At 45.3% G+C, this 57,671-nt stretch carries 37 protein-coding genes (2 of these 37 running past the window's edge); 15 read left to right on the forward strand and 22 right to left on the reverse strand.

Going from position 1 to position 57,671, the window contains the following annotated elements; genetic code table 11:
- Positions 1–839: the final stretch of an alpha-glucuronidase gene (locus ACK8HY_RS22035; RefSeq protein WP_343560795.1), read on the forward strand. It extends 1,201 nt beyond the left edge of the window; the window shows 839 of its 2,040 coding nt (coding positions 1,202–2,040); its start codon lies beyond the left edge, outside the window; it ends in the stop codon at positions 837–839.
- A 96-nt stretch (positions 840–935) separates the two neighbouring features.
- Here ACK8HY_RS22035 and ACK8HY_RS22040 read toward each other — a convergent pair whose 3' ends face one another.
- The 9 genes from ACK8HY_RS22040 to ACK8HY_RS22080 all read right to left on the reverse strand — a co-directional run bounded on the left by ACK8HY_RS22040 (position 936) and on the right by ACK8HY_RS22080 (position 18,306).
- Complete coding sequence (locus ACK8HY_RS22040; RefSeq protein ID WP_343560797.1) at positions 936–2,720, reverse strand: glycoside hydrolase family 2 protein; 1,785 nt, start codon at positions 2,718–2,720, stop codon at positions 936–938.
- A 62-nt stretch (positions 2,721–2,782) separates the two neighbouring features.
- Complete coding sequence (locus ACK8HY_RS22045) at positions 2,783–4,417, reverse strand: alpha-L-fucosidase (RefSeq protein ID WP_343560799.1); 1,635 nt, start codon at positions 4,415–4,417, stop codon at positions 2,783–2,785.
- A 78-nt stretch (positions 4,418–4,495) separates the two neighbouring features.
- Positions 4,496–6,445 carry a glycoside hydrolase family 97 protein gene (locus ACK8HY_RS22050; protein WP_416134845.1) on the reverse strand — a complete coding sequence of 650 codons (1,950 nt, stop codon included), beginning with the start codon at positions 6,443–6,445 and terminating at the stop codon, positions 4,496–4,498.
- Between the two features lie 34 nt (positions 6,446–6,479).
- Positions 6,480–8,540, reverse strand: a complete 2,061-nt coding sequence (locus ACK8HY_RS22055; RefSeq protein ID WP_416134846.1) for a beta-galactosidase — start codon at positions 8,538–8,540, stop codon at positions 6,480–6,482.
- Between the two features lie 119 nt (positions 8,541–8,659).
- A complete protein-coding gene (locus tag ACK8HY_RS22060) occupies positions 8,660–9,865 on the reverse strand; it encodes a glycoside hydrolase family 5 protein (protein WP_343560805.1) in 1,206 nt (401 codons plus the stop codon).
- A 54-nt stretch (positions 9,866–9,919) separates the two neighbouring features.
- Positions 9,920–11,836, reverse strand: coding sequence for a sialate O-acetylesterase (locus ACK8HY_RS22065; RefSeq protein WP_416134847.1), 1,917 nt, complete (start codon positions 11,834–11,836; stop codon positions 9,920–9,922).
- Between the two features lie 214 nt (positions 11,837–12,050).
- Positions 12,051–13,505 carry a glycan-binding surface protein gene (locus tag ACK8HY_RS22070; protein ID WP_343560809.1) on the reverse strand — a complete coding sequence of 485 codons (1,455 nt, stop codon included), beginning with the start codon at positions 13,503–13,505 and terminating at the stop codon, positions 12,051–12,053.
- Between the two features lie 6 nt (positions 13,506–13,511).
- A complete protein-coding gene (locus ACK8HY_RS22075) occupies positions 13,512–15,104 on the reverse strand; it encodes a RagB/SusD family nutrient uptake outer membrane protein (RefSeq protein WP_343560811.1) in 1,593 nt (530 codons plus the stop codon).
- A gap of 16 nt (positions 15,105–15,120) precedes the next feature.
- Positions 15,121–18,306, reverse strand: a complete 3,186-nt coding sequence (locus ACK8HY_RS22080) for a SusC/RagA family TonB-linked outer membrane protein (protein WP_416134848.1) — start codon at positions 18,304–18,306, stop codon at positions 15,121–15,123.
- A 299-nt stretch (positions 18,307–18,605) separates the two neighbouring features.
- On the opposite strand from ACK8HY_RS22080, the gene ACK8HY_RS22085 reads away from it, so the two are divergent.
- The 8 genes from ACK8HY_RS22085 (at position 18,606) to ACK8HY_RS22120 (ending at position 36,897) form a co-directional block, all read left to right on the forward strand.
- Entirely contained in the window at positions 18,606–22,715 is a 4,110-nt protein-coding gene (locus ACK8HY_RS22085; protein WP_416134849.1) for a two-component regulator propeller domain-containing protein, read from the forward strand.
- 485 nt (positions 22,716–23,200) lie between these two features.
- Positions 23,201–26,062, forward strand: coding sequence for a TIM-barrel domain-containing protein (locus ACK8HY_RS22090; protein ID WP_416134850.1), 2,862 nt, complete (start codon positions 23,201–23,203; stop codon positions 26,060–26,062).
- 27 nt (positions 26,063–26,089) lie between these two features.
- Positions 26,090–29,227 carry a SusC/RagA family TonB-linked outer membrane protein gene (locus ACK8HY_RS22095; protein WP_416134851.1) on the forward strand — a complete coding sequence of 1,046 codons (3,138 nt, stop codon included), beginning with the start codon at positions 26,090–26,092 and terminating at the stop codon, positions 29,225–29,227.
- Positions 29,228–29,239: 12 nt separating this feature from the next.
- Complete coding sequence (locus tag ACK8HY_RS22100; RefSeq protein WP_343560821.1) at positions 29,240–30,868, forward strand: RagB/SusD family nutrient uptake outer membrane protein; 1,629 nt, start codon at positions 29,240–29,242, stop codon at positions 30,866–30,868.
- A gap of 51 nt (positions 30,869–30,919) precedes the next feature.
- Complete coding sequence (locus tag ACK8HY_RS22105; protein ID WP_416134852.1) at positions 30,920–31,855, forward strand: hypothetical protein; 936 nt, start codon at positions 30,920–30,922, stop codon at positions 31,853–31,855.
- A 10-nt stretch (positions 31,856–31,865) separates the two neighbouring features.
- Positions 31,866–33,485, forward strand: a complete 1,620-nt coding sequence (locus tag ACK8HY_RS22110) for a glycoside hydrolase family 43 protein (protein WP_416134853.1) — start codon at positions 31,866–31,868, stop codon at positions 33,483–33,485.
- A 30-nt stretch (positions 33,486–33,515) separates the two neighbouring features.
- The gene (locus tag ACK8HY_RS22115) at positions 33,516–35,960 is read left to right on the forward strand and encodes a sugar-binding domain-containing protein (RefSeq protein ID WP_416134854.1); all 2,445 of its coding nucleotides are present in this window, start codon (positions 33,516–33,518) and stop codon (positions 35,958–35,960) included.
- A gap of 196 nt (positions 35,961–36,156) precedes the next feature.
- Positions 36,157–36,897: an FISUMP domain-containing protein gene (locus tag ACK8HY_RS22120; protein ID WP_416134855.1), complete on the forward strand. Its 741-nt coding sequence runs from the start codon at positions 36,157–36,159 to the stop codon at positions 36,895–36,897.
- Between the two features lie 89 nt (positions 36,898–36,986).
- Here the strand turns inward: ACK8HY_RS22120 and ACK8HY_RS22125 are convergent, their stop codons facing one another.
- Positions 36,987–37,589: a DUF4142 domain-containing protein gene (locus ACK8HY_RS22125; RefSeq protein ID WP_416134856.1), complete on the reverse strand. Its 603-nt coding sequence runs from the start codon at positions 37,587–37,589 to the stop codon at positions 36,987–36,989.
- Between the two features lie 88 nt (positions 37,590–37,677).
- Positions 37,678–40,014 (reverse strand): GAF domain-containing protein, encoded by a 2,337-nt coding sequence (locus tag ACK8HY_RS22130; RefSeq protein ID WP_343560833.1) that lies wholly within the window; start codon positions 40,012–40,014, stop codon positions 37,678–37,680.
- A gap of 213 nt (positions 40,015–40,227) precedes the next feature.
- Here ACK8HY_RS22130 and ACK8HY_RS22135 point away from each other — a divergent pair, with 213 nt between their 5' ends.
- Both ACK8HY_RS22135 and ACK8HY_RS22140 read left to right on the forward strand, forming a co-directional pair.
- Positions 40,228–40,941 carry a YoaK family protein gene (locus ACK8HY_RS22135; protein WP_343560835.1) on the forward strand — a complete coding sequence of 238 codons (714 nt, stop codon included), beginning with the start codon at positions 40,228–40,230 and terminating at the stop codon, positions 40,939–40,941.
- Between the two features lie 135 nt (positions 40,942–41,076).
- Positions 41,077–41,529: a hypothetical protein gene (locus ACK8HY_RS22140; RefSeq protein WP_175991951.1), complete on the forward strand. Its 453-nt coding sequence runs from the start codon at positions 41,077–41,079 to the stop codon at positions 41,527–41,529.
- Between the two features lie 63 nt (positions 41,530–41,592).
- Here ACK8HY_RS22140 and ACK8HY_RS22145 read toward each other — a convergent pair whose 3' ends face one another.
- Positions 41,593–42,483, reverse strand: a complete 891-nt coding sequence (locus tag ACK8HY_RS22145) for a cyclase family protein (protein ID WP_416134857.1) — start codon at positions 42,481–42,483, stop codon at positions 41,593–41,595.
- Between the two features lie 333 nt (positions 42,484–42,816).
- On the opposite strand from ACK8HY_RS22145, the gene ACK8HY_RS22150 reads away from it, so the two are divergent.
- The gene (locus ACK8HY_RS22150) at positions 42,817–43,554 is read left to right on the forward strand and encodes a hypothetical protein (RefSeq protein ID WP_416134858.1); all 738 of its coding nucleotides are present in this window, start codon (positions 42,817–42,819) and stop codon (positions 43,552–43,554) included.
- Between the two features lie 137 nt (positions 43,555–43,691).
- Here the strand turns inward: ACK8HY_RS22150 and ACK8HY_RS22155 are convergent, their stop codons facing one another.
- Positions 43,692–45,044 carry a DUF3472 domain-containing protein gene (locus ACK8HY_RS22155; protein WP_416134859.1) on the reverse strand — a complete coding sequence of 451 codons (1,353 nt, stop codon included), beginning with the start codon at positions 45,042–45,044 and terminating at the stop codon, positions 43,692–43,694.
- 241 nt (positions 45,045–45,285) lie between these two features.
- Between ACK8HY_RS22155 and ACK8HY_RS22160 the strand changes: the two genes are divergently transcribed.
- Positions 45,286–45,744, forward strand: a complete 459-nt coding sequence (locus tag ACK8HY_RS22160; protein WP_343560843.1) for a GNAT family N-acetyltransferase — start codon at positions 45,286–45,288, stop codon at positions 45,742–45,744.
- 116 nt (positions 45,745–45,860) lie between these two features.
- On the forward strand, positions 45,861–48,203 hold the full coding sequence (locus tag ACK8HY_RS22165) for a TonB-dependent receptor (protein ID WP_416134860.1): 2,343 nt from the start codon (positions 45,861–45,863) through the stop codon (positions 48,201–48,203).
- Here ACK8HY_RS22165 and ACK8HY_RS22170 read toward each other — a convergent pair.
- Complete coding sequence (locus tag ACK8HY_RS22170) at positions 48,169–49,341, reverse strand: PepSY-associated TM helix domain-containing protein (protein ID WP_416134861.1); 1,173 nt, start codon at positions 49,339–49,341, stop codon at positions 48,169–48,171. The two genes, ACK8HY_RS22165 and ACK8HY_RS22170, sit on opposite strands and share 35 nt — an antisense overlap.
- A 133-nt stretch (positions 49,342–49,474) precedes the next feature.
- On the opposite strand from ACK8HY_RS22170, the gene ACK8HY_RS22175 reads away from it, so the two are divergent.
- Positions 49,475–50,719 carry a cysteine desulfurase family protein gene (locus ACK8HY_RS22175; protein ID WP_416134862.1) on the forward strand — a complete coding sequence of 415 codons (1,245 nt, stop codon included), beginning with the start codon at positions 49,475–49,477 and terminating at the stop codon, positions 50,717–50,719.
- Here the strand turns inward: ACK8HY_RS22175 and moaCB are convergent.
- The 8 genes in view from moaCB to ACK8HY_RS22215 are tightly spaced (at most 53 nt apart) and all read right to left on the reverse strand, a layout consistent with a single transcriptional unit that may run on beyond the window.
- Positions 50,716–51,624 carry a bifunctional molybdenum cofactor biosynthesis protein MoaC/MoaB gene (gene moaCB / locus ACK8HY_RS22180; protein ID WP_343560850.1) on the reverse strand — a complete coding sequence of 303 codons (909 nt, stop codon included), beginning with the start codon at positions 51,622–51,624 and terminating at the stop codon, positions 50,716–50,718. The two genes, ACK8HY_RS22175 and moaCB, sit on opposite strands and share 4 nt — an antisense overlap.
- Before the next feature lies 1 nt (position 51,625).
- The gene (locus ACK8HY_RS22185) at positions 51,626–52,066 is read right to left on the reverse strand and encodes a molybdenum cofactor biosynthesis protein MoaE (protein WP_416134863.1); all 441 of its coding nucleotides are present in this window, start codon (positions 52,064–52,066) and stop codon (positions 51,626–51,628) included.
- On the reverse strand, positions 52,059–53,165 hold the full coding sequence (locus ACK8HY_RS22190) for a HesA/MoeB/ThiF family protein (RefSeq protein ID WP_343560854.1): 1,107 nt from the start codon (positions 53,163–53,165) through the stop codon (positions 52,059–52,061). The genes ACK8HY_RS22185 and ACK8HY_RS22190 overlap by 8 nt, the downstream gene beginning before the upstream one ends.
- 2 nt (positions 53,166–53,167) lie before the next feature.
- On the reverse strand, positions 53,168–53,395 hold the full coding sequence (locus ACK8HY_RS22195) for a MoaD/ThiS family protein (protein ID WP_343560856.1): 228 nt from the start codon (positions 53,393–53,395) through the stop codon (positions 53,168–53,170).
- A gap of 53 nt (positions 53,396–53,448) precedes the next feature.
- Positions 53,449–54,183 (reverse strand): sulfite exporter TauE/SafE family protein, encoded by a 735-nt coding sequence (locus ACK8HY_RS22200; protein ID WP_416134864.1) that lies wholly within the window; start codon positions 54,181–54,183, stop codon positions 53,449–53,451.
- 6 nt (positions 54,184–54,189) lie between these two features.
- Entirely contained in the window at positions 54,190–55,959 is a 1,770-nt protein-coding gene (glp, locus tag ACK8HY_RS22205) for a gephyrin-like molybdotransferase Glp (RefSeq protein ID WP_416134865.1), read from the reverse strand.
- Complete coding sequence (gene moaA, locus ACK8HY_RS22210) at positions 55,956–56,939, reverse strand: GTP 3',8-cyclase MoaA (RefSeq protein ID WP_416134866.1); 984 nt, start codon at positions 56,937–56,939, stop codon at positions 55,956–55,958. Before moaA ends, glp begins: the two co-directional genes overlap by 4 nt.
- 2 nt (positions 56,940–56,941) lie before the next feature.
- Positions 56,942–57,671 carry the 3' portion of an XdhC family protein gene (locus tag ACK8HY_RS22215; protein WP_416134867.1) on the reverse strand. Its footprint extends 401 nt past the window's final position, so only the last 730 of its 1,131 coding nucleotides appear in the window; its start codon lies beyond the right edge, outside the window; the stop codon is at positions 56,942–56,944.

Consider the following 57,671-nt stretch of genomic DNA (forward strand, 5'->3'; position numbering starts at 1 on the left):
CTACCATAGCCAAGATGACAGATAGCAGTGGAAATCTACATCGGAAAACTGCAATCGCGGCTGTTGCCAATATAGGCCAAGATAGCAATTGGACAGGTCATCATTTTGCGCAAGCCAATTGGTATGCTTTCGGGCGGCTGGCCTGGAATAATACACTTTCTTCAGCGCAAATCGCAGCGGAGTGGATAGGCCTCACTTTTAGCCGAGAGGAGGCTTTTGTCAATCCCGTTAAGCAAATCATGCTGGACTCACGTGAAGCTGCCGTTGACTATATGATGCCACTAGGCTTGCATCATTTGTTTGCCTTTGACCATCATTACGGACCCGAACCCTGGGGCAACATACCCGGTGGTCGTCCGGATTGGATGCCTTGGTATTATCATAACGCAGATAGCCTGGGAATAGGTTTTGAGCGTAGCATATATGGGAGCAATGCTGTTGCGCAATATAATCCACCCTTGGATAAGCGATATGGCGTTCGCGCAAACTGTCCGGAAAATCTGTTGTTATGGTTTCATCATGTGCCCTGGGACTATCGGATGAAAAGTGGTAAAACACTTTGGACAGCGTTATGCTACCATTATGATCAAGGGGTTCAGAAAGTTCGTGAATTTCAAAAAGTCTGGGATCGAATGGAGCAGCATATAGATCCTTTCCGTTTTAGATCGGTACAATCCAAGCTTAGAATACAGGCACGCGATGCGGTGTGGTGGAAAGACGCCTGCCTGCAATATTTTCAACTGTTTTCGGGGCAGCCTATTCCTTACGAATTAGAGCGACCTATTCATGATTTAGAAGAATTAAAAAAGATCAAATTACCCTTACGCCATCATAATTAAGGCGATCTCACCCTCGATCATGGATTTTAACATCAGCAGATCTTCCCGATGAATAAAAATCGGGAAGATCTTAGCAACAGCCAATGTACTATACCATTAATCGTATTTAAAGTTGTCAGCGACAATATACCAGGCTTTCTTTTTTTGGCCTCTTTCAGATAATAATCCTTTTCTGTTCCAACCCTTTTGATAGACAGGATGGGCCCTTCCAGGCGAACGAAAGTCGACCAGGAGCCATGGTGTCAATCCACGTAAGAAGGAAATGTTTTTAAACATGCTAAATTGACGTTTATAAATATCCACAAGATAATCTTCACTCCAACTGCTCGCCCTTTTTGGGTCTATATTGTTTCCAAAAACCGCCTCGCCACCAAATTCCGAAAAAATAAGCGGTTTATTGAAGTGGGATATCCACTCGACTTCGCTATCATTCTCGGGCCATGCTTTGTACCATCCAATGTATTGGTTGATTGCCATAACATCCATCAAACGATTCATTTTATCTTCGATATAGGCCTTGTTGCCTTCAAAACGCATGTTATTAAACGCTGATGTTACAAGACGGGTATTATCCAAGGCCTTTGTGAGGTGATAAAGTGCCGTGAGCGAACTGTCTCTGGCCGGGGAGGAGTAAGTTTCGTTCGAAAGGCTCCAGATAATGGTTGCCGCCCGATTTTTATCACGAGCAATCATCTCCCGAAGCATTAAATTCATTTTTTTCATCATTCCGGGATCTGCAAAATCAATACCCTGATATATAGGCAATTCTTCCCAGACCATCAATCCCATTTGCTCAGCCATTTTTATCATTTTTTCATGATGTGGGTAATGTACTAGACGCACATAATTACACCCCAGCTCTTTCGCCCAATCCAAGAGCATTTTATAATCACTTTCGCTATAGGCCCGTGATCTACGTTGTGGGACTTCTTCATGAATATTAACCCCTTTAAGAAAGATGGATTTGCCATTCAATAAAATATTTGTCCCATCAACTTTGATTGTTCGAAAACCAATTTCTTCCTCGATACGATCGGTTTCGGAATCGACCTGAACGGCATATAATTTCGGAACTGCAGGTGTCCACAAGGTCTTCTTACGAAACGGAATTTTAAGCCTGGCTTTTCCGGTGCTATCTGTTCTTGTTTTATAAATAAAGTTCAATTCGGGAATGCGTATTGCAATCGCTTGTTCTTTTTTAGGGCCATCTAGGGATACATAGCCATTGATGATATTTTCATCCTGCTGCGATAGCTGAATAAAATAATCCCTGATATAGGTCTTTGGCGTCTGTACGAGATCGACATCCCGTGTGATTCCACCATAATTGAACCAGTCGAAACCGAGACCAGGTATGCCATCTTTCATCCGTTGATTATTTGCTTTCACGATAAGGCTATTTTCGCCAATTTTGACATGATCGGTTACTTCAAACTGGAAAGGTGTGAAGCCACCTTCATGTTCACCAATCTTTACCCCGTTCAGATAAACTTCGGCCTTATAGTTTACGGCTGCAAAGTGGATAAAAAACCGGTTATCCTGTTTTGTTTGGATCTTAAAGGGACGTTTGTACCAGATGCTGCTTTCATAATAGTTGAGCTCAGGAAGTTGAGAATTGAAATCTCCTGGTACATATAGTTGATGACCACCTTCAAATGCGGATTCCACAAAATCCGTGTTGCCCAACGGTTTTCGATCTTTATAATATGCAGCCCAATCACCAGACCCCGCATCAAAAGGATCGATAATGGCCTCCCATAAGCCATTTAGACTGGTTCTATGCCGTCCCTCGATATGAATCATTGCTGATTGTCCGAATAACAGGGATGGAAATAAGGAGCATAGCGCTAAAATGATTTTTATGTTACAAGGTGTTTTCATGTTCTAATTGTATCAGCGATATCTTGGAAATAAGTTGGATATCTTGATGAAGAAAAAATGGTTTAATTAATTTTCAGTACCAATGAAATTTGATTGGGCTTATCCGAAGGCAAGGCAACGTGGAGTGCGTCGTCATCTTGTTTAAATGCCAGTTTTTTCTGATGCCCCAATAGTGATACTGTTTTAACCGTTATTGGATCAACGGTGTTATTCTTCTTTCCGAAAGATTTGATCATGATTTTTCCATCCGTTGGCCATGCCAGGACGTGGGCGTAGATCGCATCGCCTTTTTTCACAAACCGGATATCCCTAGCGGTATAGTTATTTTCTTTGTCCTCATTGAATCCAGCGGCATTCAATGGTTTCTTCTCTTCTGTACTTGGACCCTCGCCATATGTTTTCCAGGGACGGGTATCAAAAATTCCCTCCTTATTAACCTGAATCCAATCGCCTATTTCATGCAGAATTTTCTCTTCTTTCTCGTCAATGCTACCATCGCCCTTGATAGGAACATTAAGCAGGAGGTTCCCATTTTTACTGACGATATCAATAAGCATATGGACAACTTTTTTTGCCGACTTGTAATTGTTGTTTTCATAATCAGCTTTGCTATAATGCCAGCTTCCCAGGCAAGTGCAGGTCTGCCAGGCTTTTTCTTGCACCTGGTCCGGAACACCGCGCTCGACATCCCATACCAAACACTCTTTTTGTTGTTCGGATAAGATTTTTCCAAACAAAACGGCATCGACTTTTCCCTTATTTTTCTTCGCGTTACTGTTATAAAAATGGGCCGCGATATCGAGCCCGACTGTGCTGATAGGCCATAGAGGGAGTGTAGTATCATCAAAATAGAGCAGGTCCGGCTGATAGCTGTCGACCATGTCTATTGTTCGTTGATAGAAATTATCAATATACTCCGGTGTCGGTTTGGATGCACCGTTATGCCAGTCCCACTGTGCCCACAATGATTTTACGTCTTCACTTCCCTTGCTAAGGGGATGGTTTTGCCGATACAGCTCCTGGGGATCGTAGCCTTCCCACCATTTTCCTTTTCCCTGTTCTTTGCTGAGCTTTCCATCATAAGGTACTCCCTTTAGTGGTCCCGACCGATCTGCCCTTTGGGCTGTTTCATACCATGTCCATGCATGGGAGGCATGGATGCTCACACCGAAGGGAAGTTTATTTTTTTTCGCCGCCTTTGACCATTCGGCGAGAATATCACGTTTAGGCCCCATATTGACCGAATTCCATTTTTGATACTTGCTATCCCACAGATCGAAGTTGTCATGATGGTTTCCCATTGCAAAAAAGTACTGTGCACCTACCTTTTTGTAGAGTGCCACAAGCCGTTCGGGATCCCATTTTTCAGCCTTCCAGGTAGGGATGATATCCTTAAATCCGGCTACTGAAGGATGTCCATAAGTTTTTACATGTGCATTGTATTGCCCGCTGCCTTCATCATACATACCACGTGCATACCAGTCGCCCTGCTCAGGTTGGCATTGTGGACCCCAGTGTGCCCAAATACCGAATTTGGCATTACGAAACCATTCAGGCGCTTCGTATTGCGCCAAAGATTCCCAGTTGGGCTGAAATTTACCAGGCAAGTCTACCGGACTTTTTTGTTGGGCTGGAGCATTTAATGTAGCTCCAAGGATTGTAAAGAGTACTAATGTCTTAAAAATGTTCTTGTTCATAACAGGATTTATCGTTTCTTTAGTTAAATAGTGTGCTACTTTAAATAATATTTTTTTACATCAATTCGGATCTAAACTTTACAGTGGCCTAATGATTGCAACATAGCCGCCACCGCTGACCATTGGTATTTTTATCGTTTTCCCAGCTTCGATTATCCTACTTTTTTTCTCGAGTTTTGCAGGGACTCTTTCCGCGTCTTTTGCATCCTGCCAGTAGTCCAGCACATATTTTCCAGCGGCTAGAAAGCTTGTAGGTATTGTAATCGTGCGGGACATGCTATTGGTCATGGCACCGATAAACCAGTTTTTTTCAGAACGTTTGGCCAGTACAATATATTCCCCGGGATAACCATCAATGAAGCGCGTATCATCCCACACCGTCGGAACGATTTTTAGAAAGTCACTCCCGGGTTGGCCCAACACATGCTTCGGGTGGTCGCAGAATACCGTAAGGGGGCTTTCATAAATGACAAATTTGGCGAGCTCGGCACAGCGGGTATTCATCATCAGGGTTGGAGATTGTTTCTTAAACTGCGCTGGAGTTACATTGAGAAAACCGCCCGGGGTATAGTCCATTGGCCCTGCCAGCATACGCGTAAACGGCAAAGTGACATTGTGAGCAGGTTTGATACGGTCGGAAAATTTCGCATACTCTTCGCCCAGGACGCCCTCACGGGTTATCATATTCGGGTAGGTCCGTTCTATTCCATCAGGTTTATACGCTCCGTGGAAGTTAACCATCAACCTGTGCTCGGCGGCCTTCTTAATTACTTTATGGTACCAGTTTACCATCTCCTGATCGTCGCGGTCCATAAAATCTATTTTTACGCCGGCGATGCCCCAGCGCTCATACAGTGCGAAAGCTTCCTCATAGGCGTTGTTGCGATTGGCGTCGGTACTATATAGCCAAAGCCAAAGACGCACATTTTTTTTGCGGGCATAGTCAAGTATTTCTGGCATGTTGATTTGCGGTGCCGGTTTGGTAATATCCGCTTGAGCTTGGTTGAAGGGGCCGTACCATTGCCAGTCGATCAACATATAAGGCCATCCCTGCGTAGAAGCAAAGTTGATATACTCTTTTATAACAGCAGTTTCCATTTTCACTTCTCCGCTCCACCAGTGATCCCATGCGCAAAGTCCCGGTTTTATCCATGCGGGGTCTTCGATCGCACATGCAGGATTAAGCGACTGAACAATTTCGGATTCGATAAATCGTCCCGGATTATCGCCAATCATGACCACGCGCCAAGGGGTTTGGATTTTGTCCGAGAAACGAGCTTTGGCCCCATCTTCTTTTTCGCCAGGTAAGGGGGAGAGTTTCGTCGTGAGCAATACCTGTTCCGTCGTATGATCTGCAGCCCGACTAATATAAAAACCGGGATAGTTATAAATGTTCGCTTCGGTAATAGCCAGATAGTTATCTTTATCAACTTCGATCAGTAGTGGAAGTCCGGTTAGGGTCTGATCGCTGATTCCCGCTAAAGGGAGTTTATCGAATTCGCTTTCCTGACTGGACGTAAAACGTGGTTTGTATTGTGCTGCCCAAGCGTGAGCCTGACTGGATACAGAAAATCCGGTCATCTCCCGGATTATCACCCGATTTCCAATTCTAGCACTGCTGAATAGTTGATAGCGAAAGGCGATTCCGTTATTATAAGCTCTAAAGAAGAGGTCCAAGCGGCGTTTCTCACCTTCTTTTTCGATCAGGCTCAGCTGTGTTTCATTCCACTGCAAATCGATATGGGCATGTTTGTTCTTCACTACTGGAGCCCAGGAATCACGCTTCGATGTGGTCTGAGGAGTGTTTAGCAGCATAAAACCTTGATGCATCGGGGGCTCGTCTTGCAGTTCAAAGCCTAAGGGTGAAGGATCTATTACCTGTTTGCCTTTGTAGGAAACAGCGTAGGAAAGTCCGTGAGATAGGTCTATGTCCAAACAAATTTTTCCATCCGGCGATAGTAACGTATAAGTCTGGGCCGAAAGGCCGGATGTTATCGCGATAAATAGGATAATTATAAGTGCTCTCATAGTAAAGTCAATGTTTTGGTAATTAGCGTGTCGTTTAGTTTTGTTCCATAATGAGTACTTCCCAGGGATCCAATACAATCTGTTGCCCCGTCTGCGTGAGCTTGTCTGAAATAAGTTCTTTCGCTGGGTCACCTGTATAAGTAATCCGTTTTGTTTCTGTACTGTAATTAAAAATGTAATGAATTGTCTTACCCCATTTATTCTTTCCTGAACGCTGAATAATTGGGAAAGTGTAATTGTCGGCAGTAATGACTTTCGCTGCGATAGCCATTTTTTTGATGATCGTATGGAGTAGTTCTTGTGATGGATAGCTGCCGATATAAGTCAGTTTTCCTTTACCATAGCTGTTTTCTGTGATCACTGGCCACTTGCCAAAGAAGGGATGTTCAGCATAGGCCAGCGGTTTGGCTGTCTCAGGGATCAAAAATTCATACCAGTCACCAATTTGGTTTTTATCCGTCAATTGAAAAGGATTATCTTTGAGCCGCATGTCTCCGATGGTGGAGAACTCTTGATAATGGAATCCGCAGGCCTTTCTTAACGGCCCGGGAGCAGCTGTGGCCCGGACGGCCGAATGTTCGTTACAATAGCCACTTTTGTACATCATCACGACATGGCCGCCCGCTTTTACAAACTTGTCAATGGCCAGCAGCAGCTCATCCGTAGCGACATAGAGGGGCGGAATAACCAGCATATCGTAGCCTTTAAAATCGGTGATTTTATCACAGGGGATAATATCAGCTTCAATGTTCTGAAAGTAGAGTGCCTTATGAACCATATCGATGGGATAATTGTTTTTATAGGTATAAGGCATAAAATTCAGTGCGTGGTAGGAATCGTGGCTATATAAGATTGCTGTTTTATTTTTCTTCTTCAAGTCCATAAGACGATCCCCTATCCTTGCCAGTTCCTGTGCGGTGGTTTTAAATTCATCGTATATTCTATTCGGTTGGAGATCGTGCCCCAATACACCGCGCCAATACGTTTCCTGCCCATAATGCAGCGTAGACCAATGCCAGTATTCCACCATATTGGCACCGGAAGCATAATGGGCATATACATTTTGCCGGAGCTGTCTGTCGTATGGCGGGTATTGCGTACGTGCATCCCAGCCTATACCTTGTGCGTTGGTTTCCATGACAATATAATTGTTCTTGGCAACCGTCCGGACAAAATCGCCTGAATAAGCAATGCGCTGTCCGTCTTGTTTATCCTGTACGTCGTGATAAATATTGATAGCGGGGTATTGCATCTGGCGAAAGCTTTCTACCTGATCTACGTTGTGAAAATCAGGCATGAAGCAATGAGTTATAAATTGGTCCTGACGTTTATATGCATTGACTATATTACATTGCCAATTCAGGAAGTCCGCTACCTGCTTGCGGTTGTAGCGTTCCCATTCGTTTTTATAGGAAGGATTGGTGACACCATCGCGGGTATAGAATTCCTCCCAGGTACGAATATTCATGCCCCAATAGTTCATTCCCCAGGCTTTGTTGAGTAAGTCGAGGTTGTTGTTAAAACGGCCTTTGATGTAGTTACGAAAGCCGATAAAATAATCCCTGTTGTTTATCCCGCGTGCTTCTGTTTCGTTGTCTACCTGATAGCCAATGACTCCAGGATGCTTTGCATACCGTTCCATTAGCTTGCGGATGATACGTTCACTATAGTATTTAAAAGTGGGGTTGCTCAAGTCAATATTTTGCCTGATGCCATAATAAGCTTTGGTACCCCGCTGATATTCGGCCAAAACCTCGGGGTGCATATGCGCAAGCCAGGCCGGAATGGAATAGGTCGGTGTACCCAGAATGATGCGAATACCAGCCTGATGCATTTTGTCGATAACGCGGTCCATCCATTCGAATTCAAAGACACCTTCCTCCGGTTCAAATAATCCCCAGGTAGATTCGCCCAGCCGCACGACATTGAGCCCGGCATTTTTCATCAATCGGATATCTTCATCCAGACGCTCACTGGGCATATATTCGTGGTAATAGGCTGCTCCGTAGAGCGGTTTATCGAACTTGTATTGTGCTTCAAGCGAAAATACTGCAAGAAATAGGAGGCAAAGCAGAATATAGTTTTTTTGTTTCATGGTTTTTGGTACCGGGTTGTGTTAAGGGCTAGAGACGTACATGGTACGTCTCTATGTGGCATTTATTCAAAAGTTGCTTTCACATGGCTTCCATCGGAGGCTTAGGGAAGACCTTGATTTTAATTGCGTGGATATTTAGCAGGTATTGCCATCATTTGTTCTAAAAAGACTGGATCCTTGAATTTACTGGTTGTTCGCTCATATTGCCCAGCACCCTGAACATCCCAAAGCATGGGACACATACCACGTGAATAAATCGCTTCGGTGACCGAGACATTAAATAACCTGACCACCTCCTGTGTTCTGTTCTTTGAGGAACATGCATATTCGCCAATAACGACGGGAATTCCTTTATCGACACAATTCTTCTTTAACAGCTCCATATTGTCATTGAGCTCTTTAACTTCCTGTGCCGTGCCCCAAGACGGCACACCGACACCCCATCCGGCGTCTTCACCGTTACCCAATATGGCAAACAAAGGTGGCGTATAATAGTGTACGGTCAATGCAAGATGTTTAGCCGGATCGGCCGGAATTTTGGTTAGCGGGTCAAAGGCATACTCGAGACCAGTGTTATAAATTTCCACTAAAAGATGGCGCTTGGCATTGTTGCCGCCCGATTTCCTGACGATGTCGACAAAAAGCTGGTTCAGCTCGTTTACGTATCCGAATGCTTTTGCTTTTTCGGTTTGCCCGCCCTTCCAGGGAGTCCATATTTCATCGTAACCAATTTCATTCATGGGTTCGAATAGCAAATGATCTCCATATTTTTCAAAACGGTTACAGAGCTGCTCCCAGATAGAAGTGAACTTTTTCTTAGCTTCGCTGTCTGTCGGGACTTTTTTGACCCATTCATTTTCATGGTGAACGTTTATAATGGCGACCATGCCGCAATCGAGTGTCCAGTTTAAGATCTCTTCGACTCTATTGAGGAGATCTGGATGGATCCTGTAATTTTCCGCGTTGTTCATCATATTACTCCAGGTGACCGGAATTCGTAAGGAAGAATAACCGGCTTTTGCATAACCTTCGATCATTTCTTTCGTAATGAGGGGACTTCCCCACGCCGTCTCGTAATTAGAAATACTACTTGGGTTGATCCAGTCGCCCGTTGCGTCCAGGGCATTACCGAGGTTAATCCCCAAACCCATTTCATTAACTAACTGGCTGGTACTAAAATTTTCCCTAATGGAGAATTTACTATAAGCAGGTTTAGGTTCTTCTTTTGTTTCAGGTTTGCTGAGCTCCGTATTTGCCTTTATTTCCTTGTTGGAGCATGCCGGAAGAACCAGCAGCATAAAAATGTAACTTAATAGTGTTTTCATTTGAATAATTTTTAGGTGTGTTTTTAAAATCATGTTATGTAGATTAATGGATATTTATTCCTCATTGCTGAAAGGTAGAGCAGGCAAGCCTTCTTTATTGAATAAATTGACATCGGGATTATTGCTCCAGGCATAACGGACAAATACAGGGCTGCTGAGCTGATCTGCCTGAACGACAATTCGGTTACCATCAATATGAGCTTGGGCCCATACAAATTTTTTATCTGCTCCAGCAAGGGCAAAACCTTCCACGTAACCGTATTTGTTGTTAACAACGAGTCCGCCTCCAATAGCATCAAAAGAAATAATCAGTTTATTGCCCTCCTTGACCATCGATTTGAATGTAGGTCCAGAATACACAAGATTTTTTCGGCCATAATTTTTAGCCAGTGCTATTAAAGCGAGTCGTCGGCCCACTTCCTGTTTATTACGTGGATGAATATCGTCCGCTTCACCAATATCCGTGATTACCGCCTGACCCGTATGAGCAAGACGGAGTGTCCGGGTCTGTGCATCTCTCAGTTTTGCCCAGTCGCTGTCTTCGGGTGATTTTTCTTTAGCCATATAATTGGCCAATTGCACCCAGTAGAAAGGCAAATCAGTTTTCCATTGTGACCGCCAATCCGCGATGAGGTTAGGGAAGAGCGTGCGATAATCATAGGCTCGACCGGCATTATTTTCACCTTGGTACCAGATCACGCCCCGAATGGTATAAGGAACAAGAGGATTGATCATGGCATTGAAGAGGAGGGATGGAAGCATATTCGGCGAAACTTCTTTGTAACCATGCTGCCGGGTGGTGACAGCCTCTTTATAATTCCAATCACCATCAAGCGGGAATTTCTCGCCCTCTACGTCGAGGTACAGCTGGGTCGGATTTCCGTAAAAGCCACCGCCGCCGCCCGTATCCATAATTTTTAGCGTAATTATATTTTCACCGTCTTTTAGTACAGCCTTCGGGATCGTGTAGTTTCGTACGCTTGTGTATCCTGTTGTTTCACCAATTTTGACGCCGTTAATCCAGCAGACATCATCATCATCGATGGTACCAAGCAGGACGGATCCCGTCTTTTGCGCGCTGCCCTTAGGCAAATAAATACGGCGTTTGAACCATACAATACCATCCATATCGCCCAATTTGGATTCCCACAACTGTGGAATATTCATCTTTCCCCAAGCGGATATATCCGTATCATTTTCGTACCATTTTGCAGCTATTCCCGGATCGTTTGTTAAGGCTTGCAGATAGTTCTGTTTTTTCAATTCGTTTTCTTTTAAAAAGCGCTGCAGACTGCCGTCGAAATGCTGTTGGTAAGGAGCTTTGAAATGCGCGGGCAATTTATTGAAGCCGCTTTCGCTAGTCCAGGTTTCGGCGCCCGTACCACCCCAGGAAGCATTGATGATGCCTACAGGTATGCCGAGTTCCTGATACAGTTTGAGCGAAAAGAAGTATCCTACAGCTGAAAAGTCACCAACAGTGGCGGGGGAGCATACAGCCCATTTTCCCTTTAGCTCTCGTTTAGGGACATCACTGATGCTCTTCTCCACATTGAAGGCCCGAATGTTCGGATAATCGGCAATGCTGATTTCATTCGCAGCATTATTGGAATTCTTTACCGTCCATTCCATATTGGATTGTCCGGATGCAAGCCAAACTTCACCGACCAGGATGTTTTTTAGGGATACCTGTTCGCTATGGCCTTTTATTTCCATGTTATACGGTCCTCCATAGGGAGTTGGGGCTAAAGTAACGCTCCATTGACCATTTTTATCTGCTTGTGCCTTTAGTTTCTGCTGCATAAACCGGACATGGATCGTTTCATTTTTTTCGGCCCAGCCCCACAATTTTATGGGACTGTCCCTTTGTAGAATCATGTTGTCACCAAATATTGCAGGAAGCCTGAGTTCGGCTTTCAATAGGAACGCCTGCAAAAAAAAGACGAAGAAAATTGGAATCTGTTTTAAAGTCATCGTTTATTTTGTGTTATAGTCAAATCAGTCGAAAAATGCTTTGAGCACTGCTCGGTATGCCATTTGATGTTGCATATCTTCCATGTAATCATGAAGGGAATGCGCTTTTTAAATTTCATGTCTGTTTATATTTACTTTTATAAATGGCCGGCATGGAATGGCTATTCCATTATCCGGCCTTATTGTATCGAAATTCGCTATCCTCCAAATAGACCTAATTTTTGCTGTTATCAATGATTCTAAAATTGTCGAAGTAGATATCCACCTTGACATTGGCATTGTCTGCTTTATTTTTCGTAAAAATGCCCAGTTCGGAACTAGCGATGGCAGCAAAGCTTCCATAGTCCGCAACAGACGTAAACCTATTAAGAGCTATGTCGCATGTCATCCATTTGCCAAGGCTTGTTTTGTTGGTGTTTCTATCACGGGGCACATAATCTGACAGCATTTTATCCCAATTTCCTTTCAACTGCATATCAAATGTTGCTGTCGCAAGAGGTTCATTTACGAAGCATTCAAAGCGCAGTACAAGGTTGCTTATAGGTGTATTCGCGGGTATTGCATTTACCGAAGGATAGACAGCTTTATTGGCTAAGTTTCCCCACCAATATTGCCATGCCCCTGGTGATCCAAAAATGCGGTAAGCTATTCCTGTGCTGAAGAAAGGTGGCTTGGTCCCGTCTGCCGTTACAGCCATATTGTTGTCCCCCCAATCATAACTACCTACTTTATCCCAATCCAGGACGAGGTTTTGGACGGGATAAAATAGGAGGGTCGAATTGGATTGTCCCCCTGCCGCATGGACTGTAACCGTACCAGCTTTTGTTGGGGCCTTTGGTAGTCGATAATAAATTGTATCCTGGCTTTTGGCTACAATTAAATCTTCGCCTGCAATATCAAATTCGCCATTGATCGTTAGTTTACTGACATCAATAAAGTTGTTGCCGGTAATAAATGCCTGATCCCCAATGATAGGCATATCACTGCTCCATGATTTAATTATTGGCGGCGAAACATTCGTTGTGAAAGCGATGCTAACTGAATCCGTCATGCAGTAGACCGCGAGCCGGCCATCTTGGATACCGGCGGGAATCTTTAATTCGATTTTATCATAGTCCTTACCGATTTCATATTCCGTAGCTAATACATTGCCGCCGGCCTTGCCTTCGAATACAACTTTTTTTACTTCGTAAAAATTTGAACCGTAGATGCGGAGTTTTTCACCTGCCTTGGCCGGGTATTTTAATTCAATACGGGCGATTTGCGGAGCGGGAGAGTAGATATGAAAACTGAACCTTGCTTCGCCATGGTTTGTTTCGATCCGGATTTCGTTTGGAAGTTCCGGATGGGTGCCAGTCAATAGAAGATCTGCAGGAATAGAAATAATAGCACTTGTCGAGGTACAGTAGTTTGCATTAAATGCGATCTGTTGGTCATTGATGTAAATTTTTTGGATGCCGTCAAGATTTTTTCCGATAACGGCAACCATTGTACCCGGAAATGCACCTGTGAAAGTGCTATCTGCTTTTGCTGGATCTGTCAACCGTACATGGCTTATCTCCGGAACTACGGTCATATCATTGTTGCGACTACAGGATATTGCTGGTAAGAGAAGGACAACAATAAGTAAATGATAGATACAGCGTATGGTTTTATTTAAAGCTTTCATAATTCTTTACTGATTATTAAATGGATAAGCCTGGGGCTCTTCTTTTAATCTCGGATTTTGGATGAGATCATTCTCAGGATAGGGGAAGAAGATATTGTTTGCGGTCACGACGACAGGTACTGCCGGTGCCGTAGGATCTTCAAAAATAAGATTACCATCTTCATCCTTCGTGATGGATGCCGTGGACCAGCCACGTTGTTGATCATTAAAGTATTTAAGCATTTTCTCAGGCTTGAAGCAATACCAGCTAACCATATCGTACCAGTTGCTATACTCCATGGCAAACTCCACGCGCCGTTCTTTGATGATATCGTCAAGCGTAATTGAGGTCTTTCGTCCGATCTTGGCCCGATCCCTTACTTTATTAAAGTAAATTAGTGCTTCGCCACCATTGAGTGTGCTGTTATTACCCAGACTCGCCTCAGCATAGGTCAGGTATACATCGGCCAAGCGTAGAATATAGGTGTTTAGCGGTGAACTCATCGACTGCACATAGCCGTCATTATCATCGTTCGGACCGCCGATTACCCCTTTTTTGATCGATGCACCTGCATTGCTATACGAATATCCACCTTTGTCAATGGCAATATAGGGATAGAAGGAGTGCTGGGTAAAGTAGGTGGCATTTCTCCGGAGTGTATCGGCTCGTTCGTATTGTTTGAGCATGTCGATTGTTCCGTTCAGTCCGCCACCCCATACGTTGACACCACCGGTCACGTCGGATGAAAATGCCAGGTCAGCTAAAAGTGTATTGCAGACGCCCCAGTCGCCAAGTGGTACCCATTGCATGGCAATAAGTGATTCGGGATTGTTGTTATGTTTGTATTTGAACAGATCTTCATATCTGGCATAGAGTTCCAGACCACTATTTACACAGACATCCTGTGCGTACTCCTTTGCTTTAGCCAGATCAGCTTCGTTTCGAATTCCGCCGGTTTTCCAGCCAGCACGGGAGAGATATACCTTGGCGAGCATACCTTTGGCGCCCCAGCTCGTTGCACGGCCTTTATCGGCCTGAACAGGAAGGTGCTGCGCTGCAAAGCTGAGATCGTCTATAATAAATCGAAAAATATCTTCCTCCCGATGCCTGGGTTGCATAGGCTCTTTGATCACAGCATCGTTATTCTCGATCAATATGACGGGGCCCCAGGTCCGGAGAAGATAAAAGTAAGCAATACCACGCATTAGGCGTGCTTCCCCAATAGCCACGTTTTTTTGCGCTTCAGTTACATTAACGGCTTTATGCTTCACGGCATCGATGATCGCGTTTGACATTGTTATTACGCCATAGAATGATTTCCATGAGTCTGAAAGCCCATCATCCAGCGATGTTACGGTGAATAAGGTATAGGAAGGGTTCATATAGGGATTATAGCCATCATTGGCTCTCAAACTGCCAATAGCGACGGCCGGTCGTTTATTATAGTCAAACCATGCTCGGTTGTACAGTGGTGCTGTGGCTGCTTTCAATGCTTCAGGAGAAGTATAAAAGGTTGCATCCACATAGGCTCCTTCCGGTTCTCTGTCAAGAAAACTTTTTTTACAGGAATGTAGCGCAACAATAGCCATCAATGCAGTGATTAAGAATAGCTTTTTCATAATTCAGTCGTTAATATTAAAACATGAAGTTTAAACCCAGCGTATAAATACGCTGTGAGGGATACCGGGCATAATCTATTCCCCTTAGTAAGACATTTTGGTTGTAGGAACCTATTTCCGGATCATAGCCCGTATACTTGGTCCATGTAAAAAGATTCTGAATATTGACATATAACCTGAGGTTTTCAATTTGATATTTCTTCAGCAGGTTTTGGGAGAAAGTATAGCCAAGAGAAACATTTTTCAAGCGCAAATAAGAGCCATCTTCAATAAACCGATTGCTCATACGGCTATTGTCATTTGCATCACTTACGGTAATACGTTGAATGCTCGCATTGGGATTGGACACCCTTACATTGGAGATATCCTGGTAGGAACCGCTCGGATCAATTGTTTCAATGAGGGCAATCTCTGTCGTTTTTTTGAGCATACCCGAATTATTCATCGGGTTTGTAAAATCTTTACGCAGTTGATTATAGATCTTGTTGCCATATACGGCGTTCAGAAAGATATTTAGGTCAAATCCTTTGTAAGAAAAATAATTGTTTAGCCCAAGGATGAACTTCGGATCCGGATTGCCGATAAAATCACGGTCTTGCTCATCTATTTTTCCGTCTTTATTTTTGTCCTCGAAAATAAAATCTCCCACCCAAATCCCGTTGACTCCTATGCTTTTATCTTTGGGTAGAGCAATAGGAACTTTATTGCCATCCTGATCCAGCACGGCATGATGTTGACTGTCCTTCAGATAAAAGTCGCTTTCATCCTGAAACATGCCGATCACATTGTATCCATAAAATTGGCCGACAGGATTACCCACTTTAGTCAGCGTGAATGTTTCTGCACCTATTTTTCCCTGAATGGCGGTTGCGTCCGTATACAGGTGCGTGACACGGTTTCTATTCATTGAGAAGGTCAGACCGGATTTCCAGAAAAGACCATTCTTATTGATATTTATGGTATTTAATGTTAATTCAACACCTTTATTCGTCATCGAACCCGCATTTACCCAGGGTGCAGCAATTAGCCCACTGATATAGTCAGGCAATACGGCCTGCATCAAAAGGTTATCTATTTTCTTTAAATAGACTTCCGTTGTAAGTTCGATTCTATTCTTAAATAAGATCAGATCCAAGCCGATATTGTAGGCATTGGTTTTTTCCCACTTTAGATCTGGGTTGGCAAAATTGGCAGGATAGAAGCCTGTACCCCATATGGATGCGGCCGAAGCCATGGTCACGCCATAGGCATAGGAGCTTGCAGCTTGGTTTCCAACAAGTCCCCAGCCCAAACGTAGCTTAAGGTTGTCTATCGCCGGATTATTTTTTAAGAAAGGCTCATTTTTAATCTTCCACGCAGCGGCAAGAGAAGGGAAGGTGCCCCAGCGATTGTTGGTACCGAATTTGTCCGATCCGTCCCTACGGAATGTAGCAGTCAATAAATACTTATCATCAAATCCATAATTTAAGCGGCCGAAATAAGATTCAATGCCACCTGAACTCCTTGAACTTCCATTTTTGGCAGTTTTAGAATCGCCAGCATCCAGCTCGTGCACCGTATTTAAAAAATAATTGCTGCGGCTACCAGAGAGGGACTCCCATTTGTTTTCCTGAGCCTCATGCCCAGCCATGATCGAGAGGTTATGCTTTTCGGCGAAAGATTTAGTGTAGGTCAGATAAGTTTTCAGGTTGGTAAACGAACCATTACTGGCAAACCTTGCTCCGGCAGATTGCTGTTTGAAATTCCCGTAATCATATGCGGGCGTGAATTGATAAGCGTTGGAATAATTATAGTTCCCATTACCTTCGACCCGTAGTACAAGATCTTTGATTGGCGAAATATCCGCATAAGCATTGACACTAATTTGTGCTCCTTTCGCATAGTTTTCACGGGTAAGCGCTTCCTCCAATGGATTGGCGAAATAGGTACCATACATATTTTCCTGTTGTGTTCCCCAGGAACCGTCTGGATTTTTGGCAGGCACCTCTGGCAGCTGCCTAATAGCGAGTGAAATGATACCCCCATTATCTATGGTGTTTCTATTTTTTGTTTTCGCGGTATAGGCATTGATGCCTACGGTCAGCCACTTGTTGATTTTTGAATCAAAGTTCATCCGTAACGAATAGCGTTCAAAACCTGAGCCTTGTGCGATACCTTGTTGATCAAGGTATCCACCAGTGATCGCAAATCTATTTTGTTCGGTTCCACCGCTGATGTTCAGTTGATGGTTATGCATCAATGAAGTTCTAAAAATCTCCTTCTGCCAGTTTGTGCCTTCACCCAATAGCGATGGATCTTTAAATTCCTCCCGATCGCCGAAGCCGATGACTTTGCTGCGAAGATTCTGGTACACGGCATATTCCCGAAGGTTAAGGACATCCAATATGGTTGGCAGCTGTTGGAATCCTACATACCCTTCATAACCTAACTTGGTTTTTCCAGCTTGTCCGCGTTTTGTAGAGATCAGGACGACGCCGTTTGCCGCCCTTGTCCCATATATGGCAGCAGCAGAAGCATCCTTTAATATTTCCATGGATACGATATCTGATGGATTTATTGACGAGAGTGCACTTGAATTGTCCCGGGTATTACCATCAATGGGGATTCCATCGATCACATAGAGCGGCTCGTTGCCGCTGAAGGAATTTGTACCCCGGATGCTCACTGAGATTCCGCCGCCCGGTGCTCCTGAATTCTGTGTTACCGAGACCCCGGCAGCGCGTCCCTGTAACGCTTGATCCAGGGAGGTACTTACAGACTTACTGATGTCATCGGCCGTTACCGAAACGACGGCCCCTGTTAGGTCGCCCCGCTTCATTTTTCCGTAGCCTACCACAACGACCTCGTCCATGGCGTGGATATTCTCCGTTAACTGAATATTTTGCTGATTTCCAGCTATTCGAACTTCCTGCGCATGGAATCCCACATGGTTGAAGATCAATACATCTCCTTTTGAGGCTAAAATAGCATACTTGCCCTGTTCATTGGAAGATGTCAACACCTTTGTACCTTTGAGTTTAACCGAAACATTGCTTAGAGGCATCCCCGTAGTCTTGTCCGTAATAAGACCAGAGACATTGATTTTCGAATCCTGCGCCTGCAAGACATTGATAAAAAGGAGAAACGAGGCCGCCAGCATCAGATATACCCGATGCCGCAGTTTGGGCCAAAAAAACTTTTGTGATCCGTTTTTTGATTTCATGGTTAATTTAAGTTTATAATTTGTTTGGTTATTATCCCCAGAAAGGGATGATTAAAATTAGGAACAACAAATTATGTTGACGGGGTTCGAATGTTGAAGAAGAGCGGTTAAAATGTTTATAAAACTGGAAGTACGATCAATTCATGGGAATTGCAACCTTAATCGCGATGCACTTCATATAGGCAGGCATAGGCCAACTAGGGATCTAAATGTTTCAGCTTAGGGGATAAAATGATCACTTATGCTGTAAAGATTTGATAAAATCAGTATTTTAACGGAAGTTCTTGAAACAATAACCAATGAAACGTCTTTTATTACTATTTCTATTTTTTGGAATTATTTCCTGCTATGGACAGGAGTTTAAGTTCGCCCATATTAACAATGGGAATGGCTTAGCCGGAAATGAAGTTGTTGCCATATATAAAGATGGTAGAGGATTTGTCTGGTTTACGACAAACACGGGGCTAAATAGATTTGACGGTGAGCGAATCAAAGTTTTCAATCGCAGCAGCGAAGGCACTTCAGGGACTCTTTATGATGGTTTGAAGAAAATTGTAGAAGATGAGCAGGGGAATTTATGGATGTTGGGCAATAAGTATGTCATGTTTGATTGGCGAAAGGAGGTTTTTATCAATAATACAGATTCCATTCTTGAAAAAATGGGACTTCCATCAAACCCAATTTCTATACAAATAGATCAGTATAAAAATTTTATTGTAGCCTATTCACAAAAAGGCATTTACAGATATGATCCTAAGCATAAAAAATTGGTAAGCTTCAGACCGTCAAATAATCCAATAAGCATTCGTCCTACCGAGATCGTAGAGATCGCCATAAAAGATGAATTTGTGTGGGTACTCCACAAAGATGGCTTATTGGAACGTCTGAATACCCGAACAAAGCAAATTGATATCCGAAAAAATTATTTAAACAGTAGGGCTATAAATTCTTTAATTCCAAAGAGTATGTTTATAGATCCAGACCATATGGTCTGGATTTATCCAGGTATAAATAATAGTGGTGCAGTCTGTTATAATAAAACCAATGATCAATGGAAACAGTATGATATTGATACGAAGCCTGCACTTTCCAATTCCTTTGTCCGTGGAATCGTAGCGGACAGGCAAGGATTAATTTGGATTGCAACGGACCATGGTGGTCTCAATCTGCTTGATAAAAAGCAGAACTCCATCCAGGTCCTTCAACATAACGAGTATAATAAAACCTCAGTTGGACAAAACTCCATTGTAAGTTTATATTGTGATAATCAAGGAATTGTTTGGGCAGGAACGTATAAGAATGGTGTTTCATATTATCATCCAGAAATATTCAAGTTTCCTGGTACCGGATTATCCGATGGCAAAAGTGAACTTTTTGACTGCAGCAGTATTGTTAAGGACAAAGAGGGGAACCTTTGGTTGGGGACAAATGGAAAAGGTCTCATTAAATTGAATGAAACTACCGGAGAACGCCATTTTTTCAGAAGCAAACGCGGTGATATGACAAGTTTATCGTCTGATATTGTTACCGCGCTCCATGAAGACTATACAAAGAAAATGTGGATAGGCACTTTTATGGGCGGTTTAAATGTGTATGATGGTCGGCAGTTTAAACGATATGAAGTACAGGAGAAAAACAACAAAGGACTATCCAATCAGAGCATATATGGGATCACGGAAGATTCCGGCCAAAATTTGTGGATTGCCACTTTGGGGGGCGGAATTGACAGATTGGATCCCAGTAGAACGACATTTACAAATTTTAATAGAGACAATAGCAAACTACGTTCTAACTTCATTCTTTCCACTTTAAAAGATCGTGATGGAACGATTAATTTCTCGTCAGATATCGGTGTGTACAAACTCATTGGTGACCAGGCCATTATACCTTATTTTCCCGACGCCAATTTTCAGGACAAGGCTGCTTCAGTTCCCGTTTATCAGCTTATGAAGGATTCAAAAGGTCGCATCTGGTTGGCTACAAAAAGGGGCATAAAAATCTTTGACAATACAAACCGGAGCTTCTCTTTTTTGACTCTTGCGGATGGCCTATGCAGCGATGATGTACGATCTTTAGTTGAGGATCAAGATGGGAATATATGGGCGGGGACTAGCAATGGACTCAACCGGATACAGTACTTGTCAGCTAGCGGAGCTAAGCGCCGAAGTATTGTTTCTACCTTTGATCTCAGTGATGGGCTGACGGGAATGGTTTTTAATCCCAACGCCGTATATACCGATAAGACCGGAAAAATATATATGGGTACAACCGAAGGTTACATCGCTTTTTATCCAAGAAAGATCCCGGCCAATAAAAGCATACCGCAAGCTCGATTTACAGAACTGTTATTGTCTAATGAAGTGGTTAATCCCGAGGAGAAAAGAGGCGATCACACCGTTTTGCCAATTTCCATTGTAGGCCTCGATAAGCTCATCCTGAAATATAATGAAACAAACTTTTCCATCCGATTTTCCGCATTCAACTTTATCCAGCCCAATAAAAATAAATATCGCTATAAGTTGGAAGGTGTCGATAAAGAATGGATTGAAACCTCGCGTAGTACAGGAGTAGCTTCCTATTCCAATCTCAATCCCGGTCGATATATTTTAAAAGTTTATGCCGGCAATCAGGATAATGTGTGGTCGCCTCAACCGATCGAGATGCAGATTGTAGTTAATCCACCATTTTGGTTTTCATGGTGGGCTATAACGATTTATATTGCAGCGTTTGTTTTGGTAATCAGGTGGTTTATTAAATACCGGTTGAAGAGAAAGCAGGATCAGCTTGATCAAAATGCCCGTATGTTGGAAGCTGATAAGCTGCATGAAATAGACCAGCTGAAATTAAAGTTTTTCACCAATATCAGTCATGAATTTAAGACCCCTTTATCATTGATTATCAGCCCACTGGAAATGTTGATAAAAAAAGATAGCCACCATGAACAAAAAGCAGCACTGGGAGTGATGTACAAAAACGCGCAGAAACTACTTACGATGGTCAACGATATCCTGGATTTTCGAAAACTAGATCAGGACAAAACGAAACTCAATATTTCATCCGGTAATATCATTGAATTTGTCAAAGAGATCAGTACTTCATTTTTATCTATTGCAGCCGAAAAATCCATCAAACTAACCTTTACGGCAAACCACCAATACATAGACCTAAGCTTTGATAAAGATAAGATGTATATGGCAATTTCCAATTTGATTTCAAATGCCTTTAAATATACCCGAACTTCTGGCCACGTAGACGTTAGCGTAGCTATAAGTGAAACCATTATAGATCATGAAATCGATAAGCGTCTCTGTATTAAGGTCTCAGATACAGGTATAGGAATAGAAAAGGAGCATCTTGAACGTATTTTTGATCGTTTTTACCGAATTGATTCCAATGAGACCCACGGTATCTCAGGGACAGGCGTTGGGCTACATATTGTAAATGAATTTGTCAAGCTCCATGGAGGAACAGTGGAGGTCGATAGTGAACTTGGAAAAGGCACAGTTTTTACGGTGCAAATTCCCATGTCCAAAGAGACTTATGGCACAAACAGACAAGATGTGATCTATTCGGGTACTGATGATGAAAGCAATGCAGCATACAATAGGGATAGTGAAAACGACTTTATCCTAGATGCGGAGAACGGCGTATATACGCTTCTCATTATTGATGATAATGAGGATTTTCGCCTGTTTCTAAAGGATCTTTTTAGCAATGATTACAGGATCTTATCCGCAAAAGATGGCCAACATGGCTATGAGCTCGCGACCGAATATATTCCGGATCTTGTGCTTTGCGATGTTATGATGCCAAATGTAGATGGCTACGAATTCTGTCGCAAGATCAAGCAGGATATACGCAGTTCCCATATACCAGTCGTCTTGCTTACGGCAAAATGTTCGGATGAAAATCAATTCCAGGGTATGGAAGCAGGTGCAGATGCTTATATCTCGAAACCTTTTAATATCGATATTCTACGTGTTACGCTGGCCAATATCGCAAAAAGGCAGAAACAACTACAGGATAAATTCAAATCAAGAATTGATATCTCAACAACCAAACCGGAGATCATTTCGATGGATCAGAAATTTATACAAAAAGCCGTCTCCATTGTTGAGTCAAATATAGAACGAACCGACTTCTTAGTGGAAGATTTATGCCGTGAAATGGCAATGAGCAGGGTTAATTTCTATAAGAAAATTCTTGCTTTGACCGATAAAACACCCTCGGAATTTATCCGCTTTATCAGGCTAAAAAGAGCAGCAGAACTGCTCGAAAAAAGCCAGATGTACGTCAATGAAATCGCTTTTCTTGTCGGATTTAATGAAACCAAATACTTTAGAAAATATTTCAAAGAAGAGTTTGGCGTAACACCGAATGAATATAAAAAGACGATCACTTTAAAGTAGGAAATTGCTGTACAATTTCGATGTCTAAAAGCAATCATAAAAATACATGCAGATCATTCGCTGCTATGATGTTTTCGCTGATGTATCAATAATGGTCGTGCCGATCCACTATTTTGTGTTCTCCAAATTCGGAAGACAAGTATGAATAGCTGGATCAACGATCCATGCAGCCCATACAGCATACCAATTATCCATGGCTGCAATCGCTTCTGAAGTGCAACTCGGCAATCCAAAATAATTCAGCAAATAAATTTTAGATCCGCTTTCACAACTTTATCCCCGTTTCAATATAACCCCCTTTAAAGCAGATAGTTAAAATATAGTATATTCCGTTTTTCCGCTCGTATGTTAACAAATCACCCCCTAAAAGTGAACAAATCATAACCTTAAGACAACCGGTTGCACTTTATATTTGATTTGTTCTTTCACTAGGAAAGCACAAGCAATAACCAAGGGAATATAATAACCAATAAATCTTTATTTACATGCGCAACATAACGTATGCTTTAAGTGGTCTGATGTTCTTTACGATGATGCATCAAGCATCTGCACAAGCTCAGAAAGCTCAGTTTGAAAAAACCACCACCGGTATGAAGGTCAGCTTCAAAAATTCCGCGACCTCGATTGATCAGGACGTCTATCTCGACGCCATTACGGATAAAATCATACGGGTAACGGCAGTGCCTGCTGGCTCTGGCTTTCCGAAACAGCAGCACCTGGTGATCGTAGACTCCTTGCACCGGCAGCTGAAATCATTTGCTGCCAGATCGACAGACTCAACGGCCACGATACAGACAGCGGATCTCCAGGCCATTGTTTCGTTGAGCAGCGGTAAAGTAGAATTCTATGACTTAAATGGCCGTCCAATTTTAAAGGAAGCAAAACGAAATTCCGGTTCCTTTACTGCGGCTAGCTATAATGGCGATGCTTTTTACCAGATCAATCAGGATTTTATGGTCCAACCGGAGGAAGGGATCTATGGGCTTGGACAGCATCAGAATGCGGTTATGAATTACAACCGCGGAAAACAGGTCACGCTGCTGCAATACAATACCGAAATCGGCATTCCGTTTTTGCTATCCACCAACAACTATGGTCTGCTCTGGCATAATTACTCGATCACCAAAGCCGGGGATGTGCGCCCATTATTACCGTTGAATGCATTTAAGCTATCGTCCGTGGAAGGGGAGCAGGGCTGGCTCACGGCTACTTATATGAACCGCAATACCGACTCGGTATACCTTTCCCGTCCGGAATCGATCATCGATTATGGCTATTTAACGGACCAGCACAAGTTTCCAAAAGAGATCAAACTTGCGGATACAAAGGTGGTTTATGAGGGTACGCTTGCCTCGCCCTATGCCGGCAGGCATGTCCTGCACTTCAAGTATTCGGGATACATGAAGGTATGGATAGATGGTCAGCTCGTCGCGGACCGCTGGCGGCAGTCCTGGAATGCCGGCACTTTTGAGCTTGAAAAAGACCTGGAGAAAGATCAGCCGCACCGGATCCGGATGGAATGGATCCCAGATGGCAGCGAGTCTTATTTTACCCTAAACTGGCAAAGCCCAATTCCCGCTGCACGGCAGAACCTCTTTTCATTTAATTCCGAAGCCGGGGATGCAATTGACTATTACTTTGTCCATGGTGCATCCATGGACGATGTCATCAGCGGTTACCGGCATTTGTCAGGCAAGGCTCCGATTATGCCGGTCTGGAGTTTCGGTTTTTGGCAAAGCCGCGAGCGTTACAAAACGCAGGCGGAAATTGAACAGGTAGCCACAGAATTCCGTAAACGGAAGATTCCAATTGATAATATTGTCCAAGACTGGTCGTACTGGTCAGAAAACGACTGGGGAAGTCAACAATTTGATTTAAACCGCTTTCCAGATCCGAAGGCGATGGTGAAGAAACTGCATGAGCAAAATCTGAAGATCATGATTTCCGCCTGGCCGAAAATAAATGAAGAGTCGCGTGTATATCAGGAGTTTAAAAGCAATAAGTGGATCTACCCACGGAATATTTACGATGGCCGTAAAGATTGGATCGGGAAGGGCTATACTTCTACATTTTATGATCCTTTTAACCAGGGTGCGCGCGATGCCTTCTGGAAGTTATTGGACAACAACTTATTTAAAATAGGCATCGACGCCTGGTGGATGGATGCAAGTGAACCGGATATCCATTCCAATATCGATCTGGATGAACGTAAAGCTGTTTTTCAGCCCAGCATTGGCTCGTCGGTACGCTACTATAATGCCTTTCCACTTCAAAATGCGAAGGGTATTTACGAGGGGCAGCGCGCAACGGATCCCAATAAACGGGTGTTTATTCTGACGCGTTCATTTTTTGCCGGACAGCAGCGCTATGCCGCCGCTGCCTGGAGCGGGGATATCGCATCCCGATGGCACGATATGAAAGATCAGATCGCGGGCGGAATAAATTTCTCCATGTCCGGTACACCATATTGGACAATGGATGCGGGTGGATTCCTCGTCGAAAACAGGTTTCATAAGCCAAATGCGGTGGATCTTGAAGAATGGCGTGAGCTCAATAGCCGCTGGTATCAATATGCTGCGTTCTTGCCTCTGTTCCGGGCACATGGCCAATTCCCGTTCCGCGAACCTTATCACATCGCTCCTGCGGAGCACCCTGCCTATAGGAGCATGCTTTATGCAATCAATCTGCGCTATAAATTGCTGGCTTATAACTACAGCTTGGCGGCAAAGACCTTTTTCGAAGATTATTCAATGATCCGGGGGCTAGCCATGGATTTTCCGCTGGATAAAGCAGGATTTGACCGCAATGATCAGTATCTATGGGGTCCATCGCTTTTGGTGAGCCCCGTCACCGAGAAAGGTGCGAGGAGTCGGAAAATACATTTTCCACAGGGCGCCGACTGGTATGATTTATACAGCGGCAAGAAAGTCAGCGGCGGTCAGGATCTTCTGGTAGATGCGCCATACGAGCGTATCCCGGTATTTGCAAAAGCCGGTGCGATCGTTCCGATCGGTCAGGAGCTGCAATACAGCACGGAAAAAAAGCAAACCGTACTGGATCTCTATATCTATGCCGGTGCCGATGGCCAGTTTTCGCTCTATGAAGATGAAGGTGATAATTATAACTACGAAAAAGGAAAATACAGCCGAATTGATATCCGCTACGATAACAGTACGCAAACGTTGTTGCTGGCCGACCGCAAAGGGGAGTTTGAGGGTATGCTACATAGCAGAAAATTCAATATCATTTTCGTCAGCGACAGAAATGCTACCGGCATCGACAGCCCTACAAAAAAATCAATGGCAGTATCTTATCACGGGAAAGCCTTACAGATTAAATTAAAATAAGTAAAACCAATTTATAAATCAAATCATATGATAAGCAAACAATTGTTGAGCAGGGGTGTGGCTGTGGTAGTCATGACCGGCATGACCTCGCTGGTCTGGGCACAGTCCTTTACGGGGTCCGTTGTTTCCGCTGATTCTGGCTTGCCGATCGGGGGCGCAAGCATTAAAGTAAAGAATCAGAAGATTTCAACAAGTACGGACGAATCGGGTAAGTTTTCATTGCAGGCCGCAAAAGGAAGCGTGCTGACGATCTCTTACGTAGGCTACAAAACGCAAGAAATTACAGTCGCCGGAGCAAATGGCATCATTCGCCTGCAGCCTAGTACCTCGGATCTGGAAGAGGTCGTAGTCATCGGCTATGGTGTGCAGAAGAAAAAGCTAAATACCGGCGCAAATCTGAAAGTAGAAGGCGAGGAACTGCAGAAACGGAATCAGCTGAATCCCCTGCAGTCCCTTCAGGGGCAGGCGCCGGGCGTTTCCATTACTTCCACCTCCGGTCAGCCCGGAGCGGATATGAAGGTCGTCGTCCGCGGCTTAGGGACAATTGGCAATTCGGGCCCGCTTTATGTCATTGATGGGGTGCCCGGAGGTGATATTTCGGTATTGAACGCTGCAGATATCCAGTCGATCGATGTTTTAAAAGACGCCGCTTCGGCAGCGATATACGGTTCGCAGGCAGCCAACGGTGTAATCCTGGTGACCACCAAGATGGGCGCTGCCGGTAAAAGCCAGCTATCTTTTGACGGGTATACGGGTATTCAGAACGTATCACGCAAAGCGAAGCTGCTGGATGCCCATCAGTATAAAACAATCATGAATGAGCAATCCCTCAATTCAGGTGCTGCTGCCATTGATTTTGATGGCATGACCGGACTCGCCAATACCAGCTGGCTGGATTATATGTTCAAGGACAATGCAAAAATGGACAATTACAATGTGGCCCTCACCGGTGGTTCGGAGAAATCCACCTACGCCATGTCCATGAACTATATCAGTCAGGAGGGAATCGTCGGTGGTAAAGATGTATCCAACTACGAGCGCTATGGCTTCCGGACAAATTCAGAACATAAGCTGTTCGATAATTTTGTGAAAATCGGGCAGCACCTTAATTTCAACTACATTAAAAATCGGGGAATCGGTGTTGGCAACCAATACAACAATACCTTACGGGGAGCTTTTACCACCTCGCCGTTGTCACCCGTTTATTCGGACAACGGACTATATGGAAGCCCCTTCAACGATACGTCCAACTCGCCCTGGTACAATGGGGACAGTAATCCTTATGGCGTGATGATGACCAATTCGAATAATAGCAACGATGGCCAGAAATTACTGGCCGATATTTTTGCCGAGATCGAACCGGTCAAAGGGCTTAAAGTACGCTCTTTATTAGGATTCAACTATTATGCTTCGGAATACCGGAGTTTTACACCCCTGTACCGTTTTTCCATTTATACATACAACCAGGACCATACCACTACGTCCCAGAATATGAGCAAGGGACATACATTGACCTGGACCAATACCGCTTCCTATGATTTTGATATCCAGACGGATCACCGCTTTTCGGCCATGATCGGGATGGAATCATTGCGGTATCAGGGCACCTACCTCTCGGGTTCAAACTGGAACCTGCTTTCGCAGTTCAACGATTTTGCGCATGCCTATCTGGACAACACAACAGGGCAGGCGCATCTGGATGAAAAGGGCAATGTTGTCGAGACGCGCACTGTTTCGGGAAAACCGGAGAACGTCACCCGCCGGGTGTCCTACTTCGGCCGGTTAGGATACAATTACAAAGAGAAATACCTGTTTAATGCCACCCTTCGGGCCGATGCTTCCTCCAAATTTTCACGTAGCAACCGTTGGGGCTATTTCCCTTCGGTTTCAGCAGGTTGGGTAATCTCTTCGGAAGATTTTTTCCAGGAGAACCTACCGGGAGTAAACTTCTTTAAATTGCGGGCTTCCTGGGGACAGGTGGGCAACCAGGATATTGCTGATTTCCAGTATGCGGCACCGATCAGTACCTCAACAGGTATCACTTCATCCAATCCCGGAGCCCATTATGTATTCGGTACCAGCAACAACAATATTGCCGGAGCTTATCCGAGCCGCCTGTCCAATCCCAATCTAACCTGGGAAACCTCCGAACAGACAAATGTTGGATTTGATGCCAAATTCGCGCAGAGCCGGCTGGATGTCGTCGCTGACTTTTATGTCAAAAAGACCAAAGACTGGTTGGTAACAGCTCCGGTGCTGGCCACGACAGGTACGCTGCCACCTTTTATCAATGGCGGTGATGTAAAGAATACAGGGGTAGAACTCGGACTGAACTGGGCAGATAAAGTGAATGAGCTTAAGTACCGTCTGGGCGTAAATGGCGCTTACAACAAAAATAAAGTGGGTAAGATCCCTACTGAAGACGGTATTATTCACGGCCAGACAGCCATGTTATACGATAATTCTGAGGAATTTTACCGTGCCGCCAATGGACAGCCCATCGGTTATTTCTGGGGCTACAGCACCGCGGGATTATTCCAGAACCAGGCTGAAATCGACGCCTGGAAAAATGCTGGAAAGGGCATCCTGCAGGCAGATGTCAAGCCCGGTGATGTAAAATATGTAGACCAGAATGCTGATGGCATTATCAACGCCGCCGACAAAACAAATCTTGGTGTGGGCATGCCTAATTTTACCTATGGATTTAATATCGGACTGGATTACAAAGGATTTGATTTCTCCGTTAATGCTTACGGTTCTTTGGGCAATAAGATTGTACAGTCTTACCGTAATCATACCAATAAGCAGGCGAATTATACCACCCGCATCCTGGACCGTTGGACGGGTGAAGGTACTTCCAATACCATACCGCGTGTGACCGAAACAAACGTCAACTGGCAGTTTTCGGATTTATACATCCAGGATGGCGATTTCCTACGGATTAGCAATGTCACCCTGGGTTATGATCTTTCCAAACTGATCCGGTGGAAATACGCCAATCAGATCCGTTTCTATGTACAGGGGCAGAACCTATTCACCTTTACGAAATATGATGGAATGGATCCGGAGATCGGCTATGGTACAGATGGTTGGGTATCGGGTATCGATCTGGGCTATTACCCTAGACCCCGGACGGTATTATTTGGTTTAAATGTTAAATTCTAAAATCGAGAAATCATGAAAAAAACAGGTTATATCTCTTATTCAATGCTATTGGGATCGCTATTATTGGGATCCTGTTCATCCAGTTTCCTGGACGTTGAACCGATGACAAGTGTATTGGAGAGCAATTTTTATAAAACAGTGGCCGATGCCGAAATGGCTTTAATAGGTTGTTATGACGGTTACCAACGGACAACTTCCAACGGGAGCCAGGCCTTTTATATTACCTCGGAAGTCGCCTCGGATAACTGTTTCGGCGGTACCGGAACAACAGATGGCCGTGGTTTCCAGGCCATAGACCGCTTTGATATCGGGCAGTCCCAATCGGACAACAATATTTTTGATGGGACGTGGTCAGACTACTATTCGGGTATTTTTAGATGTAATACGCTGCTAGGAAAGTTAGATGGCACAGATTTCTCGGGCAATACAGCGGCACGCGCACGGATCGAAGGTGAAACGCGCTTCCTGCGGGCAGTCCTATACTTCGATTTGGTGCGTCTCTTTGAGAACATACCACTGCTGACCAGCCCCACGAGCGATAATATTCCACAATCAGATCCAAAGGAAGTGTATAAACTGATTGTTTCAGACCTAAAATTTGCTGCAAGCAGTATCCCGGCCGATGCTTATCCAAAATCGGCTGCCGCAACCAACGATGGCCGCGCAACGCCGTTTGCAGCAAAAGCACTACTGGCACGGGTTTACCTCTTTTATTCTGGTTATTATGCCGCCGAAGATATTGGCGTATCCAAAGCCGAGGCGCTGGCGGGACTGGAAGAGGTGATCAAAAGTGGCCAATTTGCACTAGTCGCTGATTTTAAAAATTTATGGCCGGCATCAAGTTACATTCCCAATGCCGCCGACAATACATTGGATATTTCCAAGTACGCCGGTAAAGGGAACTCCGAAGTGGTATTTGCACAGAAATTTAACAATACATCGGATTATGAAGGTCATATTGATGGCAACCGCTGGGTCGTTTTCTTGGGCTTGAGAGGGAAGAGCTGGTCTCCCTATGGCCAGGGATGGGGTGCATGTACTGTAAGCAAAAGCTTCTTTAATGCCTTCGATAACAACGATACCAGAAAAACAGCGTCCATTATCGATATCAACGGAGAGAAGATACCGGATTTTAATCTGAAAGACCAGCGCGAATATACGGGCTATGCCATCAAAAAATATGCACCGACAGCATTGCCGGATGGCACCACAAATACAGGGGGGGATAAAGATATGCAATTGTCCCAGGATCAGGATTACTTTGTGATCCGGTATGCAGACGTGTTGCTGATGGCGGCTGAACTCGGTTCGCCCAATGCGCAGCAATATTTTGACCAGGTGCGCAAGCGGGCCTATAAAACCAATTTCGTTGCATTGCCCGTCTCAAAAAGTAATATCCTGAAAGAGCGGAATTTTGAATTTGCCTTTGAAGGTATCCGCTATTGGGATGTGCTGCGTCAGGGTGTCAATAATGCCGCCGCAATCATAGAAACTTCCGAAGATGTGCTTAGTGGTTCGGCTCCCGACAAAGTTGTTATCACAAAGAGCAAATTTCTGGCCACCCGCGGATTTATGCAGATTCCCAATAAGCAGATCACGTTGTCAAATGGAGTACTGAAACAAAATGCAGGCTGGAATTAATGAAAAGTACCGTTAAAAGGTCGCTTGGTTTAACGATATAAATCTATATACATGAAAAAGATAATACACTATGTCATGGCCCTCTTTGCGCTGATGACGATGGCCGGAGCTTGTTCTCCGGAAAAATATGCGTTAGGGGAGATCGACGTCAGTCCGGCACAACTGACTGAAGGTAAATCCTATCGTATTGAACATGATGCAAATAATCCGAATATTGTTTATTTAACGAGTTTGATGGATCCCAAATACACTGCGCTTTGGGAACATCCCCAAGGCCGGAGCCAGGATAAAAAGGTGACTTTAAAAATGCCTTTTCCGGGAGAATATACGGTTAAGTTCGGGGTTGAAACCCGGGGCGGAATCGTATATGGCGAGCCTGTAAGCTTTAAGATTGACGCGATGTATGCTGAATTTATCAGTGACGAGACCTGGACATTATTGACCGGTGGTGCAGGGCAGGAGAAAACCTGGTATCTGGATCTTGATGCAGCAGGAGTATCGCGCCATTTTAAAGGGCCTATGTATTTTTATGGAACGGGCGACTGGTGGGGCACAGTGAACAAGACCGGCGAACCCTTGAACAGCGACAGCTGGAGTTGGGAACCCGACTGGAAGGGCAATAGCTGGCTAATGCCAGCCGGCGATTATGGTCGTATGACTTTTGACCTCAAAGGCGGCGCCAACGTCAATGTAAACCATGCCATGCTGGGAAAAGTGCAGAAAGGTGTTTTTAATATTGACACCGAAAAGAAAACCATGCGCATGACCGGGGCATCGCCACTCCATGGCAAACCGCAAGATGGTATCGTGGTAGACTGGGGTGATGTTCGCATTATGTCGCTGACAAAGAATACAATGCAGCTGGCCGTCTTAAGGGATCCTGTACTTTCGAATGACGGTGCAGCCATGCTGACTTTCAATTTTATCAGTAAGGAGTATAAGGAAAGTTTGGATCAAGGAGGATCGGAATCTAGTCCGGCCAAATAAGAGGAATAACATGACTATATATCACATGACTTCAAGGTACTTGACACTTCTTAGCTCCACGATTTATTGCAGCTTACTCTTTTTGCTGGCAGCGCCGAGCTATGCACAACTGGGGTTTAAAAACCCAGTTGTCCGAGGATTTAATCCAGATCCGAGCATCTGTCGCGTAGGCGATGACTTCTACCTCGTGACCTCTTCTTTCGAATATTTTCCGGGGCTTCCGATATATCATAGTAAGGATCTGGTCAACTGGGAACAGCTGGGGCATTGCCTGACACGGTCTTCACAGCTCAATCTACGCGGAGTACCTTCTTCGGGAGGGCTATTCGCGCCTTCGATCCGCTATCACGATGGTTTATTCTATGTCATATGTACCAATGTATCGGACAAAGGCAATTTCTATTGCACGGCAAAAAACCCGGCTGGCCCCTGGAGTGATCCGGTCTGGGTGGATATCAAAAGCATAGATCCGGACATTTTTTGGGATGAGGACGGCAAAAGCTATTTTGTGACCCAGGGAGATGAAGGAATCCGTGTGACGGCCATAGATCTGAGTACCGGAAAGCTGACCTCGGCGGAAAAAGTGGTCTGGGCCGGAACGGGCGGGCGCTTTCCCGAGGCACCACATATCTACAAAAAGGATGGTTACTATTATCTACTATTGGGTGAAGGTGGCACAGAATATGCCCACAGTGCCAGTATCGGACGGAGCCGCTCCATCTGGGGACCTTACGAATCCTGCCCGCTCAACCCAATTCTATCACACTCCAACCGTTTGGGACAGGGAAATCCCATTCAAGGGGTTGGGCATGCGGACTTTATCCAGGCAGCAGATGGCTCCTGGTGGACCGTATTTTTAGGTTTCCGAGTCACGCAACCTTACAGTTATTACCATATACTCGGGCGGGAGACATTTCTGGCACCGGTAAGCTGGCCTAAAGATGGCTGGCCACAGATCAACGGTAATGGAAAGATCCAGCTGGATATGGCGGTGAAGCCCCTGCCAGCAGTTCCTGTAGCAACTCCGACACAGCGCGATGAGTTTACTGCCACACAGCTGGGTTTGCAATGGCAGTATCTTCGGAATCCCGATTCGGCAAAGTACTCGCTGACCGAACGTCGTGGTAGCCTCTGCCTGTACAGCAGTCCGATATCATTAAACGAGACGGAGTCGCCTTCTTTTATCGGCCGCAGGCAAACGGAACACGATTTTCAGGCCAGCGTAAAGCTTGAATTTAATGCAGCTGCCGATAGAGAAGAAGCCGGTTTAACGCTGTATCAGAACAATTCGCACCATTACGACTTCTTCCTCAAACGCAGCGGAAAGGTCTTTATGCTGCAGCTGCGCGCTAAGGTAGGATCTCTGCATTATATTGTTGCTGAAAAAGAAATCGCAGGCAACAAGATAGAACTGCGTATCAGTGGAACGCCTTTAAACTACAGCTTTGCTTTTAAAGATCCAAAGTCCGGGGACTACAGCAAGCTCGCTAGTCTGGATACCCGCTATCTAAGCACAGAGGTAGCCGGCGGCTTTACGGGAGTAATGATCGGTCTGTATACAAGTTCCAATGGGCAGCCAACCAATGCGAAAGCATTTTTTGACTGGTTTGACTATCAATCCTCCTATTAAAGTATGGAGCGGTTCCTTTTCTATAATTTTATGCTAAAATCACTTGTTTGCACCCCATATCGCCGCCAACTGAATGTCCTGGGGCTTTGGCTGATCATGACGATACCGCTGTTGGGGCAATCCCGACAGGAAATTAATTTCAATGCAGGTTGGCGGTTTACACTTGATAGTGTTGGGCAGCATAGCCAGGATTCTGGTGGTGACAACTGGCGCCTGCTTGACCTGCCGCATGACTGGAGCATTGAGATGCCCTTCCGCGAACATAGCCCCGCAGGTAGCGGCGGGGCCTATCTGGATGGGGGCATCGGCTGGTATCAAAAGTCATTTAAGCTGCCCCCGGCCTATACAGGTCAGCGGATATTTATCGCCTTTGAGGGCGTGTATGAAAACAGCGAGGTCTGGATCAATGGTCATTTGCTGGGAAAACGGCCAAACGGTTATATCGGCTTTGAATACGAACTATCGTCTTATCTACATGCCGATGGCCGGGAAAATCTGCTAGCTGTTAAGGTCAACAACAATAGGCAGCCCAACTCACGTTTCTATTCGGGTTCGGGCATCTATCGTGATGTTAAGTTGATTGCCCGTAATAAGGTCAGTATCGGAACAAACAGCACTTTTATCAAAGTAGAGCAGCTCAGTGAAAAACAAGCTGTGCTGAGTCTTTCGTTGGACATCGAACAGATTCCCAAACAGACTGGATCACTTTCCCTACGGACACAAATTGTATCACCCACCGGAGAAACGGTTTCCCAGGTTGAGGATATATTGGTCAAGCGCGGCTCCGGCGTCCATCCGTTCCGGCAGAAAATCGTGCTGGACAATCCGCTGTTGTGGGGAGTTGAAACACCACGGCAATATACTGCGAATGTACAGCTTGTATCGGACGGCCGGGTGCTGGATGAGCAGGAAACCAGATTTGGCTTACGCGACTTTAGCTTTGATCAACAGCAGGGATTTGTACTGAACGGAAAGCGCCTTAAGATCCGCGGAGTCTGTCTACATAGTGATCTTGGCGCCCTGGGCATGGCCTTCAACCGATCTGCAGCGTTACGTCAGCTAAAGTCAATGAAAGCAATGGGTGTCAACGGTATACGTACATCCCATAATCCGGCCGCACCAGCATTTCTAGATCTATGCGATAGCCTAGGTTTTATTGTGATGAGTGAAACTTTCGATGTATGGAAAGGACATAAGAATCCATTTGACTACCATTTGTATTGGGATAAATGGTTCGAGCGCGACTTTGCCGCCCATGTAAAACGGGACCGAAACCATCCCTCGTTATTCATCTGGTGCCTAGGGAATGAAGTGCAGGAGCAATGGCACTCTAAGTCGGATGGGGCAGCTATTCCCAGGCGCTTAGCAGCAATTGCCGACAGCCTGGACGGTACCCGCCCGACTACCATTGCCAATAATAAGCTGTCCAGCGAAAACCCGGTATTAATGAATCCGGCCGTAGATATTATAGGCTACAATTATAACCATAAGCAATGGGCCAGTTTCCCGTCAGATCATCCCGGGAAGAAGTTTATCGTAACAGAAAGCACGTCTGCGCTGGAAAGTCGGGGTCAATATGATCTGGTGCCCTACGATTCAGTGCGCATGTGGCCTGAAAGATGGGATATTCCCTTCAATGGCGGCAATAGGGACAGGTCCATATCAGCTTACGACAACATTTATACCCCCTGGGGATCTAACCATCAGACCAGTCTACGGCTGATGGAGCAATATGATCATATTGCTGGAATGTATGTATGGACGGGTTTCGATTACCTCGGCGAACCTACACCTTATACTTGGCCTGCCCGGAGTTCATATTTCGGAATCGTCGATTTAGCAGGCTTCCCGAAAGATGTATATTATCTGTACCAAAGCGTCTGGACCGACAAGCCGGTCTTACACGTATTACCGCACTGGAACTGGAAACAGGGGGATAAAATTGATGTGGTGGTCTATTACAATCAGGCGGACCGATTGGAACTGTATCTGAACGGTAGGAAGATCAGCGAGCAATCTAAAGATCCTAGCCGTTATGACCTCGTATTCAAAGCTATTCCTTTTGAGCCCGGGGTACTTGAAGTGGTTTCCTACCGGGGAAACGAGAAAGTAATGCGCAAAACGGTCCGTACGGCAGCAAAGCCATACCGCGTCAAGCTAGTTTCCGAGAAGCCTAGTGTAAATGCTGCAGAGAATGAACTGGCTTATATACAGGCATACGTTGTGGACGAGTTTGATACTGTTGTTCCGGATGCGGCTCATGACATCAAGTTTAACGTTGAAGGGGAAGGCGCTAGGATTGTGGCCACAGACAATGGCAATACAACCGATCTCCGGAAATTCCAGTCCAGGGCGCGACAGGCATTTCACGGCAAAGCGCTGGCCATAGTAGCTGTCAAGCATAGTGGCAAATTGATTATCAGGGCAAAAAGTGAGGGACTGATCTCCGGGAGTGTTGAACTGGACGTACAGTAGAAAAAGCAAGTGAGATCTGCCCGTCGTATAGCTTTGTTCGCTATTGCGCTCCACGGCTTAAAGTACTGACGCTGGGACAGTAAACCGGCCAGGAGCAGAAGGTCAGGCAGACCTCAGTTTTTCAGCGCTGAATTCCGGCATTGTCAGCGCGGCACCAAAACAGCTCAATGCGCAAACCGATCTCGGTAAACTTCTATTGTCAACGATTACCATCGGGCCGGTCACGGCTACAAACCTTATGCCGCTGGACAGCCTAAGTATCCTGCCCGGAGTAAAGTACAACCTCAATCTTTCGATTATCCCCAACGATACCTACCTGACTTATCAAGGACAATCTGCCGCACGCATCAATGGGCTCATCTGGATGCGTCATAATCTAGGGGCAAACTACAACCTTGATCCGGATCAAAATCCTTCGTTGAGTGGATTGCATGGCAACTATTATCAGTGGGGACGGAAAGCTGTTGCTGCTACGGCAACAACTGCACCAGGGCCAATTAACCCTTGGAACACGCAAAGTCCAGGCGATAATGCATGGAACTCGGGGACAGAAACAGCACCTGTTAAAACAGCAAATGATCCATGTCCGTCGGGATATCGGATACCTACTGAACGTGAAATGGCGATGTTAGATGATGGAGTGACAAATCTCAATATTGGCAACTGGTCGGAATCATCAAGCAACTATTCAGCTGCCCGGGTATTTAAGAGCAACCGAAATGCAAATGTACGCTTAACATTTCCAATTGCGGGCAATAGGGCCCTTGATAACGGTGCCTTAGCCAAAAGAGGTCTTGAGGGCTATTATTGGTCAAGCCAGATTTTAAATAACAGGGTCCGTCACATAAAAATTGTCCAGAACCGAAATGCTACGATTGAAGACAGCAGTTTTGATAGGGACTGGGCCTTTCCGCTCCGTTGTATCGCAGAACGGTAATAATGACACCGTTCCGAAAACACAACATCCAACGCTTTTCTCCTGGAAAAGCGTTGGATGTTAATACACAATAGATCACTGTAAATTGCTTATTGATCCAGTTTATCCTTTACTTTTTTACTGTGTTCCAGATGGGTACGCAGCGTCGGTAAGGTTTTGTCCACAAATGCTTTTAACTCGGTATCTTTGAGATTCTTACTGGCATCCTCAAAAAGTTTGACATCCTTTTCGTGATCCTCAACCATTTCCGCTATGTAGGCCTTGTCAAATTCCCTTCCGGTCTTTTTGGCCAGTTCATCTTTCACTTTTTGCTGATCCGTGCCTAATGTCGCGGGAACAGTAATATTCTTTGCCTGAGCAAGCGTAGTCAGTTCGTCGTTGGCTTTGGAGTGGTCTTTTACCATCATTTCTCCAAAGGCTTTAACATCTGCATGCTGAGCTTTTTCCTGCGCCAGCTTTCCGAGCTCCACTTCGGCCATACCGCCATTTGCGGCTTCCGTCACAAATTTAGCGTCGTCCTCACTCACGGCGAGTGGCGTGGTCGCTAGCGAATCGTCGTCCATATGCTCAGGCGCCTTTGCTTCATTGGCGCTGTCCGCGGTTTCCTTACTATCCTGCTTCGCGCCGCCGCCACAGCTCTGTAGGGCTACAACCGAACATGCAATCGCTAGGGTCAAAAATATTCTTTTCATATGCTTATGCGTTTTGTTTGGATGGTGAACAGCGCTCAAAGCATTATGGTTCGAAAAATATGCAAAAAATGGTGGCTACCTTGTATACCTACTGGTCATGCTGCACATTGAATCCAACGCGAATAGCTTTAAGGCCGATCAGACCTTGCAGGTCCTCAACCTCGAATTTTTCGATATCCTCATTCAGTAAACCCTTGTGCTGAAGCAGATTGATATAACCCAGATATTCCGTTTCTTCATAGGCATGAGAATATACAATAACCAGTTTTCCTTTCTGGGTAATACGTTCCGTCGAACCCTTGATCTTGGCTTTGTCGATCCGTTTTTTGGCGATTTCATAGCGCACATTGTAAGACCCGTCAATATCAAACTGCTTTTCATCCATTTTGAAACGGATGGAGATCGGTGTTGCAAAAACCAGGATCAGCGAGGTTACCTCCAGCTGATGGGGCAGTGTGGGCTGCAGTAGCCTAAACTGGGCTTCCATTTCGCACATCACCTGCAACTGCCACAAGCGCAGGTTTTTAAGATAGTAGAGATCAAAGTTCTTGTCGGGTGCTATCGATGCGCCGATATACATGTTGTGCTCTATGCCATCCGTTTTATAGCGCTCGTAATAATGCGGGAAGTAGTCCTGTGCCTCGGCCTGTTTCTCATCGAGCACAGTGACCAGCTTTTTATTGATCAGCGTGATCGAGTTGTCGTAATCCTGACGTGCTTCGTAAAACCCGCCTATGGCTGGGTTTACCCGTTCAAAATAGGCATCAATTGCCACTACAATGGAGCTGTTTTTATTGTTTTTCCTAAAGTTATTCAGAATGGGATGCACATCGAGGTTAAAATGATCGAGGATGACCTGTTCCGTATCCGTGGACAGGGAATGTTCAAGTGTGTCCAGATTCCGTTGTAGGTCAAAGACCTTTTGTTCAAAGAGGGGCAGCATATACTCCCGGTTGATTGCTGTAAAAAGTGTGATCAGGTCAGTCGCCTGATTGATCAAATCCTGCTTGATGGCCTGGTTTCGGGATTCCGATGAGCCCTGCACATCAATCTGCCCATAGAGCGGATAGACCTGTTCAAACACAATCTCCTGTAAGGTATAATCTTTCCCAAAGGCCTTGTCATTGAGGTAATGGATCGCTTCCTCCTGAAAGCGCCATTTGACACTGGGATGGATCGACGTATATTCTTTTTGAATAATGGCCTCGATCTGATTCTCTATTTCAGAAAATGCCTTAGCTACTTTGTCCTTGATAAAAGGTAAGATAAAATTGAGTTTATTGGCATTGACCGAATTTAGCGCACGTACCCTAGTGGAGGACATTTCCAATATACCGAGGACTTTATTGTTCTGGATCAGGGGCGCAAAGATAAAACTCTTCACCTTTTGCTGTTTCAGCTTATTGATAAAAAATGCCTTCTTCGGATCTACCGTTGGCAATTGATCAATATCCGGGACCACCAGCAGTTCTTCCCTGGTCAGCAGGCTTTCCAAGGTCTCACTACAGAGCATTTCTTCACACTCCGCAATAGTCGAATCGTACAGGAGATGGCTGTATAGCTGTTTTTCGACAATACGCAGATTGAACTCTTCTTTGACTTTTTCAAATGAAGTAAGCCCGATGCGCAGATCATTTATTTTATAAATGGACCTGAAAATATCCTGGATTTCTTCCAGCTGAACAGCCTTATCTTCATCGGCGCGCAAGAGGTTACTCTTGAAGCTCGATACCGCATTCTCTGTTGTCGCATCGAAAAGGGTCATAATCGAAAAGCCTTTCAGGATCCAGCTGCGCTCCGGAAATTTAGACTTCCACAACGTAATATCCGAAAAATTGTCAATCAGTTCGGTAATATCCTCCGGGGAAAGTGGTATCGCACTTTCGGTAGGAATAATATCCATGAAATCGGCGTTGAACAAGACCCGGTAATGGTGTATGATGTTGTCTTTATCCGGAATATCCAAAAATAAAGGGCTGTCCATCGCATCTACTTTGACTCCATAGTACTGGCTGATGATCATACAGCAATTCAGAATATAATAGCTGTCGGCAGTCACATCCCTAAAGTTAAAATCATACTGATCGCCGGCAGCCTGTAAGATATTCTCTAGGCGCTCGGTATGGTTAAAGGTGTATACATAGAAAGGAATCGTAATGGCCTTGATTTCATTGCGCGTGAGTGCAATAGGGAACAGGTCCGCCAAAAGAACTTTGATGATTGGTTCATAGGACGGCAGCTCTGCGGCATTTTCGATCCCCGAGATCAATGCCGGATATTTATTGATTTCTTCCAGCAGGGCTTTCGCATAGGTAGCCCGGAAATCGACTTCGGACAAAGCCATATCTTCAAATGATTTTATAATCTTATGGAAAGCGATCAGTGTCTTAAAAGGGCTGGATTTAAATGTGAAGCTAAATTGCATTGCGCTTGTTTCTGACTAAATTAGATTGTTGTTGGAGGTTATACAAATGTATGAAATAATCAGTGATTGAATAGCAAAAATCGCGGTAAACATCTCTTTTTGAGATAAAGTTTTTCATTTATTGTATTTCGTTAATTAAAAAAGTAAATTCGGTCTATCGCTTAGGCAATAGCAAAAGATCGTTTCAATAAAATAAGAGGTGAAAACAACATTATGTTCAGGCATCGAGATAAGGGACGGAATTATATCCACAATGTGCAATTAGCTGCATTGTTGTCAACAGTAGCCGGAATAGTGAATATCGTGGGCGTACTTTCCTTTAAAACATTGACAACAAATGTTACTGGCCACTTTGCCTTTTTTTCGGAGGAGCTCTATCGCAATAATTATCTATTTGCCTTTCTGAGTATGCTGTATGTTATTTCCTTTTTACTGGGCGCATTTGTTGCCAATACGACCATGGAGCTTACGTCCAGAGGGAGGTTACATTTTTCGTATAGTCTTCCTATCATAATTGAAATTGGTTTACTTCTATTTGTGTCATTTTTTAATTTCCCCGTGTTCAACAGCGCTGTTTGGTTATCCTGTATACTTTTGCTCGCCATGGGATTGCAAAACGCCCTGGTCACGAAGATATCTGGATCTGTGGTCCGCACCACCCATTTAACAGGTTTGTTTACGGATCTGGGAATTGAGCTATCTCAGCTAATTTTCTATAAAAAAACAAATGAACGCAAGCGTTTAAAAGGAGGGATACTACTTAAAATAATTATCATTGGTGGATTTTTCTTTGGTGGTATCTTAGGCGCATTTATATACAGCTGGTGGGAGAGAAAGACCTTATTATTGCCGGTAATCATATTGCTGATCGCACTTAGTTATGACCGTTTATTACTCGGGTTTTATAGGCTCAGTCGCAGGCAATAGGATCAGGTGGATAAAGCAGCCAAAACTCCCAACAGCGCAAATTGTCCCATAAGTTGAACTATTTTGTTTAATCTGATGTTCTTCAGATAACCTGCCTCAAATATGCAGGAAATTGAAAAATTAATATCAGATAAAATGATTGGATTTAACAAAAATATGCTGGGTGGATTGATCGGCGCATTGGTCCTGAATGTAGTGCACAGCGCTGCAAAAAGGTTTGACCCTGAGGCTCCGGCAGTGGATGAGGTGGGCGAGGAGGCGATGAAAAAGACGGTCAGTGCAGCCGGATTTAAGCCACCAAAAGGAAATGCGCTGGTCGCTGCGACCTTTGGAGCTGACGTAGCCTCAAACGCCATGTTGTATACATTGATCGGATACGGCGGCGATAAACACCGCGTGTTACGCGGAGCATTGCTCGGTACTGTCGTCGGGCTCGCCACATTGACCATTCCGGAGCAGGCCGGACTGAATGCCGAGCCGATAAAAAAGACCGAACGTACAAAATTAATGACCGTAACCTGGTATGTGATCGGTGGAGTGGCCGCCGCATTGGCCATAAAAGCCCTGCGAAAGAAAACCTCTTTTTAAGGATTCAGCTCCGCCCTGAATTCCGGTTAAGGAAATGCAGGCCGGAGCTGCTTAGGCCTTAGCCTACCTTTTTACACGGGCAAAAGCGCGGACCGGGAATGTGCCCACCCCTCTAAACTTGGGCGGGGCGGCCGTAAAACGAAAGTTCTCATCGGGCAATAATTCAAGATTGCAGAGATGTTCGACAATCAGGATTTCCGCTCCTAGAAGGGTGGAGTGGACGGGGCGTGATTTGCCTTTGGTACTATCGATATTGTGCGAATCAATGCCCACCAGTTTGACACCGCATTCGGCAAGGTATTTCGCTGCGGCTTCATTCAAATAAGGATGATTTTCATAATACGCTTCGGTATTCCAGTTTTTATCCCAGCCTGTATGGATCAGTACTGCGCGGTTTCTGATCTCCCTGTTCCGGAGCTGTTCATCCGTGATTTCCAAGCCCTTGGTATAAGGCAGCCGGATCACCACCGCATCCAGATCGACAAAGGCCTTTAAGTCCATCTCGGCAGTATCTTTGCCATGTGCATAGCGGTGGAAGGGGCAGTCAATATAGGTACCGGTATTGGTTACCATCTCAATCTTACCGATCTGAAATTCTGTTCCTTCATCGTAAAATTGTCTGGAGTCAGCTCTGGAAAGGTAATCGCAGATAATAGGCGCGGGCAGGCCTTTGTAGGTCACCAGTCCATTTTCGATGGTATGGCTGAGATCAATCAATAGATCAGCCTCACTTTCTGTTGGCGGAGCCTTACGCTTGTGGGCTTCGGCAAAGATTTCCTTGTTCAGAATATTTACCTTTCCGGCCATCAGCAGCCGTAGATCTTTGATGATATAATCCGCGAGTTCCGCGTCGCTGATATCATCGCCTGTGATATCAAGCCTGAAATCTTCGCCTTTAAGGCTGCCTCCATTGGTAAAGTAAACTTCAAAATCAAATTTTACGCGTTTTTCCATAATGGGTCTGTATGTATTGGAAGAAAAATAGCAGAAATTTTATACGAACGAAGATAACGAAAATCCAGCTGATTTAAACTGCAGCAGTTGGATATGGCCTAAAAATGTAAAGTTCAAATTTAAACCACTACGATATCAATATATGTTTTTAACCATTAAGTACTACTATAGTACCACTTATAAACTAAACGAGATCACAGCGTACGTGCTAAATGCCTTTTGTCTTCGACGGATTTTAAATGGATATAAGCGAATATGAAAAGGATCTTGTTGCTCATACCACAAATAGTTATTTTTAACACACATTCAAAGCACATGAGATTATTTAAATAAATGAAAAAATTCTGGGAATTCTTTCAATGGTTGCTGCTTATTGGCTTCATCATTGCGATCGCTTTTATATTGAACAGTTACCGTTATCTGATTTATGCTTTAATAGGTGCTTCTGTACTCTATTTCCTGTTGAGAAAGATCATTGCCAGCAGATTGAGCAAGCAAAATGGCAACAGGAACGTCCAATACAGTATCAATGGAAAACCGTTGACACTTCGAATGAGAAAGCTGACCACCTTTGTTGTTTTACTGCTACTTGTATACATTATGGTGGTTTCGGTCTTTTCGGTGAGCCCAGGCCTGGAGCGGAAAGAATTTATGCTGACGCATCCGAATTGGGTGGCCGTAACGCCCTCGATCCGAAACCTTAGCGCTGACATCCAACGCGGGAAGACGAAATACGCCTATATCGATCTGGAATACCAGTTTACTGCTGGTGGAGATGCATATACACAAAAAATACATAAGGCAGAAAAGCAGTATTCATTTTTTCCGATCATAGGGCGGGGGGCGTTTGAAGCAATGCGGATAGAGCTGTTGACTAGAGCGAGGAAAAAAAATATAGATCAGGAATACGTATTGTTTTATAATCCACAGGACCCCGAACAACAGCAGTTTTTTCTGGCTAACGATAGCTTCTACCTGCAGCGATCATTGTTGTGCGATATCCTGTTTGTGTATGGTGTCTTGTTTATAATCATTTTGATTGTGGCCTTATCTTTTAGAATAAGACGATAATTTAAGCATGAGAAATCAAATCAGGTAGCAATGAATCCCTCATGATCTATTCCATAACAGAAAAGGCTGTCCTACAGGATCTGTAAGACAGCCTTTTCTGCTTATGAGCGGGATAGCTCAGCAGCAGAGCTTTGCGGTTAGGGCAGAGTCGTAAGATCTATTGCCGGCGCAGCATTCCCATTGCTTACAGTAAACAAAGTGCCTGGGTTGACAACTGTATTGAAAAAACCACCATTTTTAAGGAAGAAGCTATTTCCATTGCTGCCCCCCATGGCATCGATGCGCTGGTTGCTGGAATAGGTTCCATCCACTGTAAATTTGGCTTGAACCACCGGCATCCAGGTACCTGATGTGGTACGTACCCATTGGTTTTTATAATCTGCTGAGCGTCCGAGGTAGCCGTTATCGGCGTTAAAGTTTTCAAGGAAGCTGTGGAAGTTGGTCAAATAAGTGGATATCTTTGGTCTTTTCCAGCTCGCCACCAGCACCCAGCTGTTAACAGAAGGATCATTGAACCAAGCCGTAAAATCGGTGGCACCATTCCCATCAGGCTCGCCTTTAAGCAAGAATTTGTAGCTCTTGCCGCTTGTCCAATTGTATTTCATATAGCTCTGTCCACCCGAACCTTCACCACCAAACTCACCGGTCGTGGTATTCGCTCCTTTGCGATTGAGTGTAATGCGGTCTTCAGCCGGTATTTCAGCGGGATTGTCGGTGCTGTAAGGACTCCATACCGAAAACAGGATCCGGCGCTCCGTGGCCGAATTGACCTGCATACCAAAATAACCCTGGCCAAATCCATTGGCCATAAAATAGGATCCTATTTTATCTTCGCCGGTAGGGACATTGATTTCGCTATAATAATAGGAGACCTGTTGGCTGGTCGGTACCGTATAGCCCAAGTGACAGGATGGGCCACGTCTCGACCAATAGTAGGTATTGTCAATATTATTGTCACTGTAGATTACGGTACCCGTTGTCGCTGATCCGCTTAAGATAAGATGGGAAACATCGGCAAAATAACCGCCGGTTTTGGAGATACCCTGCAGATCCATTTTGACATAACCGCCCGCATTGATCGTGTAGTTACCTACGGTATAATCCTTTAGGGCACCGCCTTTCAGGTTGACCTGCTTACTCACCCCGTTGATGGTCAGCCTGACCACGCTGCTGTCACCATTGGGCAATACCTTGGCCCGGATTTTCACGCTCAATGTACCTGACTGTGGCAACTTAGCATAGGTACTCACAATGCTGTTGGCATTGGTCCAGTTGGCTAAGCCATTGCTATTGATGACCTCAACGGCACCGGAAGGTGCTGCTGTAACGAAGGCATTGCCTCCCAGTGGAACCTCATAACCGTTGGGACCGGGTGTCGCAGCCCGCAAAGACAATTTTTCTTCAGTCTCCGGCTTAACAACAGTCTTTTGACAGGAAACAAAACAGATCAGTGCCGCACCGAGCAGTGCCGCAAATTTAATTTTTCTCATAATTTATCTTTAATTGTTTAGTATTAATTTATCAAAAAACTTACATGTCAAGAAAAAAAATTAAACGCAATCGATTGTGTGATTTACTTCTGTAACAAGATCTGCCATGTGCGGCAATTGACAGCGCCCTGACATTTCAAGCTAGCCCAGAGCCATCGATTTTTGTATCTTGCATTAAGCGTTTATTTAGCCAAAATTTAAACAGGAATAATTGCATTTAACACAAACACAGCAGGTAGGAATGGAACTAAAAATCAGACAGGCACAGGAAAATGAAATCAATGTATTACTAGAGTTTGAACAGGGAATTGTTGCCGCCGAACGCCCTTATGACGACACCTTAAAGGAGGGTGAAATTCATTATTATGATCTGCTGGAATTAATAAAATCTGCAGAGGCAGAGGTTCTGGTTGCTGTGATTGGCGATCAGCTCGTCGGATCCGGTTATGCCAAGATCGTCGATGCCAAACCCTATCAAAAGTATGCGAAATATGTCCATTTGGGATTTATGTATGTAAAACCTGAATATCGTGGCCAGGGTATCAACAAATTGATTCTGGAAGCCCTGACAGACTGGGCGAAGGACCGAAACATCACAGAACTGAGGCTTCAGGTCTATGATCAGAACGAAAGTGCAAAAAAAGCATATTGCAAAGCTGGTTTTAAACCCAACCTATTGGAAATGAGAATAGAGATTTAGTTCCAGCTTTTTTTCTTGTGTCTGTATTTAGATTTATTCAAAATAATGATATCTTTGGGCCGTTATTATTTTGAGTTTAATCGTTACCATAAATCGTCTACCAGACCAAACAAGAAATGAAAGTTAATCCATATCGCGTGACTAGGCTCACAGTCGCCTTAGTAGCTTGTTCTTTTTCCTTATCCACATCAGCCTCTGCGGGAACCGTATATAACAGCTACAGGCCTTTCGATATATCCATTCCCAAAGCACAGCAAAAAGGTACGATCATAGGCCAGGTGGTCGATGCGCAAGGTCTCCCTTTGGCAAATGTACGTGTTGAGTTAGATGCAGCAAAGAGCACCAAGTCCGATAAAGATGGTTACTTCAGATTAACAGCTATACATTACGGTACATACCGTTTGACATTAAGTTCGGTGGGATTTGGCAAGCGATTTCAAGATATTGACCTGCGCGAGGAGCAACATGATTTAAAAACGATTACCTTGACTGCCGAACAGCAGAGTTTGGATGAAGTGGTCGTGACAGCAAGTCGATTGGCAGAACATATCGATCAGGTGCCCTCATCGATCACCTATATCGGTACTAAGGCACTCGATCAGCAACGGCAGATCAACGATAATCTGCCATCCATCCTGATGCAGAAGGTACCCAGTATCTCGCCCAGCGAGGAAAGCCAAAATAACTTTATCGCCAAAATTCGGGGGCGTAATTTTTTGGTATTAATTGACGGCATTCCGCAGTCCACACCGCTACGCAATGGTGGTCGCGACTTGCGGACAATCGATGCCAGTGCAATCGATCACATCGAGGTGGTGAATGGCGCTACGGCAATGTACGGCAACGGCGCTGCCGGCGGTGTAATAAACTACATCACCAAAAAGCCACAGCAAGGGAAAAAGCTGGCTTCATCAACCTATCTCAATAATTCATTGAGCCTGGTAAAGCCTAGCGAGACCTATGGCTACAATATCGCCCAGGTATTTTCAGGGCAGCTGGACAAATGGGATTATGTCATTCAGGGTAAAGCCGGACGCTCGGGTGTGGTACGGAGCGCCGACGCAGCGATTGCCAGTCCGTTTTATGGGTTGGGCGAAACACGCGCTTATAATGTCCTGACCAAAATCGGTTATCAAATAGCCCCCGAGCATCGGGTCGAATTTATGGGCAATTATTATCGTAGCCTGCAGGATAGTAAATATGTCGGTACCAAGGGTGATTTTGGCAAGTCGCCGGCCATTGGTATTCCTTCTGATACCGTGATCAACGGTGGTACTCCCTATAACAAGGCTTTTCATTTGAAGTATGATGGTCGATATGGAAAGACGGCAGCAAATTTAAGCCTGTACTATGAAGATATGAATACGGTTTTTGAAACGTACAACCAAAATTATTCTGACCATAAAGGAGCAAGGTTAAATTTTAATACACCTTTTCAGCTGGGCTCATCATCCAATATCTCCCTGATCTACGGTGCTGATTTTCTAAAAGACCATACCGTACAGAAAACACTGAAAGATGACCTGGTGACACCGGATATGAATATGAACAATGTCGCGTTTTATCTGCAGAGTAAATTGAATTTAGGCACCGACTGGATTCTAAAAGGCGGGGTACGCTATGAAAATATCCGTTTTAAGGTCGGCGATCTGACGAAAAATGGCAAACTCACTGCGGGTGATAATAATAATTCAGATGCTTTTGTCTTTAATATCGCCACACGGTACAACAAATATAGTTACGCGCAACCTTTCGCTTCCTTTTCGCAGGGATATTCCATTGGCGATGTCGGGCTTATCCTGCGCAATGGTGTACCCTTGAGCCAAATTGATCCCAAACCTGTTGTGGTCAACAATTTCGAATTGGGTCTAAATGGTAAATTGAATATATGGGACTACCAGCTGACAGGCTATTATAGTACATCGCAGAAAGGGAACACCTTCGCGGAGACTTCCACGCCGGGTAATTACGAACTGAGTCAGGTACCACAACGCATTTATGGGGTGGAATTTGTCGGAAATGTAAAACCGCTTCAATGGCTGTCTTTGGGAACTGTACTCGGCTATATGGATGGGCGTCAGGATCTGAAAAAAGAAGGCAAGTACAAAGATAAATTAGACAATTCCATTATTTCTCCGTTCAAAATTAACCTAAATGCCGATTTCAGCATCACGGACAACTGGAATGTTTATTTGCAATACCTGCACTTGGGTGGGCGGGACGTATTCCCGGCTGCGGAATATAATTATGGAAAATATCCGATTTCCGGTTATAATCTTGTTGATTTCCAAACCAGGTACAAATATCAGAAATTCACCTTTTTATTCGCTATCAACAACCTATTCAATGCGGATTATTATCCCGTTCATGCCGAAGTACGGGGTGCAACCAATGAAGGCCGCTATTACATCAAGGGTTCCGGGACTATGGCAAATTTAGGGATACAGCTCGATCTCTAGGTCTTCGTTTTTTTCTGGGCCTTACCATTTTTTTGTTCCTTTTGTTGAGCCAGATCCAAAGACCGGTGATGGGGAGGGTGGCGGCCAGACTAGCGGCCAAAAACATCACAATTTTTGAAGGAAGGCCAAATACCGAGCCAACATGGATGGGCTTGACCATCTTGCGCATTTGCTCGGCCAAAGGCAACTTGTTCATTGGGTTGCCTTTGATCAGCTTACCGGATCTGCTGTCGAAATAGGCCTGGTTGATCTGCAACAGCCCGCCAGAAAATGATTCTTTAGTCAATGAAAAAGCGATATGTTCCTGTTCCGGAAATGTCATCAGTATATTCCCCGGAGCAGGATAAAGGGTACTAATCTGCTGATACATGGTCTGGAGTGGCGAAAAGCCAACAGCAAGTTCCGATACTGGATTTTTTACTTTTTCTTTTTTCGTCTTGTTATCGGCACCGAAAAGCCTAAAAAACTGTTTATTGTACCAGTCAGAGCTCCATGTCAGACCGGTCAGGGTAAAGATCAGGAGAAACAATGCTGCATAGAATCCTCCCACAGCGTGAAAATCCCACACTTTTCTTTTCATAGAAGCAGACATCCCCACTTTGAGGCGCTGCTTGAGCAGCTGTTTATTCTTGGGCCACCATAGATAAATACCGCTTATCGCGAGAAATAGGGTCGCAAGAGCGGAAATCCCCGTCAGCGTCGCCCCAATTTTGTCCATCAAAAGAAAACGGTGTATATCCAGTACTTTTTGAAAGAAACGCTCAGCCTGCGGCCCTTTGGACAAGACTTCACCCGTATAGGGGTTGATATAAGCATACCAGTATTTTTCTTTTTTTGATCCATATTGAACCCGATAGCTCCTAGACGGATCAGCAGGAATTTCAAGACGGAAAAGCCTTTTATCGGGAAAAATATTTTTTGCTCCCGATACAATCACATCGACAGGTAAGCGGTTTTCCAAGACAGCAACCCGCTGTTCTTTCGGCCATAACAAAGGTGTCAGTTCTTTCTCAAAACTCAGCAGCATTCCGCTGATACAAACGATCAAAAAAATGAGACTAAAAAGCAGTCCGATAAAAAGGTGTAGTTGTTGGAATATCTTTTTTAGACTGTTTTTTGGGGTCATCTTATTTGCCATTGCTTTGATAAAGTATGAGGATGGGACAAAAGTACAGTATTATTAGGAATTATTCTAAACAAGAAAAAAAATGTACCGGCAGACAGGAGCAAGTATTTTGAATAAGGCCCTTTGATAGTGAATACTTATATTTGTGTATCGTTCGGTTTCTCTACTGCGATCCAACTATCGGCAGCCCGCATGGATGGCTGTACCGCAGCAGAAATCGGTAAAACGGCCAGATGATGACATGGACAATAGCAACTCAAATTTTATCTATCTCGATTATAATGCCACAACGCCCGTCGACGAGCGCGTGCTGCAGGAGATGCTCCCGTTTTTTGGAAGCAGTTACGCGAATCCGAGCGGCGCGCATCTCTTTAGCCTGACCGTACAGGATGCTGTCGAGCAGGCAACTGCAGAGATCGCATACGCATTGGGTACGCATGCGGGAAATATCGTCCATACTTCCGGTGCTACCGAGGCAATCAATCTAGCGATCCAGGGACTGCAGTTTTCCCCGCGTAAACATATCGTCAGTATAGCCACCGAACATAAAGCTGTATTGGAAACCTGTGCATTTATGGAGCTGCTGGGATTTGAAATCTCTTACCTTGCCGTGGACGAGCAGGGGATACCTGATCTGGCCTTGCTGGCAGAAACCATCCGTGAGGATACCGCATTGGTCTGCAGTATGCTCGTGAATAACGAAACCGGCCTGATCCTGCCGATCAGGGAAATCGCGGAAATTGCCCATCGGCAGCAGGCACTGGTCTTATGCGATGCAACCCAGGCAGTCGGCAAAATGCCTGTTCATACCGGGGAACTCGGCGTTGATCTACTGGCCTTTTCGGCGCATAAATTTTATGGCCCAAAGGGAGCTGGGGGGCTTTTTATAGGCGAGCAGGCAAAAAACGTGCTATCGCCGATTATGCAGGGCGGTGGGCAGCAACAGGGATGGCGTGGCGGTACGCTCAATACAACGGGAATTATCGGCATGGCTGCTGCACTGCGGATTGCACAAAAAGAACTGAATGCAGAGCAGCAGAAAATAGGCCGGCTAAGAGACCTACTGGAAAACGAACTGCTGTCTATCGATGGAGCATTCCGGAATGGTAGTTCCATCCATAGACTTTATAACACAACCAACATCTGCTTTCCGGGGGCATTATCCGAACAGCTTATCATGGGTCTGGGAACCATCTCCGTTGCCAGTGGCTCGGCCTGCTCGGCGCTGACCTCACGACCTTCACATGTGCTCAAAGCCATGGGCCGCGCAGACCTCGACGCCCTGTCATCCATCCGTTTTAGTCTGGGCCGCTCAACGACGGAAGCGGAAATCGATCAGACTGCCCGTCGGGTTAAACAGCTTGTTCAGAAACTGCGAAATACAAACTAATGGCCTGCATTTTCCCTGACCTGAAAAACATGGAGCAGCTGCGGAAATAATGCGGCAATACTTTCACGTACGCCATTGGTCGATCCGGGCAGTGTAAGGATCAGCATCCGGTCGGCAAAACCTGAAATACCCCGCGAGAGCATTGCTGTCTTGACCCGCTGTTGTCCATACTGCCGCGCCGTCTCCATAATTCCGGGAATGTCCCGGGTAATATAAGGGGCTACGGTATCGGGCGTAACATCGCGGTCGGAGAGACCTGTCCCGCCCGTAAAAACCAGCAGGTCTATTCCAGTCTGCTGATAATGCTCCACACGTTCCCGTATCGCTTCAGGCTCGTCGGCAACTACGGCATAGACAATATCACGTAAACCCTGTTCTTCAAGAAGTTCAAACAAAATCTTGCCGGAAACATCCTGCTTGTGACCTGCGGCAACCGAATCACTGCAGACCACCACGGCGGCTCTGAGCTGACCGGCCCAGGGAAAGGATTCATTGCTCTTACCACCGCGCTTTTCGAGCAGCCGGATAGCGCCGATCTCCACCTGCTTGTCCACAGGCTTCAGCATATCATAAATGACAAGAGCTGCAACCGAAGCACCATGCATGGCTTCGACTTCAACACCGGTTTTGTAAATCGTATGTACTTCAACTTCAATACGGATCTGTAAGCCTATGATGGAATAACGAATAGCTGCATACTCTACGGGTAAAGGATGGCAGTCCGGAATCATGTCACCTGTTTTTTTGATCGCAAGTAATGCTGAGGCACGTGCAAATTCAAAGATATCACCTTTGGGGATCTGTCGCTGCTCGATCATCCGAATCGTATTTTCGGAGGAGACATTTACCGTAGCCTCTGCGATAGCTTTACGTAGTGTGCTGCTTTTATGTGTAATATCGACCATGTTATCTATTTGTTTTCCATTGATGGGTATCGTCTTCAAATATTTCTTTGCCCCAGATAGGCATTTCTTTTTTTATGCGTTCCACAAGCTCCTCGCAGGCATCTATGGCTGCACGCCGATGTGCAGAAGAGGTGAAGACAAAAAAGCAGATTTCGCCTACCTGCACCAGTCCTTCACTGTGGTAAACATGCATACAGGCCAGGGGATACTTGTCAAAGACCGCCTGACGGATTTCGGCCATCTTTGACAGCGCCAGTTCCCGGTTAATGCTATAGTCAATCGCGCGCACCGTTTTTCCGTCCACCTGATCGGCACGGATCTGCCCAAGAAAAATACTATGGGCTCCAATGTCAGATTTACGGCCATGTGTGGCAATACTTGTGGCAATCCGCTCAGGGGGAATGGGACCCTGCATAAAAATATCGTTTTTTTCCTTATTCATTGAAATAGTTTTTTAAAACCATGATACCGCCGCCCACATGAAAAATCTGCTGCTTGCTGCTGGCCTGCCCCAGGTAGTACTGGGCTGCTGCCAAACTCCGCTTGCCGGTCTGGCAGACGAAGACGATACGCCTGCCGTTCAGCTGTTCCAATTGCTGCGGCAATGTTACAAGCGGAATGGAGAGATGAGGAACGGGAAGCCGTGGTAATTCATCCATTTCCCGTACGTCCACCAGCTGCAGATCAGCGGCAAGCCATTGCATGACAAGGTCGGCAGCGGTGATAACCTGTAGCTCTCCACCTGTCGCAGTACAATGATTGTTATAATCAAAATTCTTTACGGCATCCAGATGCTGGGGAAAAGAGATTCCTTCGGGTGCCTCCGGGGGTATATCAAAAGTAAAAGTACGATTATCCAATAAATTGACAGTCATCAATTTATTACTTAACACAACACCAATCCCGGTCAATAATTTAATGGCTTCTGTTGCCTGTAATATGCCAAGCATACCGGGCAGTACGCCAAGCACACCGGCCGTATTACAATCCGGTGCCTCCAGGGGATCCGGCGGCAAGGGGAACAGATGCCGGTAAGTTGTCTTGACACCATGCGCATCGGCTACATTGAATACAGCAACCTGACCTTCATATTGATAGATCGCAGCAAAAATCAAGGGTTTGTCCAGGAGGCGACAGGCATCGCAAAGTAAATAACGCGCGGCGAAATTGTCGGTACAGTCCAGGATGATATCGTAGGACTGTAGCCGTTCAACAGCATTTGCAGGGTTAAACTGTTCCACCCAATACTGAATGTTGCACTCGGGATTTAACTGCCCTAGCTTGCGGGCCGCGACCTCAGCCTTAGGCTGACCGATATCTGCGGTATCATACAGCACCTGCCGATGCAGATTGCTCAGTTCAATACGGTCATGGTCTATAATAGCGATGTGTCCGACGCCGGCCGCAGCAAGATACTGTAGCGCTGGGCAGCCGAGACCGCCGGCCCCCACAACCAATAAGCGCGCGGACTGCAACTTCGCTTGGCCTACTTCGCCAAACCCCGGTAACACATACTGCCTTGCATAACGTTCATGCTGCATACTTATCCTCCAGAATAGGGTGGCATCAGCGCCACGGTATCATTTTCCTGTAATACGACGGGCCCATTGATAATCCTATTATTGACAGCTATGAGCAGCTTACGATGGGCAAGTGCTACATGCTGATGCGATAATACCGTCAGGAGTTCCTCCGTATCGACTGCCGTCATGTAAAACTCTTTCTCCAGAATATCTGTCAAAGCACCAAATGTCTTAACTTGAACTCTCATTTTTCAATATATCTAATGTCTATATGCTACAAACCGGATGTGCATACCTTAAATTACGCTGTTGTAAACAATAGTTTATAGGCGGCAACCAAAAGTACGGCAGCCAGCACATATTTCAATACTTCCTGGTTTAATTTTTTTGATCCCAGATACGCGCCCAATAGGCCTCCCGTAAATGCGACAGCGATATAAATCCACATATGCACATTAAACGAAACGCCCTGTGTAAGCATACCGCCAAGTCCCGACAATGAATTTACAAAAATAAATGCAGCACTGATTGCCGCAGTCTGTTTTTGATCGGTCCATTTGAGCAGGATCAGAAAAGGGGACAGAATAATTCCGCCACCGATACCGATCATACCCGATAACAGGCCGACAACAGCACCTATGACCAATGCCCCAAGGCTGTTGTACTGTTTAAGCTCAGCTTCGGCCGGACTTCTGAAAAAGAAAAACCGAACGATCGGAAACAACAGCAGCAGACCAAGTAGGCGTTTGTAAAGGTGGTCCTCCAAGGTAATCATGCCACCGATAAAAGCCATAGGAACCGAAGCTACGGAGACCATTAAAAATAGATTACGTTTAAAATAATGCCCTCTGTAATACTGTATAAAAGAAGTTAACGAAACAAAAAGATTAAGTACTAATGCTGTAGGTTTCATCTCCTGCGGCGCAATACCATAGAGTGCCATCAGGGCAAGATAACCGCTGGCACCGCCATGTCCGACAGCAGCGTACAGGAAGGCGAGGATAAACAGAAAAAAATAAAAAAGCTCAATGGGCATGGTTCCTTAGCTTAAGAGATGGATAATAACTTCGTCTCCGGCTGCGCAGCCTTCTGAATCTTCCTCCAGAATCAACAGGCAATTGGCCTGGGCATAGGATTGGAGGCGATAAGATTCCTGTGCATGAAGAGGTTTGACGGCATGCCCATCGTAGTAGGCCTTGAGAAAATGGGTCAGTCCAGGCTTTTTGTGATAAGCCACCGTACTGCGTGTCCTGACATAAGGATCGCGCTCAGGCAGCTGCATCATACGCTCCAGTGCCGTCGCCACATACAGGTAAAAACAGGTCAACGCAGAGGCGGGGTTACCGGGCAATCCAAAAACAAGCTTTTCCTCCCGGCTGCCGAAAAAGAGCGGTTTGCCCGGTTTCTGGCGGATACGATGAAAATGTTGTTTAACACCACAGCTCTTGGCGACATCCACGACATAATCGTAGTCTCCGACGCTGACGCCCCCGACCAAAAGGACAACATCAGCCTTATTCAAGGCTCGCTCAAGGGCTGTGCGGAGCAGGTTTTTGTCATCACGCACCTGAATGCCCTCCACCTTGTCTATTCCCAGCTGCTGAAGCGCTGCCTTGAGCTGGTAAGAGTTGGATTCGTAGACTTCGCCATAACCGAGTGTTGCATCCGTGGGTCTGAGCTCGTCGCCAGTGAGGATAATATGCACTATGGGTGCGGCGTACACCGACACTTCGGTACAGCCGATATTGGCCAGATAGCCGATGGCAGCCGGAGTCATGGGGGTACCAGGCAGCATGGCAATACTGCCGGCTTCCACCTCGGATCCTTCGGGGCGGACATTGTCTCCCAATGTTAAGGCCGGGTCTTGTATCAAAATCGTATCTGCTTTACTGAAGCTGACTTTTTCCTGCATCACCACCGTATCAGCACCCAGGGGCAGTGGGGCACCGGTATAGATGCGCATGGCCTGTCCGGGATCAAGGGTCTTTGCGATTGTCGTACCCGCGGGTATTTTATCCACGACGGGAAGTTCCTGCATGCGGTCGGCAAAACGGATGGCGTAACCATCCATCGAGGACTGTGCAAAGCCTGGAATAGCCTGCCCGGCAATCACGGACTGCGCTAGGGTATAGCCCAAAGCATCCGGTAGAGCTAGCCGCTCTTGCCGCAGGGCGGGCAAAAAATGATGAATAATGGCCTTGGCCTGCTGGACACTGATAAACTGATGTGGAAGACGGAAATAATCCGCCTGGGTATCCACATCGTATTTTGCGTCTTCGTAAGGGAATATGATCCTGTCGTCGGCATATTGTTCGGCAAATTTCTTTGCGCCCTGCTGGCCTTCGAGCTGCATCAGACCTTCGAAGTATTTTTTATCGAAGAGAACCGGTGCTCCCCAGGTCCCGGAAAAACCGGTAGCGACAATCCCTTTGCCACTGCTATCGGCAAGTTGAATAAGCTGCTGAAAGACATGCTGGTCCACAAAGGGCTGATCGCATAAACTAATGATGCATCGCTCTAGTTCAGGTTGTTTTTTTAGCAACTCCTTTAAACCCATAACAATGGAACTGGCCAGACCTGACACCCAATGTGTATTGACAACAACATCAACATTGCTATTCTGCAACAATGTATGGATCGGATCGGGATACGCGCCGGTAACAACCGTGACGCTGACGCCCGGGACAGCAAGGGCTGCACGACTGATCCGTTTCAACAAGGGTTCACCCTCAAACTCTAGCAGCTGTTTGGGAAGGCCAAGCCGTGAGGAATTGCCCGCCGCCAATATCATTATACCTGTTTGCTTTATCATCCGCCAATGGTTATCATACTCCGATTTGTGAGGTCATCGGTGTCTATCTGTTCAAAATCTGTTGTTAACTGTCCGCCAAGCGCTTTGGATTTGGCGCGTATATTTTCCTGGATCAGCGGCAGCACATCAACACCGGCCCTTAAGCCTGTCAGCAGGTCTGTTTCACCTTGCGAAAACAGGCAGTTTTTAAGTTTGCCATCGGCGGTGAGCCGTATGCGGTTGCATCCCGCGCAGAATGGTGCCGTCATGGTGCTGATCAATGCGATACGGCCCGCATGGCCGGGAATCAAAAAGGCCTTTGCCGTATCGTGCGGTCCAGCCGTAACAGCTTGGATAGGGTAGAACTGCTGGATCTGATGCATAATATCTGCTTGGGTATAAACTTGGTTGCTGGTCCACTTGTTACCACTGAAAGGCATAAATTCGATAAAACGGACCTCTAGCGGATTTTTTTCGGTCAAGGCGGCAAAATCAAGGATCTCGTCGTCATTGATACCTTTCATCACCACCATATTGATCTTGGTGGGGATACCATGCTGTAGCAGCAGATCGATATTGTGGCGCACACGGCCGAAGTAATCTCTCCGGGTGATCTGCAAAAAACGTTCGGCCCGTAGGGTATCCAGGCTGATATTGATGCTTTTGAAACCGGCTGCCACGAGCTGTGGCAACATCTCATCGATCCGGATACCATTGCTGGTCATATGGAGCTCGACCGGAAGTCGGGCCAAACGCTCAATAATAGCGGGTGAATCCTTACGTACCAGGGGTTCGCCACCGGTCAGGCGTATCTTTCGGATACCCTGATCCACAAATAGCTTAGCTAAAGTCTCAATATCGTCAACCTGCATCAATTGCTTGTGTGGGGTAAAGCTATATTCTTCCTCCGGCATACAATAGAAACAGCGTAGATTGCAGTTATCGGTAAGGGATATCCGTAAATAATCGTGTATACGTCCAAATGTATCCTTGAGTATCATAATTAAGGTATTAGGGGATTTTCGGCATGTATTTTAGTCTGGAGAAATTTGAGAGACCCCCCGGGTCGGCCGTTTAAAACGGCTTTAATCTCTGCGATAATGGCCAGCGCAATTTCATCTGATGTTTCGGCGCCTATATCAAGGCCTACAGGACCGTGAACAATATGCTGCTGTGCCGGGGTAAGTTCGGCACCGTCCTGCCGCAGATCCGCAAACATACGTAATAATTTGGTTTTCGGCCCCAACAAACCAATGTAAGGGGTAGGGCTGTGAACCAGCTCCTTCAATAGGCTGAGATCATAGCGATAATTATGCGTCATCAGCACAAAAACGGTCCAGGGATCTATAGCTATGTTCTTCAAAACCTCCTCAGCGGGGCCTGTCATCAAACGATGGGCCCTGGGGAAGCGTCCTGCCGTAGCATGACCGACCCGCCCATCAAGCACCGTAATTTCCCAACCCAATAAACTGGCGGTTTCCACGACAGGCTGGGCATCATTTCCGGCACCAGCCAGGACTAAATGGGTGGTGGGTGCGAGGTATTGAATCAGCACTTCCTTATTTTCTCCCGCCCTTGTTAGCGAAGCCAACACGGACTGTCGGTTTGTTCGGGCTAAATTGATATATTCCTTCAGCTCCGGAAATTGCGTGTCTACAGATTGAATCTCGGCTGTTAAATCTTTAACAAGCAACTGGGTCCCTTCATGTTCTCCTTGTCTGTCGCTGGAAAAG

Origin of the sequence: Sphingobacterium sp. NGMCC 1.201703 (genome assembly GCF_047784615.1) — a bacterium.
Taxonomy (GTDB): Bacteria; Bacteroidota; Bacteroidia; order Sphingobacteriales; family Sphingobacteriaceae; genus Sphingobacterium.

Excerpts from the sequence above, each read along its gene's own strand:
- ACK8HY_RS22040 (WP_343560797.1), bottom strand. The coding sequence starts at position 2,720 with ATGAAAACACCTTGTAACATAAAAATCATTTTAGCGCTATGCTCCTTA.
- ACK8HY_RS22045 (WP_343560799.1), bottom strand. The coding sequence starts at position 4,417 with ATGAACAAGAACATTTTTAAGACATTAGTACTCTTTACAATCCTTGGA.
- ACK8HY_RS22050 (WP_416134845.1), bottom strand. The coding sequence starts at position 6,445 with ATGAGAGCACTTATAATTATCCTATTTATCGCGATAACATCCGGCCTT.
- ACK8HY_RS22055 (WP_416134846.1), bottom strand. The coding sequence starts at position 8,540 with ATGAAACAAAAAAACTATATTCTGCTTTGCCTCCTATTTCTTGCAGTA.
- ACK8HY_RS22060 (WP_343560805.1), bottom strand. The coding sequence starts at position 9,865 with ATGAAAACACTATTAAGTTACATTTTTATGCTGCTGGTTCTTCCGGCA.
- ACK8HY_RS22065 (WP_416134847.1), bottom strand. The coding sequence starts at position 11,836 with ATGACTTTAAAACAGATTCCAATTTTCTTCGTCTTTTTTTTGCAGGCG.
- ACK8HY_RS22070 (WP_343560809.1), bottom strand. The coding sequence starts at position 13,505 with ATGAAAGCTTTAAATAAAACCATACGCTGTATCTATCATTTACTTATT.
- ACK8HY_RS22075 (WP_343560811.1), bottom strand. The coding sequence starts at position 15,104 with ATGAAAAAGCTATTCTTAATCACTGCATTGATGGCTATTGTTGCGCTA.
- ACK8HY_RS22080 (WP_416134848.1), bottom strand. The coding sequence starts at position 18,306 with ATGAAATCAAAAAACGGATCACAAAAGTTTTTTTGGCCCAAACTGCGG.
- ACK8HY_RS22085 (WP_416134849.1), top strand. The coding sequence starts at position 18,606 with ATGAAACGTCTTTTATTACTATTTCTATTTTTTGGAATTATTTCCTGC.
- ACK8HY_RS22090 (WP_416134850.1), top strand. The coding sequence starts at position 23,201 with ATGCGCAACATAACGTATGCTTTAAGTGGTCTGATGTTCTTTACGATG.
- ACK8HY_RS22095 (WP_416134851.1), top strand. The coding sequence starts at position 26,090 with ATGATAAGCAAACAATTGTTGAGCAGGGGTGTGGCTGTGGTAGTCATG.
- ACK8HY_RS22100 (WP_343560821.1), top strand. The coding sequence starts at position 29,240 with ATGAAAAAAACAGGTTATATCTCTTATTCAATGCTATTGGGATCGCTA.
- ACK8HY_RS22105 (WP_416134852.1), top strand. The coding sequence starts at position 30,920 with ATGAAAAAGATAATACACTATGTCATGGCCCTCTTTGCGCTGATGACG.
- ACK8HY_RS22110 (WP_416134853.1), top strand. The coding sequence starts at position 31,866 with ATGACTATATATCACATGACTTCAAGGTACTTGACACTTCTTAGCTCC.
- ACK8HY_RS22115 (WP_416134854.1), top strand. The coding sequence starts at position 33,516 with ATGCTAAAATCACTTGTTTGCACCCCATATCGCCGCCAACTGAATGTC.
- ACK8HY_RS22125 (WP_416134856.1), bottom strand. The coding sequence starts at position 37,589 with ATGAAAAGAATATTTTTGACCCTAGCGATTGCATGTTCGGTTGTAGCC.
- ACK8HY_RS22130 (WP_343560833.1), bottom strand. The coding sequence starts at position 40,014 with ATGCAATTTAGCTTCACATTTAAATCCAGCCCTTTTAAGACACTGATC.
- ACK8HY_RS22135 (WP_343560835.1), top strand. The coding sequence starts at position 40,228 with ATGTTCAGGCATCGAGATAAGGGACGGAATTATATCCACAATGTGCAA.
- ACK8HY_RS22140 (WP_175991951.1), top strand. The coding sequence starts at position 41,077 with ATGATTGGATTTAACAAAAATATGCTGGGTGGATTGATCGGCGCATTG.
- ACK8HY_RS22145 (WP_416134857.1), bottom strand. The coding sequence starts at position 42,483 with ATGGAAAAACGCGTAAAATTTGATTTTGAAGTTTACTTTACCAATGGA.
- ACK8HY_RS22150 (WP_416134858.1), top strand. The coding sequence starts at position 42,817 with ATGAAAAAATTCTGGGAATTCTTTCAATGGTTGCTGCTTATTGGCTTC.
- ACK8HY_RS22155 (WP_416134859.1), bottom strand. The coding sequence starts at position 45,044 with ATGAGAAAAATTAAATTTGCGGCACTGCTCGGTGCGGCACTGATCTGT.
- ACK8HY_RS22160 (WP_343560843.1), top strand. The coding sequence starts at position 45,286 with ATGGAACTAAAAATCAGACAGGCACAGGAAAATGAAATCAATGTATTA.
- ACK8HY_RS22165 (WP_416134860.1), top strand. The coding sequence starts at position 45,861 with ATGAAAGTTAATCCATATCGCGTGACTAGGCTCACAGTCGCCTTAGTA.
- ACK8HY_RS22170 (WP_416134861.1), bottom strand. The coding sequence starts at position 49,341 with ATGGCAAATAAGATGACCCCAAAAAACAGTCTAAAAAAGATATTCCAA.
- moaCB (WP_343560850.1), bottom strand. The coding sequence starts at position 51,624 with ATGGTCGATATTACACATAAAAGCAGCACACTACGTAAAGCTATCGCA.
- ACK8HY_RS22185 (WP_416134863.1), bottom strand. The coding sequence starts at position 52,066 with ATGAATAAGGAAAAAAACGATATTTTTATGCAGGGTCCCATTCCCCCT.
- ACK8HY_RS22190 (WP_343560854.1), bottom strand. The coding sequence starts at position 53,165 with ATGCAGCATGAACGTTATGCAAGGCAGTATGTGTTACCGGGGTTTGGC.
- ACK8HY_RS22195 (WP_343560856.1), bottom strand. The coding sequence starts at position 53,395 with ATGAGAGTTCAAGTTAAGACATTTGGTGCTTTGACAGATATTCTGGAG.
- ACK8HY_RS22200 (WP_416134864.1), bottom strand. The coding sequence starts at position 54,183 with ATGCCCATTGAGCTTTTTTATTTTTTTCTGTTTATCCTCGCCTTCCTG.
- glp (WP_416134865.1), bottom strand. The coding sequence starts at position 55,959 with ATGATAAAGCAAACAGGTATAATGATATTGGCGGCGGGCAATTCCTCA.
- moaA (WP_416134866.1), bottom strand. The coding sequence starts at position 56,939 with ATGATACTCAAGGATACATTTGGACGTATACACGATTATTTACGGATA.